The sequence below is a fragment of the Flavobacterium sp. LAR06 genome (assembly GCF_041946075.1).
Classification (GTDB): domain Bacteria; phylum Bacteroidota; class Bacteroidia; order Flavobacteriales; family Flavobacteriaceae; genus Flavobacterium.
The window spans coordinates 1-57,671 of the sequence record NZ_JAUTYT010000017.1; the positions used below are offsets into that span (position 1 = coordinate 1).

A 57,671-nucleotide genomic window follows, 5' to 3' on the forward strand; every position below is an offset into this window, starting at 1 on the left:
TTAGTTAGTTAGTTAGTTAGTTAGTTAGTTAGTTAGTTAGTTAGTTAGTTAGTTAGTTAGTTAGTTAGTTAGTTAGTTAGTTAGTTAGTTTTTATTTCTTTTTTTTAAGACTTTTTATTTTTGTTTTGGCCGGGGAGGTAGATTTGAGTTATTAGTTGATTTGAAGAGTAAGAATGATTAGTTTTACAGTTAAATTCTCAGGCTATAAGAATAAGAATAATACAGTGGCTTAATGAAAATAAGCATTTATTGTCAGAAAAGGTTTGACGACCTGCAGACTATAAAAGAGAATGTGTAATGTTTTGATTGTTAATTTTGAAGTACGGATTTATATTATGAAGGTGCTTTTACAAAGTTATTTTTCACTATTTTTACATACTAAATAATTAACATATGAAAAAAATAGTACTATTACTCGTTTTTTTATTATCTATTCTTCAGGCAAGTGCACAGGCTAGAGTTTTAAAATCTGTAAATGTGGCAGGTGATCTCGTAACTTTTGAATTAGATTGTACAGAAGAATTTCAGACACTCGCTAAAGGATTACGTTATAATATTTATCGTCATGAATTTAAAGGTCAGGAAATGAAAAATTCTTATCGATTGCTATTTGTTATGGATGGGTTTTATTCTAAAACACTAAATAGGGAAATGACTTTTTCAGCAGTATTAAGTAATGGAACTATAATTAAAGATAAAGAGATAATTGAAGATGATGGTTTTTTTGATGGAGCTTGTACTTTAAAAATTAAACAACCAAAGGCACTTTTGGAAGTTAATATTGATAAAATTATTATTCATGCCGATAATGATGTTATTTATACCTTAACTAAAGAAAATAAAGCTATTTTTAATAAAAATTTAAATGCAATTTTGACCGCCAAATAAATGCATAAAATATTGACATTGTTAAGATTTTTATTATCTCATATCAGTTATATATTTCATTAAAAATAATAGCAAAGATAGCGGGAGCATTCAATTATCTAACCACTTTATTGAAGATTATTATATGATTGTTGCGCTTGCATCTTGAGAATATATTAAAAATTATTTGACGTTTTGAAAACCTTTAGAGGTAATCATAAATTTTAAAGGCGCTTATAAAGTGCCTTCATCAGCAAACGAGTATTGGATTCGGAAGTTATAATTAATGAATCCGGTAATATGATATCAAGAAGTCTTTCGGCTTCTTTTACTTTTAGAGTAATCCGTTTATTGGATTCAGAAGCTGTAAGGTCTCTTGAAGGGATTGTGAATCATCATCAAAGATGTAGCATTTGTCTTAAGAGCTGAGGAGAATATTGGTCTAATGTCTACAACAGTTCCTGCAATTCCTCTAGAAGAGATTTCGTAAATTCCAAGTGCCTTGTGAGCTTGATTCATAAATAATACTTTGAACTTCCTTAAGAGTTCTACCTTATTATAATCCCAAGCTGTAAGGCGAGTTTGTATGCGTCTTTGGAGGATTTTATTTGTGGTCTTTCAGAGTTTTTTACTTTTCTTTGTAGATCAGTTCAATTTTCGATACAGTCTGTCAATTTTGATTTAAATTTCCATAATGTGTTATTTTAAATTAATTATGGAAGATCTGCCGTGAATTGCTTAGCAAGCGGCTTCATAGCTTCTAAGAAGAACTATTAAACGAGTGGCAAAAACATATTATATTTTGACAATACTACCCGAATTGACCCTTTAAGGGAATGATTTAATTCTTATCATCTTATATTATTGCCTTTTTCATAAGACTTAACGAGCATCAATATCTTAGTCTTGTGACAAAAAAGCAGGAGAGATTTTCATAACTAACATCAATATTAAAAATTGAATAGACAAAAAAAACAAACCTTTTACAGGCAACTGCAAGAATTTATCTACCCAATGCTTTAATTATTACTGGTTTGTTAAAATAGAGAAGGCATGGGGGGGGTACAGAAGTTCCTATCATTCGGAGTTGAATAGGGGAAGTGGTAGCAATTAGTAATGACAAATTCAAAAGACAATGTAAGTATTGGTACATCTTCTCCATCCAATACTCAGGGATAGCAAAGGGTTTTAGATGTTGCCGGCACCACCAATTCAAAAATAATAACCACATCAGATAATGCAAACTATTGAGTTGGGATGTTTTCTCATAGTACTTGGGACGGTGGTGGAGGCTTTATGGGTATAATAATCCGGGCTGTTTTGAGCCGATTCCGAATGTATTTGGAATACTGTAGCTTTCATTACCGCTGGCATCAATATATTGCTTTATGTGTTTGAGGTCTAAGCTAAACTCTGGATCTTGGGTATATTTTTTATTGGATTCCAACTCCTTTTAAAGAAGGCAGGTAATCTGATAATGACATCGTTTAATTTTCCGTTTAACCCACTTTTCGCAGCGGATGTTGCTTCTACTTCTTTTTCGTCGCAAGCTGATAGTGCGATTAAAAAACTGAATAGGATTAATTTTTCGGATTTGAGGATTTTTGTTTCATAAATAGTTTGGTTTGGTTTTCATTTATTTTAAAAGTTAATTATACGATTGGAAAGCACCCATGTTATCATGTATTTTGAGTTTAAATAACTGGTAATCAATTAAATACAGATTTCCTTCATAAAAAAATAGCAATGAGTTTAATTTTATTTCGATACCGTAATTGATATATGCAAATTTTTCAAAATACTCCTTTGCCCGTGCAACCACAAAATTGGCAGGAACAAAAGTGCATTGAACTCCCCCGTCTAAAATATATTGAATACCCTCAACAGGAAAACAACGTACCCCATTAACAGTCACTGTTTCAGGAATGGTTGACCAGATATTTCCGTCTTCATCCCTGAAAGTACATATCGATCCCGATGCTGCAAAAAAAGAACCATTGTCGGTGTTCAACAGATAATTTGGCTTGCCCGTTTTACTGATACTCAAAAGAGATATGGGGTATTGGTATTTTTGTTTAAATAGTTCTCTAATAGTTCTTCTTTGCTGCATAACAATAATCTATATTGGTATTTTTCTATATTGGCGTGTCAGTTAGTCTTGCCACTGGTTACCAAAGTAAGGTGTCAATTACTTGGTAACGTTTGTAGATAAGACATATAATTATCGTATTAAGACAATTTTTCAGTAGTTGATTGGATTTCTTACAATAGTAAAATACCTAAAGTAAAATACTGGGTATTTTCAAAAGCATATTTTTTTTAGAAAGATAGCCATGACCAAACATTAGAAAAACATGTTGTACGTTACGTTAAAGAAGGAAAAATTAAGGTAATGCCTAAAAAAATATGGAGTCTGATAATTCGGTAATATCATAATTTAAAAACAGATCAATTCGGTAAGATTAGGTATCATCAATATATCAGGCATCAATAGCTTTAAATCCTTCGAACTCATGTTTGAGTTAGACAGATCTAATTTTGTTAGCCCCATTAACTGGGTCTTTAATATTTGTTCAGTAACTTTTCTAAATTCTTCAAAACTACTCATATATTTTAATTTTTGTCTAATTGCTTTTTGTAATCTATGCTTTTTTTAAGTCCTATGACTCTAATGTAAGCTGAAACAGAATCCTGAAATCAAAAAAAAACATCTTTCTGGCAAGCGCATATTTCTTTAACAGACATGCAGCCAATATAATAGCTTGTTTTTTCTCTATAATTCTATTGGCAATCTTCGTCTGAGAGCTATCAATTGTTACTATACAACATTCTAAATTTAAAAATTCAGCAATTTTAGTATTACTGTTATTTCATTTGACTTTTCATTCATATGTTTGCCAAAAAACATATTGCTTTGATAGATTAAGCGCCTTACCATGATCAAGCGTGAAACAACAAAAAAAAAACTTTTTTTTAAGGCTCAGCTTTACAATTTATTAGGTTGAGGGGTAATTCTCAAATACGGTTTGATTTGTAGATGCCCTTTAGGAAATTTGGCAGCAATATCACAATTAGGAATTGATGGCGCAATCACTACATCTTGTCCGTCTTTCCAGTTTGCCGGAGTTGCTACATTGTACGCAGCGGTCAGCTGCAGGCTGTCAACAACACGTAATATTTCATCGAAATTTCTTCCTGTTGACGCGGGATAAGTCAATATAAGTTTTATGCTCTTGTCCGAACCAATAACAAAAACAGAACGCACGGTGAATTTATCATTAGCATTTGGATGAATCATATCATAAAGAACTGCAATTTCTCTGCTTTGGTCAGCTATTATAGGGAAATTAACAATTGTATTTTGAGTCTCATTGATATCTTTTATCCATTCGAGGTGAGACGCCAATCCATCAACACTCAATGCTATAACTTTTGTACCTCTTTTAGCAAACTCAGGATGATATTTTGCTACTGTTCCCAGTTCTGTAGTGCAAACTGGTGTAAAATCTGCGGGGTGGGAAAACAAAATACCCCAGGAGTCTCCCAGCCACTGATGAAATTGAATCGGTCCGTTAGTTGTTTCTGCTTTAAAGTCCGGAGCTAAATCCCCTAATCGTAATGTAGACATAATTTTATTTTTTAAAGTTAATAAGTTACGTTTTATTAATGCAATTATCCTTCTCGGAATTTGGAACCAATACTTCCTTAAATTACTGGTCGGTTTTAGTGTAAAATATAAAACATTCAGAACAACAGGTGATGTATTTGCGTCTGCACTTCCGGAACTGAATTTTTAAAATCACACAAAATATTTTTAAAAATTGCTTTCATTAGGTTTGAATAATACTCAAAAAAAGACTGCTTTTTTTTATTTTTTGACTATTGTAGGGTAGTTAAAATTTAAAATAAACCAACATGCCCGTTAGATAAGAAAACATAAATTAGTTTTACAAAGTTGAATACCTGCAGCTAAAAGCCGATTGCTCAACTAACTGGGAATGTGGAGTAAAATAAATGCAATAAAAATAAAAGATACAGCTTTAAACGCCATTAAAATAACACAAAAAGGCTTATTTGTATTATTCCGTTGGTCTGATGACTTTGAATTCCAAAGTGGTTACCAACCGCATTCATTACCATGTGCTTCAATAGCTTAAGACCGTGATTACTGAAGTAAAACAGAAAAAAGAAACTTGTGAGCACTAGAAATATAATTAGTTTTCATATTAACTTAAAATTTAACCAGCAGAATAAGTGATGGCTTAATTTTTCAATGATTACAATAAGGTAGTTGCAAGTAAAAGGAGGCCAGGGTGAAAGGTTGTTATCACAGGGTATATCTTCTTCTTTGTGTAATTTTGATGTAAGGGTGCTTATGTCTAAAAACATCCCCTGATTGTCTTGACAATCAGGGGATGTTTTATAAGTCAGGGAAATTGCTGTTTTTTATTCCCGATCAGGGGGGAGCTAGGGCTTACTTGTAAAAAAAAGACCAATCTGCATGAAAGTCACCTTGTATTCATTGAATGATCTGCAAGTGTATGGTATCTTTTACAACCATGTCCCCGGACCGGGATGGAATTTATCAGTAGTTGGGTGGGTATTCAAAGCGGTAGTTGTTGTAGTTTGCAAATCAATTGTCCGGAACCTGTGGAAAACTTGATGCCATAAGTGTGGTTATTTGTTGTCTTATGTATTTAATAATAATAATAATAATAATAATAAAATAAGTTTTATTTCGCAAAGAAACCATTTGAAGGAATTACATTTCTAAAAGGTTAAGATTGAATTGCATGAAGATGAGTGTATTGTTCTAAGCTGTAAAGTAAAAATACTTTTGACTTATTGTATTTTTTTTATGTCTTACAGGATTTGATTTTAAGATATAGTGAATTTATATTTGGTAATAGCTTATTTTTCTTACGACAGGATAGACTGCTTTTGTTTGGATGAGTATATATTTATCAAGGATTATAGTGTTAATGTACTTTGTAATTATATCGTCAAGCATAAAAACGCTTTTCAAGATCAATTAAAGTTTTAAGTAAGAAATATTTTTTAACCATTAAATTTATTTATTATGAAAATCAAATTAAACAATCTGTTTTTTTTATCTTTTATGCTCTCACAGTTAAATGTACAGGCGCAAACTCAGATAACACCGGCTGAGGTAATTGCTATGTTTAAAAATTTTAGAAGCTACCCCAATTATGTAATGGTAGCTGCACATAGAGGCTATTGGAAAGACTCGCCTGAAAATACTAAACCTGCTTATGATGCGGCAATAGCTATAGGGGCTGATATGGTAGAACTTGATATAAGGGCGACTTTGGATGATAGCACTATGGTATTTCATGACGCATGCTTAAACAGGATGACAAGCAGTAGTGGTCCATTAAACACAAAAAAATATGTTGATATAAAAGATTTGACGCTAAAAAATCAATTGGGAGAACAAACTACTTATAAGATGCTTAGAATGAGGGAAGTGTTTACTTATTTAAAAGGGAAAACTGCCATTAATCTTGATATAAAAGATAGTGGAGATGCTTATTTAAGGGCGTTAAAAAAATGTCTCGTTGCTGCAAAACAGATTGGTGTCTTGAATCAATTGGTCGTTAATGTTTCAAATACAGTAACTCAACAACAACTGATGACTGCATTGACAGCAGTAGGAGTTACCCTGGATGATTGCATTTTTGTACCAATTATTTTTAGAAATATGGATTATGCAACTATAATTCAAAGTTATTTAAGCACAAAAAAAATATACGCTTTTGAGCTTATCTGCAAGCAGGACTCGGATCCCTTGGTACCTTACATTAAAATAATTAATGACGCAAATGCATGGGAAGGCACCTATTCATTTTGGCCGGAAGCCCCAGGAGGAGTAGTAGCTGAAGACCCAAAAACCTGTGCAGAAGTGATCAGGCCATATTATTTTACCAATGATGGCAGTACCAGTCCTATGAATGATGGTAGAGGGGACTGGGACTGGCTCATGGCAAAAGCCACACCAAATTTTGTAGTATCAGACAGGCCTGACTTGTGGATTGATTATCTTACGGGCTTAGGCAAAAGGAAAAAATGATTTCTTTAGTTATCGCAACAGCTTAGTCAAATAGTAATCATTAATAAATTAATAAAATGAAAAATTTATATAAATTAAATCCTGTTCTTATTGTAACACTTTTACTTTACTGCAGTTTTTTAAAAGCACAGAATTTACCTTCACCGATTCGCTATTACCCGTTGGACCACTTTAATGGTGAGGAAATTATTAATGGGAAAAATGGAGAGGTTAGAGGCAATTATGGCCTGGCTACAGACAGATGGGGGAATGATGGAGGGGCAATAAGTTTTTCTTATGTAGCGTCCTATATTAATACGCCGGCTTTTTTTACTCCCGCTGAAATTCCAAATAAACGTTTTTCAATTTCTTTTTGGACAAGATTGGATAAATCTTCACTTAGAAAGACTGATGAAGTGGCTTTTTCTGCAGAAGACAACAATCATAATTTTTCCCTATTTGGACTCACTGCGGATAAACTAAACAGGATGGTAATTAATCGCTATGTCCCAAATAATTCACAGCAAAGCATAGATTATGGTTTGCCTGTTGCCGGATTTAATGTCTGGCTTTGGGATCCGGTTACTTTTGGGGCTAAAAGCCCTCTTATAGATGGCTGGTGTTTTGTCACTCTTTCCTGTAATAAAAATTCCACAAGGGTTTATATAACAGATCTGAAAGGAACTACAGTTTGGGCAACCAATTATTTCCCTCCGCAAGATCTCACTACAGCCACTAATTGGTCGATAGGTACCCGATCAAATCATCAAGAAAGTTTTGGAGTTATGGATGATTTTAAAGTTTATGCAGACAGTCTTAGTATTGATCAGGTAAAAGCACTTTTTAAAAAAGAAACCACTCCTGCCGATCCTATAGATAAATATGCTGTCTATCGTCTCAAAAATATAAAGTCAGGAAAGTATTTGGCAATTGATTATGATAATGGTTATACTAAAGCTATCATAAGAGAGGAAAATAATGCTGGAGCAAACTGTCTTTGGTCGATAGATTTTAATTCTCCAGATAAAAATTTTTATATTACCAATGTTATTTATAATCAACCTTTAGATCTATATCAATCAAGCACAAGTGAAAATGCAGCAATAGGATCCTATTATTTTAACTATCATACCAATCAAACCTGGACATTTAGGCAAATGGCTCTTGGTACTAATATCTATAGAATAAGAAATAATGCAGCTATTAGTAAATGTATGGCCATAAGCAGTATTTCAGAAAATGCGACTATTACCAGCCAGAGTGATAAAACAGACGGAGTTGATAAATGGATATTAGAAAAAGTAGATCTTACACCGATAACCAAAGGTACATACAGACTAAAAAACAGAGGAGTCACTACGGAAAACCAATATTTAGGGCTTGCTACATACAATAAAGGTAATGATATCATTACACAAATGAAAGATGAAAATAGCGCCGGTCATACTGTTTTGTGGAAAATAGAGCCCACGGGAGACAGCTTTTATAAATTATCAAACAATTATGATAAGGTGTTAGATCTTCAACATAGTGATTGGTGGGACGGAAAGCCAATTCAGCAACATGACAATAATAATTCAAATGCACAACGGTGGTTTTTCTGGAAAGATACCGAAGGATATTACAGGATAGCAAGTAAACTAACAGGAAAGTTTGCTGTGGTAGCAGATCCAAATGTAGCCAATTCACAAGTGTATCAACATGGGATAGCGGCGAATAATGCACAATGGCAATTTGAAAGAGTAGATCTTCAAGCTTATTTTTCACCTGATTATAAATACCAAATAAAAAGTTGGGATCTTAATGCATATGACTCGCCTCCTAGCAATGAAGTTCAAGGTACTCCCTCACCTATTCTAGATTATGAACATTGGAAAATGCGTGCGGTCGATGATGGAGGATTTGGAGGAGGACTTTATACGGTGAAACTTGATTATTTTCCTGATAGTAATACATGGAATGTAAGAGGGGCTAGTTTTTACGATAATACTAATATTATATTGTATCCTTCTTCTGGCTCTGGTCATACCAATGAACAATTTCTTATTTTTAAAAATTCAAAAGGGGCTGTTAGAATAGTAAATAAAAATTCTGGAAAGTTCATAGCATTCGGTAATGCCGAAGGTACGGGCGGTAGGTATTATTTAAGACAATATTCGTCAGTAACAGACGATAACTATCGATACAGTTGGAATATTAATCCAGTATGGTCAACAGCAAAGACAGCAAGTTCAAAAGATATTAAAAACACATCTGATGGTTTTAAAGTTTATCCAAATCCATCTCACGGAGAGTTCACTGTTGAATTTTCTTTAGAGCAGGATTCTAAATTAAGCTTAATGCTTTTTGATGAACTGGGCAAGACTATTTTTACAGAAAACAGAAAACTAAGTAAAGGAGGGCAAAATATCACAATGCGAATTCCTTCTACCGTTAGTAAAGGAATCTATTTTTTAAGGACAGTTAACGATATTACAGGTGAAATAGTAAGTACAAAGAAAATTGTTTTAGTAAAATAGTAAATATAAAGGCAGATTACTCAAATCGAGTTTATCTGCCTTTACCTTATAGCATGAAAAAAAAATGACCCAATTTTAATACTGGCTATAAATAAACAAAAACAGCACGAAGTTTTTAGTAAATTACTGGCTGAAATTTTTTATGTTCAAGCATTAAATTTAACGAGGCAAGAAACTATATTTTTTGAAAAATAGAAAATAGCATATAATATCTTTAAATCTAGCTCTTAGAATAGTATATGATTGAGATTTTAAAGTTTTTACAGTTTGAAGTTTTATATCGAGTATTTCGGCTATTTCATTGTTTTTTAATCCTTTAAGGCTTAATGTTATGATTTCCTTTTTTCTCTTAGGTAGTATTTCTATTATTTGATATAATTGTATTGCGGTTTCTTCTTCCAGGACTTGTTTCAAAAATAAATTATCATCCTCGAGTATTTCTAAAGCATTAGAGGCATATTTTTGCTTTATTTTTTCATGCTTAATAATATTATAGCACTTATTTCGGGTAGTTTTATACAAATATGTTTTTAAAGAAATTTCATCTTGGAAAATACGTTTTTTTTCCCAAATGTTAATAAATATATCCTGAATTAAATCTTCACATTCCGTTCTTGAAGATAAAAATCGATTTGCATACATTAATATAGACTTATAATATAAATCAAATATTTTTTTTAAATCATTTTCTGTAAGAATCGTATTCAATTTAATTTATTTTAATTAGAAAAAGTCTAAACAATAATAAAGTAGTGATGTAAATATATAAAATCTAATGAATTATAAGTGCTTTTTAATATAGAATATTTATCAAATATTTGTCAATTGGCTAAATTTTTATTGTAAATATAAATATATTAGGATTTTTAATATATTTCATAAATCCGCGACTAAATCTTACAAAAGTAAATAGAACCTAAAAAAGATATTCTGGATTAGCTTCAAAGCTTTTTTAATCTAGTATCAGGACTATTAATTATAAGGGAATTGACTACTTCGAATATTTTGAACTGTTTAATCATTAAATCATCTTTACAGTAAAAAAAGATTTTAGATATCATTTTTGAAAAAAAAACGAAAAAATCTTAATTTAAAATAGTACCAATTTGTTTTTCAGTTGTTCTTTAATAAAAACACAACGTGATATGAAAACATTTTTTGACATCTCAAAACTTATTATAAAAAAGAAATTAAAATTTTTATCGCAATCAGAAAAATTACAATTAAAGCAATTTAAGAATAAATATCCTTTTGTTGACAATATAGATTTTAACTATATTGTTAAAAACATACATCAATATAAAGAGATCAATAGCAATAAATCCTGGCAGGCAATATCCAAAAGAATAGAAAATAATTCCAAGAAATCATTATATCAAAAAATACAGCCTGTCTTTAAATATGCTGCCATATTGATTTTTGCTATGGGTTTATTTTATTTGGTTCTCACTCGTTTAGATATATTTACTTTTTCAAAACAAAATATACCGGATAATCTAATTACGCTTAAATCTGAAAACGGTAGAATTCAAACAATTCTTTTAGATCAAGAGCAAAAAATTAAAACATCAGGTGAGGGTTCGATTAATGTCAAAAAAAACAATACCTTAATTTGCGAGAAAAATTTAAAATCCGATAAGCTTGTTTATGATGAATTAAATATTCCTCACGGTCAAAAAATTAAAATTGTATTGTCTGATGGAACCAAAATTCATCTTAATTCTGGTACAACGTTAAGATTTCCAGCAACATTTATAAAAGGGCATTATAGAAAAGTCTATTTAACCGGAGAAGCTTATTTTGAGGTTTCAAAAGACAGACTACATCCATTTATAGTTCAATCTAATAATTTAGAGGTTAAAGTTTTAGGTACCAAATTTAATGTTTCGGCATATAAAGAATCCCCAATTGTAAATACGGTTTTGGTTGAAGGTTCCGTTGAGCTTTTTAAATCAAATAATTCCCAACAAAAAGCACTTCTTTTTCCTGGAGAGAACGCTTCCTGGAAGAAATCAGATAGCCACATTGTAATTAATAAAGTTGATGTCAATGATTATATTGGTTGGATAAATGGACAATTGATTTTTAAAAGATTATCATTTAAAGATATTTCACAGAAGCTGGAACGAGCATATAATGTTTCAATTACTAACAATAATGCAGAATTGAGCACTGAAATCTTTAGTGCATCATTTAATCAAAATACTGATAAAATTGAAAATATACTTTTCTATCTAAGTAAAACCTATCATTTTACCTATATAATAAAAAACAATCAAGTCATTATTAATTAACTAAAACGAAAAAATATGAAATAAAAGAACAATTAAAAAAATCAAAATTCAGGGAATCTGGAACATCCCCTGAATAAAATTGATACTAACCTAACCTAAGAGCTAAATTAAATAACTAAACAAAAGTATGAAAAAAAAAATCACAAAGGGATTGGTGCGTCCGAACCTTTTTAAAATCAGCTTAAGAATGAAATTTACAACATTTTTGTTGGTAGTTTCTCTTTTTGAAATGCATGCAAACATCTATTCTCAGAATACTAAAATTTCTATGACTTTAAAGAATGTCAGTGTAGAAACTGTTTTAAAGGAAGTCGAGTCTAAAACCGAGTACAGGTTTATATATAACAACAAAGGAATTGATCTTGAGAGGAAAATTTCATTTAATGTAAAAAAAGTAAGTGTAAAGGAAATTCTGAAACAATTATTTAAAGATACTAAAATTGAATTTGTAGTGTATGAAAACAGGCATATTCTCTTATATTTAAGAAAAGATAAGAACGAAACTTTTTTTCCAATAGAACGACCTGAAATATTAAAAGAAACAGTGATAAAGGTTTCAGGAAAGGTCATAGATGAAAAGGGACAACCGTTATCAGGCGTAAATATAAAAGCTAAAGGAACCAGTATTTCTACTCAAACTGACGCTGAAGGGGGGTTCTCACTAAAATTACCGGATAATGTTACCACGCTAATTGTAAGCTACATAGGTATGGAATCCCAAGAAGTGAAAATAGTGGGTGATGACCTTGTTATTATTTTACGTGAAGAAGGTCAAAAAATGGATGAAGTTGTAATAATTGGTTATGGTAGTGCAAAAAAGAAAGATCTAACCACAGCAATAGGAAGTGTAACTGCCAAAGATTTAGAAAATCAGCCGGTGGGGAATATTTCTGAGGCCATCGTTGGCAAAATGGCTGGTGTAAATGCGGTACAAGGGTCCGGAAAACCAGGGGGATCGCTTGATATTAGAATAAGAGGTATTGGTACTATTACAGCTGGCAGTGAACCTTTGTATGTAGTTGATGGAATTCCATTGTCTTCAGGCTCTTTAAGCACCATTAATACTAACGATATAGAGTCAATTGAAATTTTAAAAGATGCTTCTTCTGCTGCTATTTATGGATCCAGAGGTTCTAATGGTGTTGTAATTATCACCAGTAAAAAAGGAAAAAAAGGAAAAACTACTATAGGTTATAATGGTTTTACCGGTATTCAAAGCTTAAGTAAAAAAATAAAAATGCTGGATGCCTACCAATACGCCGAATTAACTTTAGAAGCTAGAAATAACAGTTATTCAGATGCCTTGAATGCTATCAACAAAGGAAGATTAGGTTCTGGTCTAAGTCCAATATCGTATAATTTTCAGGATGATAATGCAACCAGATTAATAAAAAGCAACAACAATCTTAACACTATAGTGCCTACAGAACTTATTCCTTATTTGAATGGCGTAAAAGGTTTGACAAATACTGATTGGCAAGACGAAATTTATAGAGATGCCTTAATTCAGAACCATACCATTTCGGCTTCCGGAGGTAGCGAAAACATGAAATATTACACCTCATTAGAGTACTTTGGACAAGAAGGAATTGTAATTAATAGTGATTTTGAGCGTTATGGGCTAAAACTAAATTTAGATGGATATAAAGGAAGTTTTAAGTATGGAGTCTTAGTTAATCCCACCTATACAACCGAAAATATTGTAAATACCGACGGAGCCTTTAATTCTGAAGGTGTAGTAGCATCTGCTCTTCATTATTCTCCTATATTTACAGTCTATAATCCAGATGGTTCTTTCAACTTTGCTCAAAATAATTGGAGTGCTGATACACAAACCGTATTGCCTGATGGCAAGGTAGTTGTTGGTAATGCCCAGACTCAGGCGTGGAACCCTGTAGCATTGGCTACTTTGACAGAAAATAAAGCCAGGAGATTACGAGTTTTATCTAATTTTTACCTGGAGGCTGAATTTGCAAAGGATCTTAAATATAAAATTTCAGTTGGCTTGGATGCTTCAAATAGAACTCAGGACTATTTTCATCCTTCAACAATTCCTTTAGCCAATACATCTGGAAATCCTGAATCGATTGCTTATGCCTGGTCTAAATCTGATAATGAATTGAATTGGGTATTGGAGCAGACCTTAAATTATACTAAAAAATGGGAGAATCATTCTTTAAGCGGTTTGGCTGGGTGGACATTACAGAAGAATGTTTTTGATAATAATTATGTATATGCCGGAAGAGGTTTTATCTCTAATGATATTCATACTGTAAATGCGGGTATTGTAACAGATGGGAGCTCCATAAAATCAGAATTTTCGTTAGCATCGGGGCTTGCCAGGCTTCAATATAATTATAAAGGAAGATATCTTGCATCAGCAGCTTTTAGAGCTGATGGAGCTTCAAGATTTGGAGAGGACCACAGGTGGGGGTACTTCCCTTCGGCTTCCGTGGGATGGAAAATTTCTGAGGAAAATTTTTTGAAAAATGTAAACTGGATCAATGATTTAAAATTACGATCCAGTTATGGAGTAACCGGCAATTTTAATATCCCCAATTATGGATCACAAGGCGCAATATCAAATTATGGTTACATTTTGGGTGGTGCAAATGCAGGAGCTGTAAATGGCGCTGCGCCAAGCAGCAAACCGAATCCTGATCTACGTTGGGAAAAAACAAATCAAGTCAATTTTGGTTTAGATTTTGCCGTCCTCAAAAATGCATTAACACTAAATGTTGATATTTATAACAGTAATACTTCGGATTTATTATTAAATGTACCTATACCTATTTCTACAGGATATTCGTCCGAACTGACAAATATCGGAAAAGTAAACAACAAAGGAATCGAAATTAATCTTGGCATCAATCCAAACTTAGGGAATTTGAAATGGTCAACAAACATAAATTTTTCTAAAAATATAAATGAAGTAAAAGAATTAGGGCCAGGCAATGCTGATATCATTAAAACAGGTAGTGTAAGCAATGCTTATTTTTTAACACGTGTTGGGCAGCCAATAGGTTCCTATTATCTTCCGGTTGTTTTAGGGGTTTTTAAAAACCAGGCCGAAATAGATTCTTACCCTCATTACATCGATACACCATCAAATAATGATTTGGCAACAACAAAACCTGGTGATTTTAAATTTAAAGATGTTGATGGCGACGGAGTTATAGATTTGACAAAAGACAGAGAAATAGTGGGGAATTATTCACCCAAATTTACTTACGGATTTTCAACTTCATTGGCTTACAAAAATTTTGATTTCGCGGTAGCCATACAAGGGGCTTATGGAAATGAGATTTTAAATCTTTCCAGAAGATATTTCTACAATCATGAAGGAAACATGAATAATTATGTTGGGGCACTTGATAGATGGAAAAGCGAATCTGAGCCAGGCAGTGGCTGGAATGTTCGTCCAAACAGGGTGGCAAAAGGTTTAAATGGAACCACATCGACATGGCATGTTGAGGATGGTTCTTATTTGCGAATTCGTAATGTTACAATTGGTTATAATATTCCTTTGAATAATACTTCGTTTATAACAAAGACTCGTATTTATATTTCTGTTCAAAACCTGCACACCTTTACAAAATATCAAGGATATAATCCAGAAGTAAGCAACAATTCGAATGCTACACAGAGCGGAGAAGATTATGGAGTATATCCATTGGCTCGTACTGTTAGTATGGGATTAAATTTAACTTTCTAAACTATCAACCATGAATACAATCTATAAAAACACGAATTATATATTCTCGACCAGCAAAAAAATAATTTTCTCGCTATCATTAAGTGGTTTATTTTTATTTCAGACTTCTTGCACTGATTTTTTGGACTTAAAACCAATCGATACTCCTACAGAAGATACTTTTTATAATAATGAAAATGCTTTACAAGCTGGAGTAATTTCATTATATGATGGCCTTCAATCCGGCTTAATATATGGAAGTACATATTTAACTGTAGCAGAAGTAAGGGGTGATAATTTAACTGATAATAATCCTGGTGCCGCTGGTGGTGTTCGTTACCAGATTGAGTCGTTTTCTGAAACTTCGGAAAACAAAAATCTCTCTGATACCTGGCAAGGCTTTTATACCGTAATATATCGTGCGAACATTCTCCTTGACAAAGCGCCAAATGTAGCTATGGATGAAACTAGAAAAAGAGAAATTCTGGCACAGGCCAAATTTGTCAGGGCACTTTCTTATTTCAATCTAATTCAGTTATTTGGGAAAGTACCTTTGATAATTACTGTACAGACCACTGCTCAAGCCAGGGATAATCATCGAGCAAACATAACCGAAATCTATACTCAAATTGAATCAGACCTTAAATCAGCGACAACCGATTTACCCCAAGTGTGGACTAAAAATGCAGATATAGGAAAAGCAACAAATCTGGCAGCTTTAGCATTGCTGGGCAAAGTGTATTTGTATCAAAAAAAATATAGTGAGGTTAATGCAACTCTTGAACCATTAGTAGCTTTAATAAATGCTAAAACTCAACTTTCTTTGGTTCCACAAACAAGTACTTTCCCCAACGGGATAAAAACTAGTAAAGACATTATTTTTGGTATCTATTATCTTGCCGGAGGAATTGGAGAAAGCGCCAATATCAACAATCGTTATAGAAATCAAGACAGTAATAATCTAATTGTGCTTCCTCAGTCTCTTTATAACAACAGTGATAACAGAAGAGCCTTGGTAGTGTCTCCTTCTTCAGGAAGCCGGCCTGGCAAATTTAATGCTACTACTATCGGTACAGAATCAAATGGAGATTTTCCTGTTTTAAGATGTGCTGATGTTATGCTGATGTATGCAGAAGCTCAAAATGAAATTTCATTTCCTAATGCCAAAGCATTAACGGCTTTAAATGCAGTTAGAACCAACAGTCAAACTACTACTTATACCAACACAACTCTGGTTTCCCAAGATACTTTTAGAAAAGCTGTCTACTTGGAAAGACGTTTGGAACTGGCGCTGGAATGTGATCGTTGGTTTGATATTATCAGGACTGGACAAATGAAAACAGTTATGCCGGAAATCCCGTCATTTAGAGCAATTTATCCAATTCCTCAAGTAGAAATTGACAATGTGAATGATAAAACGGGTTGGCAAAATGAAGGTTATTAATTTATTTTTCATATTAATATCACCTCTATAAAGATTCTTCCTTACTGCAAAAAAGTAATGCAGTAAGGAACATCCAAATGAAAGTACAGTCCTAGGCTTTAAGTCTTTCAAATTACTTCTATTTCATTAATAAAAATTCAAATTAAACTTTATACTTAATTTGAATAACTGCGCTTATGTTATCATAAAAGTAACAACAATCTTGTATTATAAATATAAATTAAAATAATAATGACTTTAAAAAGAAACTATTTTTGTGTGTTTTTAATAATTGTTTTGTCATCTTGTTCTTCTATTGAAAAAAAGGTTACAACTATACCTGAGGAAAATTTAAAAAAAAATATTGTACTGTTGCAAAATCCTGCATCCAAAAATATTATGGTTGCTGCACATCGCGGTGATTGGAGAAATTTTCCAGAAAACTCCATTCCAGCTTTACTGAGTTCCATTAAAATGGGAGTTGATATAATGGAATTGGATCTTAACAGAACAAAAGATGGTCATCTTATTGTTCTGCATGATAAAACCCTTGATCGCTCTACTACTGGAAAAGGCAAGCCTCAGGATTACACGTTGGAAGAAGTAAAAAAATTCCGATTAAGAAACGGAATGGGAAGAGCAACAAAACATCTGATTCCAACTTTTAAAGAAATGCTTCTGATTGCTAAAGGGAAAATACTAGTTGATGTTGATAAAGGATATGAATATTTTCCGCAAGTGATTAAGGAACTTAAAGAAACAGGAACATTAGACCAGGCAATCATAAATATTATAACTGAAAACCCTTATTATTCTGATGTTATAAAAAAACATGGTCACTTTGATGAGGATGTTTTTATAATGCCTATTCTTGATTTAGAAAAACAAAACATTCAAGAAATTATTGAATCTTATAGCGTACATAAAAATACTATTCTTCAACCTGTATTTGAAGTCGATTCTTACCCACTTATCTCTACTTTTCCAGTCTTAAAAAATAATAATGGAATTTGGATAAATAGCTTATGGGCATCCTTAAATGGTGGGCATGATGATGAAATTGCAGTAGAAGATAATAAAAAAGAAGAATCTTGGGGGTGGATAACAAAACAAGGGGCAACTATTATCCAAACTGATAATCCTAAAGAACTATTAGAATATTTGCGTGAGAAAAAACTTCATAATTAAAAGAACATGAGACAAGTTATAACCACTTATTTGAAATCAAAAAAAACGAATAAGGAATTCATTTTTAAAAGATGGCAGGTCTTTTTTACTGCAATTATGGGATATAGTTCTTATTATGTTTGCCGATTGTCATTTAGTATAGTTAAAAAGCCATTAATTGATACAGGCATTTTTACAGAAACTCAAATGGGAATAATTGGTTCTGCATTATTTTTTAGTTATGCAATTGGAAAATTTATAAATGGATGTATTACAGACCGAGTAAATTTAAGAAAGTTCTTTGCCCTTGGACTATTTCTTTCTTCATTGATTTGTTTAGCTATTGGATTTACTGAAAATTTTGTGGCTTTTGCTGTTTTGTGGGGGCTATTAGGTTGGTTTCAGAGTATGGGAGCAGCTCCTTGTGCTGTTATTATTACGCGGTGGTATCATGACAAAGAAAGAGGCACGTATTATGCTTTTTGGAGTGCAAGTCATAGTTTAGGTAAGGCTATTACTTATATAATTGTTCCAGTTGCAATTGCCACATTAGGTTGGCAGTGGGGATTTTGGTCTGCCGGTTTTTTAGGTCTTTTTTGCACAATTTATATTTTATATTTTTTGTATGAAAGTCCACAGAGTATAGGATTTGAAGCAATAAGAACTCAATCAAAAAACATTTCAATTGCAGATCAACAAAAAAATGTTTTCAAAAATCCTGCCGTTTGGATTTTAGCAATAGCAAGTGGACTCATGTATGTTTGTCGGTATGCTATCGAAAGCTGGGGAGTTTTTTTTTTAGAAAATGAAAAAAACTATTCAAACAAAGAAGCCGGTTTTATTTTTTTACTTGGTTCTATAGCGGGTATAATAGGCACGATAATTTCGGGTTTTATCTCAGACCGATTTTTCAAAGGCAGTCGAAATGTCCCAACTTTAATCTCAGGCATTTTAAACATAATCTCACTCTGTATGTTTTTACTACTGCCAAAAAATATTTTTCTAGATTCTTTAAGTATGATTATTTCAGGCTTTGCTATGGGAATTTTGATTACTTTTTTAGGAGGACTTATGGCGGTTGATATCGTATCTAAACAAGCCACTGGTGCAGTTATGGGATTAATCGGAATTTCCAGTTATATAGGTGCGGGATTACAAGATGTCATAAGTGGATTCATTATTGAAAGCGACAAAATGACAAATAAGCTAAATAACGAAATACATTATGATTTCTCAGGGGTAAGCTATCTCTGGATAGGTTCTGCAATTTTATCAACTTTACTTGCCTTATTAGTATGGAATGCTAAATCTGAGGAATAATTTATGGCAACCTAAAGCTCATCGATTGCTTAAATTATTGATTATTTGGGCAGTGTTTCAGATTTAGCGATGTGAGATTTTAGCTTTTCTAATATGTTGAAATAGAATAAATATTAGCAAAAAATAAATTAAAGGTGAGCAGTAATGCCCATCTTTTTGTTTTATTATTGTTTTAAAAGAACTAAAATGAATAAAAATGCTACCTTGGGTTCCAGAGTTAGTGAATGATATAAATTGTCCAAGATGTAAAGAGAAAAAGGTTGTTAAAAATGGGAGAAGCTAAAAATAATAAACAACAGTACTATTGTAAAATTTGCTTTTATCATTTTATGGAAAATTATACGTATCAAGCCTATAAATCACATATCAGTCATAATATTATTTAATTAACAAAAGAAGGTCTAGGAATAAGAAGTAAAGCAAGAATATTAAAAATATCAGCCATAACATTACTGAAAAGGATTGTTTCAATTGCCAGGAATATTGTCAAACCAATTATCAGTAAAGGAAAAACTTATGAAGTTGATGAGCTGTGTGCTTATATCAGGCACTATAGGCCAGTATGTTGATTTCTATCATTACGATGCTCCTATAACTACAACTAGAGAATGGGGCAAAAACAAACAATAATAACTACTTACGAAAGGAGATATAAACTAAGGGTTAAATCATTTGACGAATTAAGTGAAAGCCAACTAATGTATATTAAAAGTTTGAAAAAGAGCAGATACGGTATGAAGTTGGAATTACATAGTATTTGTGTTGGGCTATTGAAAAGATTGCAAAACACATCGGCTTTTATAATCCACATAATAGGCAAAGGAGCCGGTTATCTAATGTACTCCTATTTTAAATATTGCGCAGCTTACAAAACAAACTTTGGAAGAACTTGAAAATAAAAAAATACCGGTTTTGCCCTGAAGCAAAACCGGTATTACCACTGCTTTTATTCATCCATCAGAATAAGAGCCCCCATTACGCCAACTTCTTTTAACTTGATTTTTCCCCTACGGAAATCTTTCTTATCAATCAAGTAAACTTTTTTATTTTGACGATAAGATATAAGTAGCGTCGCTTCCGTTAGTCCCATGCTATTTAAATAATCATAGGTTATTATCAAATCTTTGTTCTTTTTTAAAAATGACTTTTTTTCTATTCTTACTTTGGAGCCAGAATAAGGATGATGATCGAAAGACATGCTATCATGATAAGCATTGCTAAAACTATAATAATAATAATCAGAGAGGTGTTCTGTGTCTGTTGTAGCAGTTCGAACATTATGGCCCTGATGGTTTTTATCTTTTTCAAAATAAACATAGACTATATCTGAGCTTTTTAGCCTTTTGTATTTCTTGTCATAAAATACACTTTTTAACTGATCGTAAGCATTTACAAGTTTTACCCTTTCTTCATAATGCAAAACTTTATGCTCGATGTATGAACTTGGGGCATGACTATAATAGGTTATAATGGTGTTATTTTTATATACTTCAACTATACATCTACCTCCATCTGAAACTTTAAAACGTTGTCCTTGAGCATTTATAGTTATATTAAGAAACTCAGGATTTATTGTCAATAGACTATCAATAGTTCTTTTACAATCTAAAGCCAATTTACCTTTTAAAACTTCTTTACTTTTAACTTCATCCCGAATAATTACACATCGAATCACTTTTCCATTGGTTAAAGCTATAAACCTACTGCCGTCAAAGTTTACTAATAAGGAATTGGCATCTAATTTTAATAATTTTCGATATTTATCCCTGTATTATCAATATCTTTTTTTTTCATACTCATAAGTTGAAAATCCTTGAGCATACGCATTTTGTTGATAAAAAAAACAAAATATTAAAGCAATTTTTAGGTAAAAACCTAAAATTTCACAACAGTTTTCACATCCTGTTTTATTGATTGTCTTTCCCATAATCAATCAATACAGTTTTTTTTCAATGGCCCAATACCATACATATTATACAATTTAAAGACTCTCATTTTTCTTTCATTAACGGTTACTGAAACACCAAAATCATCAAAACTTCCGATTTCGGCTTTAAAGAAATCGCAATCTTACAAATCGCCTAATGGCAATTTGCAAAAAATGCATTCCAATTAAACGGACTTTCCGCAGAATCATGTAGTATATCGTGATAAATAAAAAAATACCGGTTTTGCTTCAGGGCAAAACCGGTATTACCACTACTTTTATCCCTCTTTCATAATCCAAGCCCCAAATACCTTAACTTTTTTTAACTTGATTTTCCCCCTACAGAAATCTTTCTTATCAATCAAGTAAACTTTTTTATTACCTATAAGTAGCGTCGCTTCCCGTAGTCCCATGCGATTTAAATAATCATAGGTTATTATCAAATCTTTGTTCTTTTTTAGAAATGACTTTTTTTCTATTCTTACTTCGGAGCCATTAGGATTATGTTCGAAAGTCATGCTATTATCATGAGGAGCATTGCTAAAACGATAATGATAATCAGACAGGGGTTCCGTGTCTGTTCTAGCAGGTCCAACCTTATGACTTTGATGGTTTTTATCTTTTTCAAAATAAACATAGACTGTATCTGAGCTTTTTATCCTTTTGTATTTCTCATCTGAAAATACTTCTTTTAACTGATAGTAAGCATTTACAAGTTTTACCCTGTGTTCATAATGCAAAACTTTATGCTCGATGTATGAACTTGGGGCACGAGTAAAATAGGTTATAATAGCGTTATTTTTATATACTTCTACTTTATATGTACCTCCATCCTGAACGTCGAAACGTTGTCCTTGAGCATTTATTTTTATACTAAGAAAATCGGGATTTATTGTGAGTAGACTATCAATAGTTCTTTTACAATCTAAAGCCAATTTACCTTTTAAAATTTCTTTACTTTTAACTTCATACCGAACAATTACATACCGAATCACTTTTCCATTGGTTAAAGCTATAAACTTACTGCCGTCAAAGTTTACTAATAAAGAATTGGCATCTAATTTTAATAATTTCCGATATTTATCCCCTTCATTATCAATGTCTTTTTTTTCATACTCAGAAGTTGAAAACCCTTGACCATACGTATTTTGTTGATAAAAAAGACAAAATATTAAAACTATTTTTAGGTAAAAACCTAAAATTCCACAACAGTTTTCACATCCTGTTTTATTGATTTTCTTTCCCATCAATCAATACAGGTTTTGTCCAATTTAGTACTAACCCAAGTATTATATAATCTGAACTCGTTCATTTTTAATTGATTAACAGTTGTTAAAAGACCTTCATCATTAAAACTCCCGATTTCGGCTTTAAAGAAATGGCAATTGTGCAAACCGAGCAGCGACAGGTTTCGATAATATCCATTCCAATTAAAATAGCCTGTTATAGATTCATCTTTCATAGTCATTAGGGCTCCCTCCACCTCTTTACTTTTGGCTGGTGAAACCAGACTAGGTCTCACTTCCAGCAAAATCATCTGCATCGTAGGCACTAAGTGCGCGTAGATAAAACTGTGTTGGGTTTGGTCTCCATCTTTGCCGTTGTAATAACTATTCATTGCATCAGCGATATCCATATTGTTTAAGGTCGGAATGCTCATTCCTATACTTGGGTCGCCCAATTTTACGTTTAAGTAGGCATGAATACCTTCGTGAATAATCGTTTTTGCGATATCCATAGTAGTTCCTCCTTCATTTCCACCTTCTCCATCCCCTCCATCGTCCAGTAAAAAATTACGATCCATTATAATTTCCATATCCATCGCACTTTTAGGATCTGTTTTGCCGTTTGCAATACCTAAATCTCCTATTTTAAAAACTACATTCGGTTTTGTCTTATCACCATTAAACATCTTAAGAAATAGATCTTTATACCCCTGCGTTTCGGTCAATTTGTTATAAACACACATAAACTTCTTTTCCTCTTCAGAATTTCCTGAAACAAAAGATAAATCTATAAAAGTAGGAGAAGAATAAGAGGCTTGAAAATCGATATTCAGCTCAGGGTTTTCTATCATTCTGTTTATACCCTCTTTTGCAGCAGAAATTATTTTGTGCGTACTCCATTCTTTGTTGGGATATTCGTCGTTAAGTAAAGAAATAATGTCATCTATTTTAGCATCAGTAGCCGTTTGTCTCACCCAGATATCTCCGTTGTCGCTCAATCCCTCTAAGTGGTGCAAGACATAGCTTCGTCTGGCAAGTGCATCTGTTGGTATTTCCCAATCGTAATTGGGTATTAAAATACCTGTGTCAGAATCATCCGTATTGGGTGGGGTTTCTCCATCAGAGCCGGCAACCGGCATATTATTAATTAAATCCATAAGTCTGTCCATATCTCCAATGCCAATCAGGCACATCATTTGATCTGTAAAACTTCCAGTAGTGCAAGTATCTTGTTCTTCTGCTGTTTTCAAAGTACGGCTGCTTGGGGTTCTAACTGCACTACCGTTTTTATATAATATAACACCTATGTGTAGTTTGTTTTGATCAAAAATTTCCAGTTTTCCCGTAAAAGTTTTCATATCGAATGCACGGGAATCATCATCAGGATTATATCTTGTGATAAAAGATGCATAATGATTGCCTGATTTATAAACGTTCAGGTTTTCAAAATAATAATCCGGGCTGTTTTGAGCCGATTGCGAGTGCATCGGAATACTGTAGGTTTCGTTCCCTTTGGAATCAATATATTGCTTGATGTGTTTAAGGACTAACCTAAACTCTGGATCTTGGGTGTATTTCTTATTGGATTCCAATTCCTTTTTTAAAGAAGGCAGGTCATCGATCGTTACATTGTTTATTTTTCCGTTGAACCCACTTTTCGCAGCGGATGGTGCTTCTGCTTCTTTTTCGCAACCTACCAGTGCGATAAAAAAACTGAATAGGATTAATGTTGCGAATTTGCTAATTTTTTGTTTCATAAATTTGATTAAATTTTTATTTTAGTTCTTGTTTCTTTATTGGCGTGTCATTGTTTTATCACCATTTCCAAAGTAAGATATTAATTGTCAGATATTTTTTACATATAAGACATTTTGTTATTACATTAAGGTAATATTTCGGCAGTTATATTGGGTTTTGTCACGGGTTAATCGGGTATTTTATAGTATTGTAAATACCTAATTTTGTAATCCTTACTTTATGTCATGAATCCTTATAAATTTTTTTTATTTAGTATATGGTAGGAGAATATTCCAAAAAAAATCTTGATATTTCTGTGTTTCTACAGTTTATTTTCTACTCTTATGTTCAATTGGAAAATCATAATTTATGAATATCTAATGCATGAATTATTATTGAATAAAAATTAACTTTAAACAAACGAAACTAAATTTTTTTGCGACGTTGGGTGGGTAATGGTTGGGCAAAAGAGTTAAATAAAAAAACCGTAAAATACTGAAGACAATATGTCGACGGTTTTCTAAAGTACCCGGAGCCGCTGCTTATCAGAAAAATCTTGAAGTAAATCATCAGATTGATTATCAGCTCATCTTAGTCACCACGCCCGAACTAATGTCGAATTTTTTGTGGAGGATTTGGAAAGGCTGTTGAACATTTCTATCAATAGAAATGCATCGTAGGTCTCATTTTCTTTGTTTTAATATGAGCAATTAATTAGTGTTTGAAACCCCAATTGTTATTAAAAAAGACTAGCGGGCTGTCAGGGATTACAGTCGGACAGCTTGTGCCTATTCTAACTATATTTAGCGAAATTAAAATCATTAATTAATTGAATTGCATATGATTGTGTGTGTGTTTTAATCAGGTTAGTAGCTATGCTTTGTAATAACATATTGATTGCATTTTTTATAATATTAATGCTTAATTCGGATTACATTATGTCGAAATCATGTGAATATAATGTGTGAGGGTTCTATCGAACACAGATTGATTGCTATTGCATCCGCATAATTTTCTTAATAGACCTTAGTATATAGAAGATCCCGGTAAATTCAGCGATTGAGAACGTTATTACCCAACTTAAACTTTTGAAATTTGTTTTCAAACGTGTAAACTCTTGCATAACCGGATTCATATATGAATTTATAAATATTCGAACTCATCTTGTAGTCTTTGTCAATACCGAGTTTTTAATTTTAAAATCTTTTGTGCCACAATTTTGCTACAATACATGTAAGAGAAACTGGATCTGGAAAACAAATTTTGCCGACAGTGTCGGCAAAATTGGAAACTAGATATTGCAAAAGTTTTTTTGTGATTTTCCTGCTATGGGAAAATTTATAAACAAGATTTCCTAATTTTTTCCTAAATTCCAAATACCACTTTTGCAAGACAAAAAAACTTTTTAAACAGATTGCTTACGAAAAATAAAAAGAGGGAATACATAACTTTTCAGACTCACAATAGTTTACTGATGATCGTTTAATCTCTTAATTGAAAGATCCTCAATCCTTTACAAAGGTAAATAAATGTATATTTTCGTTCCGGCATTAATTTCACTTGATGCTTTTATAAATCCATGATGATTGTCTACTATTTTTTTTACCAATGTCAGTCCAAGTCCACTACCGGAATATTGGTCTGCAGTATGCAAACGGTAGAACGGATCAAAAATTCGCACACTAAATTCTTTTGCAAACCCAATACCATTATCTACAATAAAAATATTTATATATTTAATATCTGGATCGCCACCAAATTCTAAGATTTCCTCTTGAGTCGCTTCACTAGTTTCTATTTGTATTTCAGGCGTAATTCCTTCTCTTTTGTATTTAATGGAATTAGAAATTAAGTTGTTGAATAATTGCTGCATTTGAAAGGGCACGGCCTTTATTACAGGTAATGTTGAAACCGCTATTATAGGTTTATCTTCAATTATTTGATCTTTAAGCTCATGTAATGTTTTTTTTTACAATCAAGTTCAAATCTGTTGTTTTTAATTCGTTTTCAATAAAATTAATTCTGGAATAAGCAATAAGATCAGCTATCAATGTTGACATATTGGATGCTATAAAGACAACGCGGTCAATTGTATGCCTGCCTGTATCACTTAGATTTTTCTCATGCCCAAGCAGCCTTTTGCAGAACATCTGAATTTTACGAATCGGTTCCTGCAGATCGTGGCTGGCTGCCGAGGAAAAGTACTCTAACTGCTCATTATACTTTAGCAGTTCGTTATTCTTTGCGTTAAGCATTTCATTACTTGTTACTAATTCTGTAATATCCTCAAGTGCCAATAAAATCATTCCTTCCGGCTTTGAATTTATTATTTTGCGCGCATTTACTATGATTGTTTTTTTTCCAATCCCTTTGCATACAATATCAAGTCTAAAATCCTCAATTACGCTCTGACCCCCAATCATCTTTAAAATTTGATCCCTAAATTCTGGAATATTCCAATGGCAGTCTCCAATCTCAAAAAAGGAATGGTTTTCCGTATCATTCTCATTTGTCATAAAATATTTATAGAAGGAAGGATTTGCACTCTTAATCGTGAAATCTTTACTGATAATAAGGAGCGGCTCTCTGATGGTCTGGATAATGGATTCGGCATAATTACGGGTTGAAATCAGCTGTTCCTGACGGTCCAGCAGTTCATCATTTACGCACATTAATTCTTCATTATTGGACTGTAGTTCCTCGGTGGAGGTTTCCAATTCTTCATTTAAAGCCTGAAGCTCTTCATTGCTGCTCAGTAGCTCTTCGCTGGTGGTCTGCAGTTCTTCCAATGAGGTTTGCTGCTCCTCGGATACCCTTTTGGCATCTTCGCGGATTTGGGCAAGTTCATTTTCCAGTTCAGCGATTCGAAGCTGATCTGTACTCGTGCCGTCAGGTGAAATGGTACCGGCCGCAGGAAGTTCCTTTTTATAAAAAAGAACCAAAAGGTGCTGGTAATCATTTTGAAGCGCCAATATATCAAAAGCTATACTGTAAGGCATCCCTGCAACATGGATATTTTCTTTGTGTATTTTTATTTTTTCTTTTTTTACCTGTATAATAGCATTTTGAAGTTCAAAACTAAGACTTCCGGGTGCCATTTTTAAAATATTGAAATCCGGCTTTCCAGGAGATGGGGTCAAGTAGGGCCTGATATCGCCATGGAAGTGAAGAATCTCCATGTTTTTATTTATCACTACACTGGATGGGGTAAAATGATTTAATAAAACTTCCGTCGCAGTTTTTTTTATATCAGCCTCAATAGTACTAGTTGTTTCGGATGCCTTTATCTTTTCCTTAAGGTTATTTAAAGGATTAAATGCATTTGGAACATATCTGCTTGGAGCATATTTTCGAACATAAATTTTTTCATTTTTACCTAGTACTTCATATAGATTTTGGGCATTAGAAACTGTTTCTGATTTACCAAGGAAAAGCAATCCATTTTGTTTAAGGGAAAAATGAAAAGAACTTAATACCTTGCTTTGCAGCTGTGGATTAAAATAAATCATAACGTTCCTGCAGGAAACCAGGTCAATTTTTGCAAATGGGGGATCATTGATAAAATTATGGGTTGCAAACACACACATATCCCTTAATACCTTATTTATGTGATACTGTCCATCTCTTTTTGTAAAATAAGTTCGCAGCCTTTCTTCAGATATTTCCTGAACATCCTGGCAGGTATAGATAGCAGTCCTCGCTTTAGAAATGCATTTCTGAGAAATATCAGAGGCAAAGATTTGAACTTTTGTATTGGTATTGGTCTGAAGCAGGTACTCATGAAGACTTATAGCCAGGGAATAAGCCTCCTCACCGGTTGAACAGCCAGCTACCCATATCCGGATGGTATCGTTTGTGATATTTTTAACCAGTAATGGAAAAGCAGTAGTGCTCAGACTGTCAAAAAAGGCTGAATCCCTAAAAAAATAAGTGACTGGTATAAGGAAATCATTAAACAGCAGATCCTGTTCCTCTTTATTATTTCTCAGATAATTGTAATAATCTTCTATGGAATGACGCTGTACCATCACCATTCTTCGGGCAATGCGCCTTCTGAGTGTCGGCTGTTTGTACTGCCTAAAATCATTGCCGGTTCGCAGAAAAACAAGATTTATAATCTGATATAATATTTCTTCTTCATTTTTGGGGATATGTTCTTCCTCGCTGTAAGCGTGGTTTGCAATATAGCTTTTTTGTATTTCCAGCAATTGTGAAGGAATATTTTCAGGAGCCAGCACATAATCTGCAACATCAGCATCTATTGTACTTTGAGGCATGGCCTTAAATGCTGCCGTTTCCGGATCCTGAGCAATTGTTGCTCCTCCAAATTCTTTAAGAATTTTAAAACCGGCGGTTCCATCAAATGCAGTTCCAGAAAGGATAACGCCTATGGCGTAAGTTTTATGAACTTTTGCCAGTGACTCAAAAAAGATATCAATTATATTGCTTCTGCTCTCAGCACGGGTCCTTAATTTAAGCTCTATTTGATTCTTGTTGGCGACAATATTATTGTTAACTGGAACAATATAAATATGATCCGGCTTTAAATCAATGATGTTTATAATTTCAATAACGGGAATGTTGCTATGCGGCGCTAAGAGTTCAGCAAGGCTGCTAGGGTGATCGGGAGAAAGACGCTGCACTATGATGTAAGCCATTCCTGAAGTTTTGGGTATAGCTGAAATTAATTTTTTAAAAGCATCCAGCCCCCCTGCAGAAGCGCCGATTCCCACCACAGGAAATGGAGGTAAATTATCTATTTGATTGTTAACTGCATTCATATTTTGAGATTTAAAGCTGTTTATCCTGAAAAATTACTGCAGTCCTAAGACCTTTAAGGTCACCTAAAACCCATAACCTTTAGAATATCGGCAAATAAGTTTGTCTTGTCCTGTTGTTTTGCCGGTTATGTATTGCGACAGTTCATTACAGCCCGCTTGGAGCTGCGGTGAATACCTTAATGAAGTGCTGAAAAAGGTAAGATAAAGACAATAGACTTTACCATCATGATCTTACGCGGATCTGCCAGCGCTTATTTTTCTGTTCAATAAACTGGCAGCTCATTCAATCAGGAAATTTAATTGTTTATTTTATAGGGATAAAAATAAATAAAAGTATTCTTAAAATGCTTTTATTTCCATTATATTTGAGCTGAAGCTGAAACATTATCTACTGAGGATACATTGCATAGCTTCTGCACAGCTCAGGTTTTTTGAAATTTTCTTGTAAGTATGGATATAAAAATTCTTTTGCACTTTTCCAATTATGCTCCTGGTCAAAACAGCAATACTGGCTTTAGTATATACCCATCAATTCCCTTGGTTGATGCCTTGGTCAGATAATAGTCATTATGTTTTTTTTTTGCGGGGAATCAGCATCTATTAATTATTTGAGCCCGGGTCTATTCATTACACCCCTATTGATATCTGAAAAACAAGGCAGAGGATATAAGTTTGTGTTGGTATGCATCACTGTATGCTATTTGGAATCAATTATCAATTTTGTGTGAATGGCAGCAGCCTGAAAAAGCAGTTCTTTTTTTTTATTTAATTCAAGGTTTTGTCTGGCATCAACAGGTCCTATACTTGGCTAAGACAGCATATTTCCTTTTCTTGGTAAAGATAAACCGCAACATCTTTACTTTTATTTTTGCTGCAGCTAAATGTATGCTTTGCTCCACTTGGATCATGATGCCGGCCGTCGGTCAATTCTTATGTACAGGTGCAAATGAACTGGCTTGCGCAGAGATCATTTTGGATTGAATTGCGGCTAACACAAATGTTTAATATGCGCGGGAAAATCATATTAAATTAGCATTTTCATTGCATGATTTTATGTGAGTCCGGTTACCGCAGCAGGCTTTAAGATTTTGCACTAAAAAGATTTATTTGTTTAGATAGTTTTTAATATTACATTTGGAAACTGACGGTATTGTTCTGTATATTAGATCAAAAAAATATGGGATTTGAAAAATTAACATCCAAAGAAAAACATTTTTATTTAGCTAAATTGGAAAACATTCTAATTTCCGGAAAGCTTTTTTTAAAAAATGATTTTGCACTGCCGGACCTTGCAAAAGAAACCGGTATTCAGCTTCACACCATCTCGTATTTGGTTAATTCACAAATTAATCTTCACTTCAAGGATTATATAAATTTAAAGAGAATAGCGTATTTTAAAGAAAAAGTCAACGATCCGGAGTGGAAAGATTTTACAGCCGAAAAAATGATTTTAGCTTCAGGCTTTAAATCAAGGACAACCGGCTACAGGGCTTTTATAAAACATGTCGGGGCAGCTCCGTCAGAATATTTAAAATCATGCAGGGCGGGATATGAGAGGCCAAAAGGCACTAGAACCATTTTTTAAGTTATAAAGCGAAAAATGGGATTAATCCGTAACATTGAATCAAAATTGACAATAAAGTGGGTGTATCTGCGAAAAGCTCCGAGAGTTCTTGACTTTTAAAGCTTTTAAATTTACAGAGGGAAGGGAGAGGTTTGGATTTGACAGCAGGAAGGTCCTTAAACTGTACTTGGCACTATTTTTAGGGTAACTAAATTCAATTAATTTTAAAAATAAGCTGGGAGAATAATTTTTTAAGGCCTAAATTTGTATTTATGGCAAAACTCATCAATCTTAAGGTCTTTTCTCACTTTTTCCGATCCTCATCTGCAGGGGGAATTATATTGTTAATCTGTGTATTTATATCGCTTTTGATTGCCAATTCTGGATGGTCGGAAGGTTTTAAGGAACTGCTTAATTTTGAACTGGGATTCCATACTTCTTCGCTGCATTTAAAATATCCGGTCCTACTCTGGATCAATGACGGGCTTATGGCTGTATTTTTTCTTCTTGTAGGACTGGAAATAAAAAGGGAGATAGTGGAAGGGGAGCTTTCTTCATTTGCCCAGGCTTCCCTTCCGGTGCTTGCCGCAGTGGGCGGTGTAGCGGTTCCGGCCCTAATTTATTTATTTTTTAATAACGGCGATCTGCATACTTCTAAAGGCTGGGGAATTCCAATGGCTACCGATATTGCTTTTGCTCTGGGGATTTTATCCCTTTTAGGCAGTAAGGTGCCTTCGGGACTTAAAATATTTCTGGCCGCGCTGGCTATAGCGGATGACCTTATTGCTATTTTGGTCATTGCGGTATTTTACTCCTCGGAATTGAATTTTCGCTATTTAGGATATGGGGGAGCATTGTTTGTTTTATTGATCATCTTTAATCGAATGGGTGTCAAAAATCTGCTTTTTTACCTGATCCCCGGAGCAGTTATCTGGTATTTTATTCATCACTCGGGTATTCATGCCACTATAGCCGGTGTTCTGGTAGCCATAACGCTGCCTACCAATGAAGATGATACCGAATCTGCGCTTGAAAAACTGGAACATGCCCTGACCCGTCCGGTGAATTTTATAATAATGCCCATTTTTGCCCTTGCCAACACCAACATCACTTTTGGATCTGAAATGATAGCAGGGCTTTTCAGTAATCTGGGACTGGGTATTATCCTTGGATTGTTTTTAGGCAAACCCATTGGGATTTTTATAATGTCATGGCTGTCGGTCAAGCTGAAAATTGCCGAACTTCCCCAGTCTGTTACCTGGATGCATGTATGGGGGCTTGGACTATTGGGCGGGATCGGATTTACAATGTCGATTTTTATAGCCCTTCTTTCCTTTGGAGATGCACTGCATCAGAATGAGGCGAAATTCGCCATACTTATTGCCTCTGCAGTTGCGGGTATTTCAGGATTTTGTATTTTGAGCCTGTACAACAAAAAGCAGAAAAATACTCTTGGGGATACTTAATGTTTCCTGAAAAGTTCCATATCTTTTTACCAGCAGGCGCTCATTGAGCCACTCCTTGAGTTTCTCGCTTTCGGCAGGACTTAGAGTTTTAGCGCCGTCATAGATAACGGCCGTTATCGTTGTAATGCTGTCTTTTTGATTCACAAGTGTGCTTTTATTGATAGAGAGTGAACTTACAGCGGGAAATAAAACCCGGGTTTCTTTTAAGATCTGAGGGTTGCATGGTCCCTTGTATATAATATTATTTTTTAGGTTTGATATTGTTTTTTAGGAGCTCTTCCCACTATGCGGTCCAATCTTTTGTGCCGAACCCCGGCCCAAAAGGATTTCCACTCCTATCGGGGATAGGGCTGCCGGGGCGCCCTGTTTTTTGTCTTTAAAGAACTGCCCATTAAGGCCCAATTGCCACTTATTTGGCTGCTAAAATTTGTATGCGACATAATTCTTGCCTTTAACATCTTTTGGAGTGTATTATAAACTAGTTTAATTGAACTATGGATTCTTATGATTTTAATTTAATTATTTGTTTTTTAATTCCACTTAAAGAAAAAGCTGATAACTCCGCAATTGTAGGCAAGAAAGGAGAAATTTTTTGAAAAAATGATCACATTTGCTATACTGTATTACATGCTGTTTTATTTCTGTCCTTTTATCAATTGCATTTGATCTTGCCATTAGGTTATTTTTGCGCGGTATATTTATACCCTTATTTATGAGTTTTTTAGTTTTTTTTGGATTTTTAATTTTATCTTTTGCTGTAAAGGCACAATCCGTTACTGGTATTGTAAATGATCAAAAGGGAAAAGCCCTTTCTGATGTATTGGTTCGTAATTTAATGTCAAAATCCCATGCCCATACTGACAGCAGTGGAAAATTTACCCTTGATTATACAAAAGCGCAGGATAGTATGAGATATCAAAAGAAATCCTGAAATTACGCTCAGTATTCCATCGGGATTTCCAGAGCTGAATGCCTTTGTAAGCCAAAACAGACCCACTAAATACGGCGTTGAATTGGGAGAAAAATTGTTTTCTGAAAAAAGGTTCAGTGCCGATAATACCATTTCCTGTTCTACCTGCCATATCCAGGCCAATGCCTTTACGGACCATAATGCGCAGGCTGTTGGTAGTCAGGGAAGGGTAGGGCTTCGCAATACGCCATCGCTTCAAAATCTGGCTTTTCTGAAATTTACAATTGAGACGGAAGCAAACTTCAGCTCGAAACACAGCACCTGGTTCCCATCATTACCCATGAAGAAATAGACTCGTCGATTCTGGAAGTGATCGGTAAAATAAGGATGATGCCCCTTATAAAGATTTGTTCCAAAAAGCCTTTGGGGATGCCAATATTACGCCTGACAGGATCTATAAAAGTATTGCACAATTTGGGTATACCTTAATTTCTGCCAATAGCAAATACGATAAGTTAAAACAAAATTCGGCCTCTTTTACACAAAGTAAATTACAGGGATATCAAACCTTTCAGCAGAAATGCGGCAGCTGCCACGGCACTGAATTGTTTACCGGCCAAAGTTTTAGAAATATAGGGTTTCCAATAAACACCAATACCAATGAAGCCGGGCGCGGCAGGTTTATCGGTATTGCTTCTGATTTTATGAGTTTTCGCGTTCCACTTTACGGAATATTGAATATACGGCCACTTATGGAAGTTTCGGGCAGTTTGCTGATTTAAGGTCTGTTTTGGATTATTTCGATAACGGTGTTATGGATGCCGATATTTTTGATCCGATTCTTAAAGATAAGGGCAGATGAATTCCGCTTACGGAAGAACAGAAAAATTATCTTATTGCGTTTATGAAAACGTTAAGTGACGGTGCGTTTTTAGGAAATTAATACTGAAATATGGATTGATCAAGGTACTGATCAAGCTCATAACGAAGTTAATCAAAAAACTAATTTTTTAAAACAATAAGAGTTATCTCAAATATATTTTTTTTAAAACTAAAAGTCAGCTTATTACAGGTCTTTGACAGAACAGAGTCACTATAGGTTTAGATATGCTTTTACTTCTGATATGCAACTTGAATTGTCCTATGTCAACGCTATTATGCCAAAAAAGTCAACCGATAAATTAGTTAATGCTATCCAGGCTATAATTGTTTTTTTAGAAGAATGAAAAAAAGATGTTTCAAGTTACAAAATGGAACAACATTTTTTCTGTAAAAAAAACAGATTAATCTAATGTTGAATTATTTCAGGAATCAAGGTTTGTAAATCGGTTTTAATAATTCTTAATGGTTTATAGGTCCTGCTATCACTCATTTTTTGATAAATTATGTTCATTTAAATTTTGGTAAATTTCAGGAACAATAAAAGCAGTAGTTGTTGTGTTTTAAGTTTTTTGCGTTTATGAATTGAGTGATTGTAGTATTTTAAATGTTAAGATTATGTTTAAATATCTTAATTTTATATTGTAATTGATTAGTAAATAGTCTGTTAATTGATAAAATACTAAAACCATGGAAAAGAGTAAATCAAAGTTATTTAAAATACCGCTGCTTGTTATTTGTAGTCTATTTTCAATATCAATATCGGCGCAAGACCAAATGGATCGGAACTCGCTACCGATTAAAGAGCCGGTGAGACCGACATATAGAGAACTCGATGCCAGAGATGCAAAAGTTCCGCCACGATGGGAAGTAAAGGCTCTCAAAGATGCTCCAAATGTAATTGTAGTTTTAAATGACGATATGGGTTTTGGTGTTTCAAGCGGTATGGGGGGCCGGTTAATATGCCTTTAACGGAAAAATTAAGCAAAGAAGGTATAAGTTACAATCGTTTTTATACCACATCGCTCTGTTCTCCAACACGAATGGCTTTGCTGACGGGGTATAATCATTACAGTAATAATGCAGGATCGATTATGGAAACGGCTACTGTATTCCCTGGAAATAACGGAATCAGGCCACAAGCCATTTAGCCTATGGCTGAGGTATTAAGACAAAATGGTTACAGTACAGCCGCTTGTGGGAAATATCATGAAACTCCGCCTTGGGAAATATCTATTTCAGGTTCTTTAGACCGCTGGCCTTCACATTCCGGGTTTGATAAGTTTTATGGATTTATCGGTGGAGAGACAAATCAATGGGCACCGCTTCTTTACCACGGCACTGCCCTGGTGGAGCTGCCAAAAGATCCTGATTATCACTTATAATTTATAGTGTTTTTTCTAAAAGTGAGAAAGTAGGATGAAGGAATATAAACGTTATTTATAAAGAAAGTGTTAATAAGTAAAATTATATAAAAATGAAAAAATTAAGTTTAATGTTACTTCTGCTCTTTATGTGTGGAATTGCAAAAAATTATGCTCAGGCAGATGTGAAAGCAAACGTTGCTCAAATCAAGAAGAATCTGACTGATAGTAAAGTAAGTTTGAAAAATTACGAGTGGATAGAAACTACCACTATCTTTTTAAAAGGAGAACAAAAATCGCTGCAGCAAAAGCAGTGTTATTATGCTGTAGATGGCACACTTATTAAAGTAGAAACTGGAGTGTCGACTCAGACGAAGCAAAAGGGAGGAATTCGCGGTAAAATTATAGAGAAGAAAAAAGAGCAAATGTCGGATTATGCCAAGCTAACTGTTTCCAAAATTAAGACGTACTTACCGCCAGATCCTCAAAAAATTCAAAGAATATATGAAAATGGCAAAACCAACATTCAAATTTTAAAACCTAATACCAAGTTTAAACTTAGTTTTCCTGATTATAATGAGCCGGGCGATATACTTTCTATTTCGATCGACAAGTCTAAGCAAAAGATAATCAGTGCAGAGGTCAGCACTTCTATAGATGACCCCAATAAGAAGGTTCAGTTCGATATTACCTACAGTGATCTACCAGACGGAACACAGTATGCTGCAAAAACAGTTCTTGATGCGCCAGAAAAAAACTTAAAGATAGTCATTGAGAATTCTGGTTTTAAAAACGCTGCTGGTAAATAAAAATAATCAGAAATAAGTTCTAATCTCCAATTGACCAGTCCTACGCTGTCTAACTATAGATTGTTGACACCGATAGATTTAAAAGTTTTGATGTTTCTTGAATGATTAGTAGCTCATCTTGATTTTCTCCGGTAAGGGAGATTCTTTCAATGAGTTTTTCCAAATGCTCTAATTTATCATAAAGCTTTTTCATTCTTATAAGTGTCAGGTCAAAAGTAAATGGCTCCATGGTAATTTGTTATTTAGATCCTATGTAAAAGTATGTATAACCATTATAATGGTTTAATAAATAGGTATAAATACGTATTGGTGAATGCTTTTTAATCGATATATTTGAAATACTGAGACGCATCAATTTAGCAACTCTCCTTTTTGATATTCTTTTCTCCTTAGCTGTTCCGCTATTATAGGACTTCCATAGATAGGATCTGAACAAAAGATTGTGGAGATATGGCAGGAAGTATTAGGTGTAGAGAGAGTAGGTATTACGGATAACTTCTTTGAATTAGCAGGACATAGTTTAAAGGTAGCTCATCAACCGTTACTAAAAAGGAATTTCGGATTCAACTATCATTTAAGGAATTATTTTCGATTACAGCAGTTGAGGATCAAATGTTATTGATGCAAGCAAGTAAAACAATAGAATTAGAAAGAACTATTAGCTAAATTCAGAGGATTATGCACTCTTATGTACAACAGCGTTTCTGGATATTAAGTCAGTTTGCAGATTCTTCACAGACGTATAATATTCCTTTTTCTTTACAGTTGAAAGGCACCATAAATATTGAAATGTTTATTAATGTTATCATTGTTCTAATTACGAAACATGAGATTTTAAGAACGGTTTTTTAGGCAAAATGAAAAAAGGGAACTTAGACAAAAAATACTCACTGTTTCAGAGTATAATTTTAAAGTAACTTCCAGCTTTAATTCTATTGAATTAGAAATAATTAAAATAATGGAGAGAGGTTTTAGGGCATAAAGAAAATTCATCTGGAAGATAATTTTTATGATATAGGAGGACATTCATTACCCGCAATTCAATTAGCTTCTAAAATTAAAAAATAATTCAATGTCAATATTTCATTACTTAAATTATTTAGTATTCCAAAAGTGAAGGAAATGTCTCAATTGATATCTGAAGCCTTAATCAACTAAATCTAAACAAATGAAAAATATTATTTTGATTGGAAAAAATGGAAAAATGGCTAAACTTTTATACGAAACATTTCAGGAGGATTCTAATTATAAAGTACTAGGTTATCTGTCATATAAAAAATCAGCGGACAGCCAACTATTTAATGAAAAAAAAGTTTTTAATTCTTTATCTGAAATTGAAGAAAAGGAGTTTACAATACTGGATTTTTCTCATCGTTCAGTAACTTCTAAATTGCTTACAGAGCTTTCTAAAGAAACTAGGTGTTATGGATTAATAATAGGTACGAGCGGACTTAATACATCTGATTTTGAATTGATGAATGATTTAAGTAAAAGAATGAAAATTTTTCATTCGTCAAACTTTAGCGAAGGGATGTTTATTTTTCAACAAATGCTCGGTATTGTTTTAAGCCTAAAATTAGAAAATTGGAATGCAAGAATACATGATTTTCACCATTCTAATAAACTGGACAGCCCTAGTGCAACAGCATTAGAGTTGTTTAGGATGCTTCAGCATCTTGACCCGAAATCAAGCGAAATATCTTATACAAGAATTGGAGATGGTGTCAGTGAACATACTGTTTATTTACATGGTATAAAGGAAAGAATAGATCTAGTACATAAGATATTAGATAGGAAAACTTTCGTTCCTTCTATTGAAAAAGCCGTCGCTTTTCTTCAAAATTCCCAGGCAGGAATGTATGGAATGAAAGACTTATTTAACTTGAATTCGATATGAAAAATAGATGTGATAAAAAATAAAATTTTAACATGTAAATATTTCGTCAATATAAAAGAAGAAAGAAAAAATGAATATTTGTATAAATTATGTAATAGTATGGATGCAAAAATGTTACTATTAGGGATATTAAAGACTGGTTACGGTCTAAATGGAGATTTTTATATAAATAGAGAGGGAATGTTTTCTTGGCGTAAAACTACACCTTCGGCTGGTGCACTTTATCCTATTGAAGTGCTTGTGTATTTAAAGAGAGAACAAAATACTTTTTGTATTTATAAATATGTAATAGAGGAGGGGACTTTTGAGTACATAGACAGTAAAACTAATTCTGATAAAAATGATTTTGGACTCCATATGAGGGATATGAGTATACTTTTTCTATCTCATCCTCAAAAAAGTATAAGTAAATACGGTATGAGAGGAAATATCTATTCCTTAATAGATACATGTCATGCATTATCTAATACATTATTTTATGCAAATGCTTTGGGTTTCGATCCTTTATTAATTTCAAGATTTAACAAAAAAATGTTTTTAAAAAATCATAGTAATCTTTGTAATGGACTGGAACCTGTTGCTTTTTTGGCAATGCAAAGCGATGTCCAATTAACTAAATCAGATTATATGGATTCCTTAAATAATTTCAGCACTTTTAATCATTTTCGTTATAGCATCTGGGAAGTAATGGGGAATGATGGATCATATTTTAAAACAAAAAAAAATAAAAAAGAACTTATTAATATTCGGTCAATCCGTAAAGCTATTATTAACAGATACTCCTCAAATAATTTTTTTGACAGGAAAATAGAGATTTCAGTTTTAGAGGAAGTTTTTAAAACGCCCATGAGTTCTTTTAATCTTGACTACAGTATCTGTGATTCTAACAAGATTAGCCCTATGTTTTTGCTAAGAAATACTTCAGTTCCTGACGGGCTGTACACGTATAATCCAAAAAAAGGTGTGTTTGAATGTAGTCAGATTTTAAAAGATCCTGATTCTGATATAATTAAAACATTCATAAGACAGGACTGGGTTTCTAATTCAAATGCATTAGTATTTTTCTGTTGTCAAGAATTTTCAAATTCCTTTTCAAAAGACATGTATACTGAATGTTTTATAAACTCAGCATTATTTGCACAGTACTTATATCTTTCATGCAGTATAAACGGTTTAGGAATAAGTAGTATTGGTGCTTTTGACGAAGAGCGATTGAAACAGTCTTTCCAGTTAAACAAAATGCAAATTTTATATGTAGTTGCGCTAGGAGAAAACCAAGACATAGGTCATAAATTTGATAAAGAGAATGTGCTTTTAACTGATAAAAAATAAAAAATGAAAATAGGCTTTTTAGTATTTGATAATATGACGGATTTAGATTTGTTTGGTCCTTTAGATGTTTTTTCAAGGTTAAAGGCTTAGATATAGAATTGGTGTCCTGTGTCCTGGGGCGTTTACATTTGGATAATGGTGTTGTTATCGAAGTGAATAAATTTTTGGACATGAATAGCAAATATGATGTAATAATCTTACCAGGAGGAGCTGGCCAAATAGAATTTACTGCAAAAAAAAATCAATTATTAATAGAATATGACCCAGCTCCGGAATTTGATTATAAAGATCTTAAAATTAAAGGATTTTATATATTTCCGAAAAACAAAAAACTATTGATCGGCGTCACCACCAAGTTACTGTTTTTTTTGATAAAAACAAATCTAAAAATATTGAATTATGAATATTGAATCTGCGGATAACGTTCGCTTTCCAAACTTTCCGATGTCTAAATGTCTGTTAACTAACCTGTAAATAGTACTTCTGCTAATCCTGAAAAGAACGCTGGCCTGAGTAGTTTTTAGAAACTCAAGCGGCTTTATTTTTTCCAAATCTGTGTTCAAGCTTGAAGGGTTTCGTTATTGCTTTTCTCTACTTTTCCATCACGCACTAGTGCTTTATAACGTCGACTGTTACAAATTTCTGAACAAAATCCTGTTCTAGTTCTTCTGTCCGTGAACTGCTTTTTGCGGTGTTCACAAATTGTGATAATCTCAATTTTAGAACTCATAATGTGACTAATTTTGTGTCGCATTGTGTCGTAATTTCGCCGAAAATATTCCATAAGCGGATTTTTCTTCGTGGTACAATAATGGTGCAAAAGAAACAAACTATCTGTAAATAAAGCTATATAAACAAAAAGAAGAGTCACAGTTAAAATACTGTTTTATAATATTTTAACTGGGATTCTTTGTTTTATTTTGTGATGCTTTGTGAAATCTGTTTTCCTAAAATCAAATTATCATATAAATCTTCACTATGACCATATTTATAAAATAAAAACTCTGCCGAAAACATCACTTCTAATTGACCTAAGCTTATAAATGTCGTCCGCAGCGAATCGACTATCGTTGAAATTCAACATCATTATCAATGGCAAAAACTAATTCAGGTAGTGACAAAGTCTGACCGGAATAGATACTAATTACAATGCGTTTTTCCGGATTAGAGGGTTGTTGCTTAAGTACCTCGATCCGCTTTTCTATAAACCATTTACCGACATCATTAACTAGGTACTGATCGCGCAACTTTTAATACCTAGGCATGAATAAAGTATTAGCCAAAGATTTTTGCAGCACAAAGGTGATATTTCTATATTCCGAAAAGAAATTATCCAGATAACTTATATTATCGAAGAAGTTTGTCCCTTTTTCAAATTTTTCTAAACTGTTTAAGGCGCTATAAAATTTATGCAGTGCCGGATTTGACCCCTTTACTATCTTTCAAATTAATCTTTAATAGAAGAACTTATATGTTCCATTTGTAACCTGAATTTCTGATACTAAGCCATCCTGTTCTATTATTATCGGATCATCATTAACTGAAACTCCACTCGCTCTGTATTCATATTGAGTAAACATCCCTATCCCAGTTGCATAGTTAAAGCCTAAGTTCATACTTTGTAGTATAAATTGTTTTTCCCATAGATAAGTAGTATTCAGGTTATAAAATGGATGCGTGATGTTTCTTTCATACCTATAGGTTCTGTGCTCGTCTGAATGATATGCCGATTGTACCTTTGCAAGATTTCCTAAAACATCATACGAATAAGTATGATCAGGTCGACTCATAGTCGGTGCTTCAACAGTAGATAATCTGCTTTGCTCATCCAGGTGATATCTCCAGGATCTTGTTCCTTCCAGAACATTAACATAATTAGATGCATTAGGATAGTATGTAGTTGACTCATCCACTGAATTAAATATTTTGGATAACACATGTCCATTGCTATTATATTCAAATATGCATTGCGAATGAAATACGCTTTCATTAGGTATTTGTATTGAACCGTGATATGCTCTCCATTTTATTATTGAGTTATTATCGTCATATTCGTAAAAATATGTTAAATGAGGATGACCAACTATCTTCCTTTCAGCTCTTTTTGGCAATATAGGCATAGTTCTGAATGTAATTATTAAAGGATTAGTTTCATAATCCTTCATCTCACTGTATGTTTTAGTAAGCACAATATCACTAAAACCATGTTTGGATACGACGATATAATAAGTAAAGTTAGTATCACCTTTTACTTTGATAGTGTTTAAAGAAGCATTTAAATCCCCTGAAAATAATTCCCTCCCATCAGCATCATTAGCATAAATCTTCAGATTCGCAGATGTTATTATATTGTCCAAATATGTTGCCACTTTTGCTTTCAACACTTCTATTACTTCAAAGCTAAATGTAAAATATCCAAAAGCATCAGGAGTAAGATCTCCTACACTTAATACTTCAGGAGTAACAGTAGTAACCTGATCTTTGTTGCAAGATATCATAATAGGCAGAGGGCGCTCTACATGTTTGGCCTCAGGAGAGCCCATAATCGGGGTGATGTATATAGCAACGTTCTGTGCATCAACTACTATGTAGCGAGTTAATTCATATTTACCCACGGGAATAGGTATTTGGACTGATAAGTAAGAACCTCCTGAGTTTAATAAATCTACGTACCCGTCAAATGCAGTAGTCCCGTCAGCAGCGCTTAATGTAACTAATACTTTAGCAGGAGTTGATTCTAATTGTAAAAGATCGGTAGAACGTATTTTTTGTGTAAATGCAAATTGCAAAGATGTCATTTCATTCGATGACACTTCATCAACCTCAGTGCAGCTGGTCAACGCTACAAACCCCGTCATCAGGATTAATAGTAATATTCTAATTTTTTTCATACTTGACATTATTTCATTTATTAATTGTTGTTTAAAATAAGTTGAGTCCCCTACTATCGAGGCTTCTTTCTGTTAATTGTTAATATATAAACCTAGTATTATTTCAGTTGTAAAACCAAGCCTTTTATTTGTTCTTTTTATTTCGACAGGATAGTCTTCGTCATTGTATTTATATATATTCAAATACACAAATATCAACAGGGACGCTTGTATTCTTTATTGTATTATTTATGTTTGAATCCAGAGTTCTATGATTTACTACTTGACCAAGCAATAAATATGGAGTTTTTTATTATCATATTCATATTCTCCGCTAGAGCTATTATTTGTATTAACTACAAACAATACATTTCCACTAGAATCGTAACTATAATTTATTGTATAAATACTACTATTATCCTCGCTTTTTTGTATTATTGAGGTTATTTTACCGATATCATTTCTCGTATATTTTCTATACGATTACTATCTTCGAATTGCACTAGCACAGCTTTTTCATATGTGAACAACTCTTCTGATATGCTGTTTTTGATTTTTATAAGATACCCATCTTTGTAATTATAAATAGTCTCTCTAACTATGGTATTCCCGTTTGTTTTTATAGAGTCCTTTTTTTTTATTAGTAAATTCTCATCATCGTAATAATAATAACATTTAATTAAGCTATTGTAGGATTCGGAACCATTGTCTAAATTAATTATGTTAGATAATTTTGTTTAGCTATTTTAATTATTTTGGTTGATACCTCTGGTGATTCAGAGGTGTTATCATTTGAGCATCCAATAATACCATAGCCAATAAATAATAATAATAATAATAAAATTTTCTCCATTTTGTTTCATTAAGTTTCTTATAATTAATTCACTAACGCCCGGAATAAAAAAAAAAGCCAAACGATTCACACTGTAGGCATTTTGAAATTATCCAAATTTACGCTAACCTAATTAGTGGCCGGCAAATGTCAGAAAGATACTTAAGCTTTTTAACCAAATAAAGACATAAAAACATCAGTATAGGTTTTATTACAATTTCTAAAAATATTCATGGCTTCAATATCTGATTCTTCTTTTTTTTGATTTTTTTTTTTTGATTTTTTTTGATTTTTATGTATTGTAATTTGCACATAAAATGGGCTACTTATTTTTCCTTTATATCCGAATCGATATCGCTGTACAGATATTGTTTTTTATTCATCTATTACGAGGTTGCCATTGAAGATTTAAAACAAGTATAATAGTATAGGGTTTTTCTAATTCCAAGCTCGTCGGAAGGCCGCAGGCTTGGCACGTTTTACTTAAAAAAAAGCCATATGGTGTTATTTTTATGTCTTTTTACGACTTGAAAAAAGATATATACTATAGAGATTTGCATAACCTTTAGGCATGGCTTGCTAAAATAAAAATTTCCTTCATATTTTACCAGAGAGTTCTTAAGGTCCTGCCGACTTTAGGAACTCTTTTTTTAAAACGGGTAAATTTAAATGAAAAAACACATAGTGTGCTACGCTATCAGACAATATTACCCTGAGCCGCAGTTATAAGGTATTAGAATATGAACGACAAACTGCTAATTTTCATTTTTTAGGATAACATTTTTATCACAACGGAACGTAATTCCCATCTGGACTAATTTATCTGTCCGTATTACACCATAACAATATGTAACCAAGTACTATTTAACCGCCTGAATAAGTAAAAACTTAATAACCATGAGTATAAAGAAATTAAACAACATAAATAGACACCCCCAGTTAACAAAAAAACTTAACGTTAAAGCGTATTCTTTAACCGAGATTTTAATTGTCTTGTGCATCATTGGCATTCTGCTGCTAATGGTGCTGCCAAATCAAACCTCAGTAATCGGTCAGGCAAAAGCTATTGAAGCGCAGGCGATGCTTAATCAGGTGTATGGTTTAGAAAAAAGTTATTTCTACAGACATTCAAAATATTCAGGCAATTTAGAAGAAATTGGTTTTGAGCAGGAAAAAACAGTTGACGAAGGCGGACAGGCGGTTTACAAAATTGAAATCTTAGAAGCATCAAACGATTCCTTTTCGGCTCGTGCCACCGCTACTTCAGATCTTGATAGTGATGGTAGTTTCAATACCTGGGAAATCGACAGCAAAAAAATATTAACTGAAGTAACTAAAGAATAAATTGAAAACAGCCCCAGCAATTTTATTACTTTGTTTAGCAATTGTCTTTATTCAGGATTGGAAATTCAGAAAAATACATGTGATTTTACCGCTCCTTATTTTTGCAATTTCATTCTTTATGATTGCAGTTGAAAAATACGATTTATTAGAGATCGTACTTTTTAATACTGGTTTCTTTTTAACTACACTAAGCATCTTAACGATCTACATGAGTGTGAAATCTAAAGGATTTCTAAACCCTTTCCAGCACTATTTTGGATTGGGCGACTTATTGTTTTATGTGGCTATTGCTCCTTTGTTTTTATTAAAAAATTACATTCTCTTTTTTGTTCTGTCACTTCTGTTTGCCATCATCCTGCAATTTGCATTGAAGAAATTCATTAAAGAAGAAACGGTTCCTTTAGCAGGATTCTCGGCTTTATTTTTATGCATTGTAATACTCAAAGACAGTTTTTTAGTCTTTCAAAAGATAACTTTATTATAATGACACAAGATATCATAGTTCTTCCTGAGGTTCAGCACATGGTCTCTAATGACCTTGCAAATCGATATAGAATATTACCAAAATCTTTTTCTGAAAATACTTTAGAATTATATGTTGATGATTCTAATAATAATGAAGATGCGAAAGAAGAATTGGAGCTTTTTTTAGGAAAAAATGTTATTTTTTATCCTATAGATGCTTACGAAATAGAAAAGGCATTGTCTATCTATTATCGAAAAGAACGTGCCCTATCATCTAATAAATCTCTAAATGTTGACAAAGGTGATTTTCTGGAAAATTTATTGACGGAAGCAAAATCATTAAAATGCAGTGATATTCATTTTGAGGTCTATGAAGATTCGTCCCGAATTCGTTTTAGAATCGACGGACAATTAATTGAACGTTACAAAATAGAACGCGATAATTATCTTGAGCTGGTCAATAAAGTTAAAATTAAGGCCAAATTAAATATTACAGAAAAGAGATTGCCGCAGGACGGTAGAATTACCAATGAATCTTTTGATATAAGGGTTTCGATTCTTCCTACATTGTTTGGCGAAAAAATAGTAATGCGTCTTTTAGGACAAGATGCTTCTAATATTGATTTGAACACTTTAGGACTTCAAAAAGAAGAGTTCGAAAGTTATTTAGAGGCCGTAAAAAAACCAAACGGGATTATTTTGATAAGTGGTCCAACCGGTTCAGGAAAAACAACTACACTTTATGCTACTTTAAGATTATTAAATGATAGTCGCAGAAACATTGTAACGGTTGAAGATCCTATTGAATATACTTTGAAAGGAATTAATCAGGTACAATTAAAAGAAGACATCGGGCTAACTTTTGCATCTGCCCTAAAATCATTTTTACGACAGGATCCTGATGTGATTATGTTAGGAGAAATTCGTGATTCAGAAACGGCTTTAATGGCTATTCGTGCTTCGTTAACAGGACATTTAGTTTTGTCAACAATACACACCAACTCGGCGATTGGAACAATTTCGAGACTAATTGATATGGGAGTTCCATCCTATTTGATTGCCGAAACCTTAAATCTCTCAGTAGCCCAGCGATTGGTTCGAAAACTGTGCGAAAGCTGTAAAAAAGAAACCGTTTGCAATCCTAAAGATTTTCCTTTGAATTTTAAATTTCCTTATGAAATTTCTTCTTATTACAAACCTGTGGGATGCAATAAATGTTTTCATACCGGATACAAAGGAAGAACTGCCATTTATGAAATTTTAAATATTGATAACACAATTACCGAAGCAATTAAGAATAATACCATTACAAAATTATATAGCAATGACAAAAATTATAAATCTCTGCCCCAAAAAGCATTTGAGATCTTAGCCATAGGAGAGACTTCTCTAGAAGAAATATATTCAATTTTAATAAACATATAATATAATGCTTAAACAGGTTGTTTACGTACTAGCTGCGTTATTTTTCACAAATATTATTGTAGCACAGCAAGATATTGTTGAATTAAGTAGAAAATTTGACGAATTGTCAATACAAAAAAAGGGATTAAACGAGACTATTAAAATTGATGTTTCAGGACTCACATTACATGATTTTATTTCTTCGATTGCCGAGGAGCATCAATTGAATGTCGATATTGATACAGAATTAAATCAGCCAGTTGCCAATAACTTTTTTGATGTTACAGTCAAAGATGTTTTTATTCACCTGGTTCAAAAATATGACTTGGAGGTTTCTTTTATGAATAATATTGTCATTTTCAAGAAAAGAAAAATTATAGCCGTAGTAGAAAAGAAACAGCCCAAAGTTATTGATGTAACGTATAATTCGCAGAATGATTTTTTATCTGTAAGGCTTGAAAATGATACGCTGTCAGCAGTAGCAAAAGCAATTATAGACAAATCCGGTAAAAATCTAATATTAGGGCCAGATATAAAAAACATCAGGGTTTCAGCCTACATTTTAAATCGTCCGTTTGATCAGGTTATTGAAATGATGTCTAAATCAAATGATTTATCAGCTACAAAAGATGATAACGGTTTTTATTTTTTACAAAAAAATACAGCTGCAAATGCTGCTATTCAGTCTAATGGTCCAAAAGCAAAACAGCCTAAAGTTAGTCTTGGCGTTCCAGGATTTTATGAAGTTAATATCAACAAAACTGGTTTTTTACAAGTCAATGCCTATATCGCAGATGCTTCAGACCTGTTAACAGAAGCGGCTGAAAAACTTCACATTAACTACTTTTTATACAATAAACCTGAAAACGAAAAAACAACACTTTCAGCAGATAACATCACTTTCGATGACCTTTTAGCCCATATTTTTAAAGGAAAAAAATACACCTTTAAAAAACAGGATAACTTATATTTAATTGGAGAGGAAGCTACAGAAGGATTAAGAATGACCGAGTTGATCCAATTAGAAAACAGATCCATTGAATCGATTATATCTACACTGCCTAAAGTGTTTTCTGAAAAACTAGAAATAAAAGAATTTATTGAATTAAACGGATTAATTGTTTCCGGATCACGTTCTATTCTGGAAGAATTAAAAATTTATATTAAACAAATTGACAAAGTTGTGCCAATGGTACAAATCGAAGTTATTATTGTTCAATACAATAAATCTTATGATATTCAAACCGGGATGAAAGCAGGTTTAGACAAGATAAATTCTGTTAAAACTGGCGGCGTACTTTTTCCAAGTTCAGATGTTACTTTAAACGGTTCTTCTGTAAACAGTCTGATAGATGCTTTTAACGGTTTTGGTCTATTTAAACTCGGAAAAGTGACAGAATCATTTTATCTTAATCTGAAACTTCTTGAAAACAACTCCGTTTTAAAAATAGAATCTACTCCTAAAATTGCGACAATAAGCGGACATGAAGCTAAATTATCAATTGGAGAAACAAGTTACTACTTTGAACAAAACAATCGATTAATTAACAGTAATATTGGAAATGATATCCTGAACTCAGGAACATGGAAATCTACTGATGCTAATTTGAGCGTATCAATCAAACCTTATGTTTCTACAGATGAAAACGTAACCCTGACAATAGCTGTAGAAAAAAGTTCTTTCTTGGCCAGGGTTGGTGAAGATGCTCCTCCGGGAAAAGCAACTCAAAAATTTGAATCATTGGTAAGAGTTAAAAACGGAGAGATGATTTTATTGGGAGGGCTGGATGAATTGAAAAAAGAAAATTCAGGATCAGGAACTCCTTTAATATCACGAATTCCTATTATAAAATGGTTTTTCAGCAGTAGAAAAAAAGGGAAAAGCGATTCTAAACTTCATATTTTTATTAAACCAACAGTTATTTATTAATGTTAGCAACTTTATCTAAATTCATAAAACTGAATGACATAAATGTCGTTGGCGTAATCAAAAAAGAAGATTACGAAATCTATAATTTGCTGACCGTAAAAAAGAAAGCAAACAAGATTTCTATTATTTCTCAGCAAAGTTTTGAAAGCTTTGAAACACTAAGCAAAACAGCCGATAAAAAAATACCGCTTTTAATAGTAATGGAAGGTAAAGGTGTTTTGAATAAAGAAATTGATTATGAAAATGAAACCGATGTAAACTGGCAAAAAAACATAGACCATAATGCTATTTACTATACTGATTTAAAAGGTTTCAAATCGAACTTTATCAGTTTTTGCAGAAAAAGCATTGTTGAAGAAACGATTTCAAACTTTAAAAAAAATGGATTTGAAGTTGTAGACCTTTATATTGGATCGTTTCTGGCTGCATTGCTTAATGCAGCATTGCAAAAAGAAGTTTTACTTTCAACTGATTTACGTCTGGAATTTCAAAATGACAAACTTCTAAGTTTTTCTAAACAAAATGAAGCTGTTAAAATTGAGGACTATAAAGTTGGAGAAGAAACAGTATCAAGCATTTTTTTACCTCTGTACGGCGCGATTATTCATTTTTTTGTAAAACCAAAAGATGTTTCAAAAACGATTAATGCTTCTTTAAACAGTGAGGAATTAATTTATAAAAAAGCCTTTGGAGTATTAGGGATAACAATGCTTGCTGGCTTTCTCACTACTTTATTAGTAAGTTATTTTCTAATTCAATATTATGGTACAAAAAATTCTGAACTGAATCTCCAGACGGTATACTCTAATCAATCCTATCAGTTGATATTAGATTTAGAAGCTCAAAAAGAAAAAAAATTAAACATTTTAAAGGAATCAGGAGTTTTATCATCAAAATTTCTCTCTTATTATGGTTATGAAATCATCAAATCAATTCCATCAAATATTTCTTTGAATGGATTGAATATTATTCCGTTAAAAGAAGAATATAAAGAAAGTAAAAAAGCTTTTTTCGATAGTAAAATTATCATTATCAAAGGTGAAACCTTTCAGGAATCATCGTTTAATAATTGGCTGGAAAATTTAAAAAAAATGGATTGGCTGCAACGCTTCGAAATCATTAGCTTAAAAAAAGACAAGAAAAACAAATCAATATTTGAAATAAAAATAACACTAAAAAATGTTTGAAAACTATTCTTATAAACAAAAATTTTACGCACTGATTGCGCTCTTTTTTTTATTGTCGATTACAGCATATAAAAGATCCTTTCACGCTTTATTCGATGTAGTTACAGAATATCGAACACTTTCAAAAAAAGCAGATGATATCAATAAAAAGGCAAAAAACACAAACGGTCTGACTAAAGATATCGCTTATTTAGACAAGATAATGGGAAAAGAAGGAGTCTCAAAAGAAATGGTCCAACAGGGTATTGTCAGTTTTGCTTCTGAAAATTCGCCTCAGGTTTCTATCAGCGATTTAAAACCAATCCATGACTTTTCTGAAGAGGATTATCATATTATTACAAATCAGCTGGATGTAACAGGAAATAGCAATCAGCTTCTTAATCTGGCTTATAATTTTGAAAAGAAATTTAATCTTTCAAGAATGGTAAGCATGAATTTTTACACCACAAAAAAGAACAATAAATCTGAAGTTTTACATTTAAAAATGATTTTTCAAAACTATGAAAACAATAAATAAAATTATACTTATTGCCTTGGCAATCCTTACCTACTCTTGTGAAGATATTCTTGAAGAAGATATTAGTGACGACACGATTCAAATTCTCTCTCCTGCAAACAATGCTAAAATTGAAAGTAATGTAGTTGGCTTTAAGTGGAACAGTCTTAAAGGAGCTGACAAATATCGCATTCAGGTATATGAGTCTGATCAGGTATTAGTATTGGACTCTTTAACTACTAAAACCAGTATTACATTGCCTTTGAAAGCGGGAACTTATATCTGGAGAGTACGTGGAGAAAATTACGCTTATGAATCCATATATTCATTTCCGTCGAATTTTTCGACAACAATCCCAAATGATTTAACCAATCAACAAGTTATTTTATTAAGTCCTGAAAACGATAAATTTGTAAATTTCACCAATATAACCTTAAGTTGGGAGCCTCTTAATAATGCATCAAGTTATAGTCTGACGGTAGTTAATACTGCTACCAGCCAGGAAGTATATCCTAAAACTGATTTGACGGATACATCAATAACTCTCGATTTACCCACCTTAGCAGATGGAACATATGAGTGGAGGTTAAAAGCTAAAAACGAAGAAACGGAAACAAAACAATATTCAGCGCGTAAATTCCATCTCGATACAACGATTCCTAATCAGCCAAAAAACACTCTTCCTATCGACAATTCTACTCAAACAGTCAATTCTAGTGTTACATATACCTGGAGCATTGCCCCAGATATTGGAAATACCAAATCGCCAGTTTCATACATAATTGAATTTGCGAGCGATATGGATTTCAATAGCATTGTTCAAGCACAATACAGTAATTCAACCACATTACAGTATGCATTTTCAGTAGCAGGTGTATATTACTGGAGAGTTAGAGCTGTTGATGGCGCCGGAAATATTGGAACAAATAGTGCAGGATTCAAGTTTACCGTGAATTAAAATGGACAAAAAGAAAATAAATATAATTCTTATTATCGTGGTTCTTGCGCTTTGGGGAACCGTTGGATATCGGGCCCTTAATCGTCAATTTACCAATAACAAAGTGATTCTTGAGAAACAGAATAAACTTAATAATGCAGCAATTACTCAGACTGATAAAGATACTTTTAAACTGGTAAAGATAAATCGCGATCCGTTTTTAAACAAACAATTTCAAACTGTTATTGAGACACAAAAGGCTATAACTTCTTATCATAAAGTTGCAAAAAAAGTAGTTGTTCCCAACGTCCCAAAAGGAGATCCAAACCTTCTCTGGCCACGTCTTTCTTATCATGGTTATATCGGATCTAAGGAAAGAAATGAAGATTTGGTTTTGCTTACAATAGATTCAAAATTAAGTAAACTAAAGCTAAACTATCCTGTCAACGGACTAGTTGTTAAAAAACGGTATAAGGATTCAATAGAGGTTTTTTTTAATGCCGAAACAAGAATGATACGATTACGGCTTTGAAAGTCTTAGGTATTCATTATTAATATTATACATTCATTTTTTAAACAAATAATAATTTGAAGACATATACAACACCACGTTTTGCAGCTATCATTTTAGCATTTATTCTGCTTTCTTTCGGCGATCCTTATACTATCAAAAGAATTTCTGATAAAGATTTCAGATATGAATTTTATACTACAGACAAAAAAATAAAACCTATAACCACAAAAACTTATTATTGGTTTAAAGGCGGTCTTATTCATGAAGCTCAGGGCGGTATTGCCGGAGATTTGCTTGATGATAAATTTACTAAAATCTACCACAGCAATCAATTGGCAGAACAAGGACAGTTTAAAGAAGGCCTTCGTGTGGGCTTATGGAAAACCTGGTATCCAAACGGTGTTTTGGCCACTAGAATGTCTTACAGCAAAGGTTTGCGCTCCGGGAAATATTTTCGATACGATGAAAACGGAAAGTTGATCGAAAATGGAAAATTCAGTACTGGCTTAAAAACCGGAAAATGGACCAATGCCGAAACCAAAGAAATTACTACCTACAAAAAAGGCGTAATTGTCAAGAAAAAAGAAACTTTTACCAAATCTGAAAAATACAGAATCAAACAAGAACATATCAAGCTGGAAAACAGTAAGGATACTCAAAAAGAATTAGAAGCCACTTCTGATGCTGCCAAACTTACTGCTCTTAAAGCCAAAACAAAAGAAGAAAAAGCATTAGCAAAAGAAAAAGCTAAAAAAAATGCTGAAGCTGAGGCTGCTGCCAAAAAAGCGCAAAAAGCCGCAAAGAAAGCGGCAAAAAATCAACCTAAAAAAGATTCTAAAGTAGAAACATTCTTTAAAAATCTTTTCAAAAAGAAAGATAAAGCTCCAAAAAATGGTTAAGGCTCATAGTTTGTTATATGCTATTTATGTTTGCTTAATTGTAGCTATAATTTGCGGGGCGTTGCTGTACTTTTCCAATTTGTACAACCAGCTGAATCTGTATTATAATCTTCAGGAAGAACTTTATATTCAGAATCAATCGGTTTTAAATTTTGCTTTGGGAAATAAAATGGCTCCTGCAGAAATTGAAAAAGACGAAAATTCAGGTATCGAAGGCAGCTATGAAACAAAACCATACGGATTACTTTCTTTGGTTTTAGCACGATCTTATATTTCAAACGACTCTGTTTTTTCAGTGCACTTTGCCGGGGCGCGAAATCTCGACAAAAATGCCGTTTATTTGACCAATTTCTCAAAATCATTGTTTTATTCCGGAAGTGTAAAACTTATCGGAAACAATAAATTGCCAAGTACTTTTATTGAAACTTCGTACATCAACAACGATTTAAATAAGCTAACGGCAGAAGGAAAAATTACTATTTCAGAAATGCAATTACCGGAGGTTAATCCGGAATTTAAAAAAATATTTCAAGGATTAAAATCAGAAAAAACAAAACTTTCTGATATAGAAAAGCCTAACGATTCTTTGTATTATAATTCCTTTTTTAATGCTACAAAGGAAATTGAGGTACAATCAAATTTGGGGAATATTATATTTAAGGGAAACTTCATTGTAAGATCCGGAGATTCTATTAGGGTGAAAAAAAATACGGTTCTTGAAGATGTGATTTTAATTGCTCCAAAAATAACTTTTGAAGCAGGTTTTAAAGGAACTGTCCAGGCATTTGCTACAAAAGGAATTGAGCTCGAAGAAAATGTAACGCTACATTATCCATCCGTAATTTGTGTTTATAATGAAAGCGAGACCGAAGCAAAAATTAAGATAAAAAAAGAATGTCAAATAAGGGGTGCCGTAGTTTTGTTTGGTAATGCTAGCCACCTGATTGACAAAAATACAATCGAAATAGACGAAGATGGATTGCTTTTTGGCGATTTGTACTGCTCTGGAAAACTAATGCTTAAAAGCAATGTTTACGGCTCTGTTTATACCAATCGTTTTTTCCTGAAAACGGCGGCCTCCAGCTATGACAACATGATTAGCAATATTGAAATTAATACGGAAAAACGTCCGGATTATTTTATATCGATTCAATTGTTCAATACTCAAAAAACAACTTATGGTGTTATCAAAAAGGTATTATAAACTGTCTGCCAATTCAATTTTAGAATCAGTTATCGCACTGACGATAATTTCCGTTTGCCTGTATTTTGCAGTTTTGATTTTTGCATCGGTGTATACACCAAAAACGTCTGCTAAATTTTATGGCACGCAAAATAAAGTCAATGAACTCTTTTATTTATCTGAATTAGAAAGTGATTCCATATCAGGTGAAAATGAAAATCTTCTGATAGAAGAAGAAACGGTAAACGATAATCTGAAAAAAATTTCAGTAGAATACAAAGACAGTACACATTTTAAATTCGAGGAAAGCTTTTATGTTCAAAATCCATAGTAATACAAAATCAGTCCCTGCTTTTTCTATAATAGAAGCAGTTGTTGGTATGGCCATTACGGCTATTATCATGGGGGTTTTGTTTGTTATTTTTTCGATTATTAACGGGAGAATGCTGGATTTTAAAAATCAAAATCAATTAGTTAATGATTTAAACCGATTGACTTACAGTTTGAACAAAGATATTTTCGAAAAGGAAAAAATGATGGTTACGGAAAGTGAAATCGATTTTAATAGTTACACCGGAGAAAAGGTTTCTTACCAGTTTTCAGACGATTATATTTTAAGAAACAGTGAAACCTTTATTGATACTTTCAGAATTAAGTTAAACAAAATGATGGTAGATACAGTGAGAAGCAAATCAGAACAATTTGTTTTTCAGAAGATTAAATTAAATATAGAATCAAACGAAAAAGAAATGGATTTACGATTTTACAAAAGAGTGTATCCGAATGAATTATTAGAAAAAATGAAAAAATAATGAGTTTTGATTTAACCACATATAAAGCTCCAAAAGCAGAAAAGAAGGATTTCAGGATTGAAACCGGGTCTTTTCAGTTCTCTAAAAAACTTTCTGACAAGAAAAAGGAAATTTTTTATAGGGAATTGGGTATGCTTTTAAGATCTGGAGTCGATTTTAAAAAGGCATTGGAAATTTTGAGTAATCAATCTGCCAATAAATTCGAGAAAGAATTAATTCTTGAAATCAAAGAAAAAGTAGTTGAAGGAAGAAGTGTTTATGAATCGATGCGTGAAACCAATCAGTTTTCGGCTTACGAATATTACAGTATTCAAATTGGTGAAGAAACCAGAAAATTAGAAGAAGTTTTAGGTGAATTACAAAAATATTTCAACCGAAAAATTCAGATGAAAAGACAAATTATATCGGTTATGACCTATCCGACAATTGTCATGCTTGTTACAATACTGGTTTTGTATTTCATGCTGAATAAAGTGGTTCCAATGTTTAGTTCTGTTTTTAAACAATTTGGAAGCGAATTGCCAAAAAGCACTCAAATTATTTTGAAAATTTCGAATCATTCGGGGATGTTTTTTTCTGTTGTTATTGGGGTTATAGTTGGTTTAATTGTCATTCACATGGCATTAAAGGAAAAAGATAGTTATAGATCGTTTACCACTAAAATGCTTTTAAAGATTCCGTATTTCGGAAATCTGATCCGTAAAATATACATTTCGCGTTTTTGTCAGGCGATGAATTTATTGATTACATCAAAAACAACCTTGATCAATTCACTGACATTAACAGCAAAAATGATAGGCTTCTACCCTATTGAAGTGGCCATTGTTCAAATAAAAGAAGACATTACAAGAGGAGCGTCTTTAAATGAAAGTTTGAAAAAACACAGTGTCTTTGAAAATAAAATGGTTTTGATGGTCGAAGTTGCTGAACAAGTGAACCAGCTTGAAACCATGTTTGAAAGATTAACGGAGCAATACAATGAGGAAATAAGCCATCAAACCAAGATGATTGGAGTCATTTTAGAACCCATGATTATCATTGTAATTGGCGCTATTGTAGGGGTAATTATGGTTTCTATGTATGCTCCAATGTTTGACCTGAGTAAAATCATTAATAAATAGTTTGTTAGATTCTGGTATGAATACCTTTATTTTTAAATTGTAAAAGTGTTATTTTTTTAATCAAAAAGATATTGATCAATATTGACTTAAATCCTTATTTATATGGCTTATTTGAATATAAGAAAGATATAAAGAGAAATAGATTTGCTTTTATAACTTATAAAAAAATAAAATGAAAAAAATTAGTACTGTTTTCCTATTAGGAATTACATTGGCTTTATCTGCAATTTCCTGCAACAATGATGAATCGTCTGATACGATATCGAAAGTGGGTGAATTACAATTAGATTTTGACGGAAAAACTTTTGTTTCTACCGGTGTACAAGCAATTGTTGCCTCGGATTATATTTCAATCACAGCAATCCGAGTTGCAGAAGGTGGTCTTGTTCAAATCACTATTCCATCTAATAAAGTTGGGGCTTATGCCTTCAAAGACTTCATTGCTAATGTCATAGTTTGATGTTTTTAACTTTTACGGGCATAAGCTTAAATCTGATATAATAAAAACAGGTACTGTCCAATTTTAATCATAAGAAATGATTTGCAGTATCTTTCCTTGTATAAAGCCTTATCGTGTTATTTATAAGTCTTAATAGATGCTGTTTATTGCTGAAAAAAAAACAAAATTGCGCAGACAATCCTGCTGCTAAATCAGTTTTGTATATTGTTTAACAACAGGTGTTTACTTAATGAAAACTTCAAAAATATCATTTATAATTACATTTTTATTTATTGCCTTGACTTTTTTCCTAATAGGATACAAAGTAAAATTTTCCGATCGCATTGTCACAGTTAACAGTTCCATGCTTTTCAAGGGCTTTATAATGACAAAGGAATTAAAGCGTGCAGGAGAGAAAGAATTTAATGTGAGAAAGAAAGAGCTTGATAATTTATATTCACTACTGCGGTCAAAGTCTATTGCTGCCCCTGAGAAAGAAATGATAATGAAACAGCTCGAACAGGGCAAGGAAGAATTTGAAATGTTCAATAAGACTTTTGCTTCTAATGAATCTTCAAAGATATGGTCGCGAATCCATAGCTATACAAAAGAATTTTCCAAAGAAAATAATTATCAGTTCATAATAAGTACGGACAACAGGGAAACTGTACTGTTTGCTGATCAAAATAGTGATGTAACTAAAGAATTGCTTATCTATATAAATAAAAAATATGAAGGAGTTAAATAGGATTGTTTTTGCATTTCTATTTTTTGTTTTGTTCTCCTGTAAAAAAGATACACATTCAACAAAATTAGATGACTCAGAAATTAGGGATCGCTATTTTAATCTTGAAAAAATAGGTTGGAAGTCTCAGGTTTATATCCAAAAAGGTGAAGATATCGCTTTTATGGCTACCGAAGTTCCTATTCAGTACTATCTATTGAAAGACCTGGGAACTGAAAACCTAAAAACAGTTGATTCTCTTTATGAAAAAAATAAAAGGGAGCGTGTTGTTGAATTTGTTTTCCAACAGGAAGAAGAAAAAGATTTACTCTCGAGAGATTTTACAGTAATGGATTATACTGATGCTGTAAAATATATGTCATTTGGTCTTGAAAAAGATTTTTATGTTGTAACGTCTAAAAAAGATACTATTCAATGTTCTGGAGTTGCGTACGAGCGCAATTATAAAATTGCGCCTTTTCAAAAAGTACTGCTATTCTTCTCCGGAATAGATCCAAACGAAAAAATACAGCTTGTATATACTGATTTCCTTTTTAGAAAAGGAACTCTAAAATTTAAATTTAAAGATACCTATACCCAAATAGCCTTATGATTAAGCAAAGAGAAGTAAGTAAATTAAAAAAAACAATTGCTATTTATTTAGCCATGATGATTCTTTTGGAAACCGTGCAGCCCATGCAGATTTATGCATTAACAGGAGGTCCTTCACAGCCGGAGTTTGAAGCTTTCACGCCAATTGGAACTTCTGATATGGTTGATCTGGCAAGTGGTGATTTTAATTATAACATTCCAATCATGGATGTAGGTGGGTATCCATTAAACTTAGCTTACAATTCCGGAGTTACTATGGATCAGGAAGCCTCCTGGGTTGGATTGGGCTGGAATCTGGATGTTGGACAAATCAACAGGCAGTTAAGAGGCCTGCCGGATGATTTTGACGGAGATGAAATGATTTATGAGAATAATTTAAAACCAAATGTAACGATTGGGGCAAATTTTAATGTTTTTGTAACCGCCTTTGGTCTGGATGAAAGTGGTAGTGCTAAAGGGAGTGCTAGTGTAGGGGTTGGTGTTAAGTATAATAACTATGAGGGAATTGGCATTACACCAAGCGCAGGTTTGAATTTTCAGGTCAGTGAGAATCTTTCTGTTGGAATGGATATTTCTTCTTCTGCTTCTGAGGGGGTATCTGTATCACCAAATGCGTCATTTTCTAAAAAAATTGGAACTATAACAAATACTGATAT

General features: G+C 32.8%; 48 protein-coding genes and 2 pseudogenes (1 of these 50 running past the window's edge). 39 read left to right on the forward strand and 11 right to left on the reverse strand.

The features are described 5' to 3' along the window. Positions 1 to 393 precede the first annotated feature (393 nt). A complete protein-coding gene (locus Q7C23_RS20295; protein ID WP_375034211.1) occupies positions 394 to 888 on the forward strand; it encodes a hypothetical protein in 495 nt (164 codons plus the stop codon). Between the two features lie 213 nt (positions 889 to 1,101). On the opposite strand, the pseudogene Q7C23_RS20300 reads toward Q7C23_RS20295, so the two are convergent. The 3 genes and pseudogenes from Q7C23_RS20300 to Q7C23_RS20310 all read right to left on the reverse strand — a co-directional run bounded on the left by Q7C23_RS20300 (position 1,102) and on the right by Q7C23_RS20310 (position 4,495). Next, a pseudogene (locus Q7C23_RS20300) lies at positions 1,102 to 1,522 on the reverse strand (JAB domain-containing protein). A 993-nt stretch (positions 1,523 to 2,515) separates the two neighbouring features. Next, the gene (locus Q7C23_RS20305) at positions 2,516 to 2,977 is read right to left on the reverse strand and encodes a hypothetical protein (RefSeq protein ID WP_375034212.1); all 462 of its coding nucleotides are present in this window, start codon (positions 2,975 to 2,977) and stop codon (positions 2,516 to 2,518) included. Between the two features lie 876 nt (positions 2,978 to 3,853). Continuing rightward, on the reverse strand, positions 3,854 to 4,495 hold the full coding sequence (locus Q7C23_RS20310; protein WP_375034213.1) for a peroxiredoxin: 642 nt from the start codon (positions 4,493 to 4,495) through the stop codon (positions 3,854 to 3,856). A gap of 1,452 nt (positions 4,496 to 5,947) precedes the next feature. On the opposite strand from Q7C23_RS20310, the gene Q7C23_RS20315 reads away from it, so the two are divergent. Together Q7C23_RS20315 and Q7C23_RS20320 are read left to right on the forward strand one after the other, a co-directional pair. After that, positions 5,948 to 6,958, forward strand: coding sequence for a glycerophosphodiester phosphodiesterase family protein (locus tag Q7C23_RS20315; RefSeq protein WP_375034214.1), 1,011 nt, complete (start codon positions 5,948 to 5,950; stop codon positions 6,956 to 6,958). 56 nt (positions 6,959 to 7,014) lie between these two features. Further along, positions 7,015 to 9,456 (forward strand): RICIN domain-containing protein, encoded by a 2,442-nt coding sequence (locus Q7C23_RS20320; protein WP_375034215.1) that lies wholly within the window; start codon positions 7,015 to 7,017, stop codon positions 9,454 to 9,456. Positions 9,457 to 9,615: 159 nt separating this feature from the next. On the opposite strand, the gene Q7C23_RS20325 is transcribed toward Q7C23_RS20320, so the two are convergent. After that, entirely contained in the window at positions 9,616 to 10,164 is a 549-nt protein-coding gene (locus tag Q7C23_RS20325; RefSeq protein ID WP_375034216.1) for an RNA polymerase sigma factor, read from the reverse strand. Between the two features lie 437 nt (positions 10,165 to 10,601). Here Q7C23_RS20325 and Q7C23_RS20330 point away from each other — a divergent pair, with 437 nt between their 5' ends. The 5 genes from Q7C23_RS20330 to Q7C23_RS20350 all read left to right on the forward strand — a co-directional run bounded on the left by Q7C23_RS20330 (position 10,602) and on the right by Q7C23_RS20350 (position 19,354). Further along, positions 10,602 to 11,750, forward strand: a complete 1,149-nt coding sequence (locus Q7C23_RS20330) for a FecR family protein (RefSeq protein ID WP_375034217.1) — start codon at positions 10,602 to 10,604, stop codon at positions 11,748 to 11,750. A 127-nt stretch (positions 11,751 to 11,877) separates the two neighbouring features. Next, complete coding sequence (locus Q7C23_RS20335) at positions 11,878 to 15,465, forward strand: TonB-dependent receptor (protein ID WP_375034218.1); 3,588 nt, start codon at positions 11,878 to 11,880, stop codon at positions 15,463 to 15,465. Positions 15,466 to 15,475: 10 nt separating this feature from the next. Continuing rightward, complete coding sequence (locus Q7C23_RS20340; protein WP_375034219.1) at positions 15,476 to 16,888, forward strand: RagB/SusD family nutrient uptake outer membrane protein; 1,413 nt, start codon at positions 15,476 to 15,478, stop codon at positions 16,886 to 16,888. A gap of 231 nt (positions 16,889 to 17,119) precedes the next feature. Continuing rightward, positions 17,120 to 18,055: a glycerophosphodiester phosphodiesterase family protein gene (locus tag Q7C23_RS20345; protein WP_375034220.1), complete on the forward strand. Its 936-nt coding sequence runs from the start codon at positions 17,120 to 17,122 to the stop codon at positions 18,053 to 18,055. Between the two features lie 6 nt (positions 18,056 to 18,061). Further along, the gene (locus tag Q7C23_RS20350; protein ID WP_375034221.1) at positions 18,062 to 19,354 is read left to right on the forward strand and encodes an MFS transporter; all 1,293 of its coding nucleotides are present in this window, start codon (positions 18,062 to 18,064) and stop codon (positions 19,352 to 19,354) included. Positions 19,355 to 20,300: 946 nt separating this feature from the next. On the opposite strand, the gene Q7C23_RS20355 is transcribed toward Q7C23_RS20350, so the two are convergent. The 5 genes from Q7C23_RS20355 to Q7C23_RS20375 form a co-directional block, all read right to left on the reverse strand. Beyond that, positions 20,301 to 21,029 carry a hypothetical protein gene (locus Q7C23_RS20355; RefSeq protein ID WP_375034222.1) on the reverse strand — a complete coding sequence of 243 codons (729 nt, stop codon included), beginning with the start codon at positions 21,027 to 21,029 and terminating at the stop codon, positions 20,301 to 20,303. A 530-nt stretch (positions 21,030 to 21,559) separates the two neighbouring features. Next, a complete protein-coding gene (locus Q7C23_RS20360; RefSeq protein WP_375034223.1) occupies positions 21,560 to 22,528 on the reverse strand; it encodes a hypothetical protein in 969 nt (322 codons plus the stop codon). Beyond that, a complete protein-coding gene (locus Q7C23_RS20365) occupies positions 22,528 to 24,264 on the reverse strand; it encodes a hypothetical protein (RefSeq protein WP_375034224.1) in 1,737 nt (578 codons plus the stop codon). Before Q7C23_RS20365 ends, Q7C23_RS20360 begins: the two co-directional genes overlap by 1 nt. 1,493 nt (positions 24,265 to 25,757) lie before the next feature. Further along, positions 25,758 to 26,117, reverse strand: coding sequence for an ATP-binding protein (locus Q7C23_RS20370; protein ID WP_375034225.1), 360 nt, complete (start codon positions 26,115 to 26,117; stop codon positions 25,758 to 25,760). Between the two features lie 79 nt (positions 26,118 to 26,196). Further along, positions 26,197 to 29,025, reverse strand: coding sequence for a CheR family methyltransferase (locus tag Q7C23_RS20375; RefSeq protein WP_375034226.1), 2,829 nt, complete (start codon positions 29,023 to 29,025; stop codon positions 26,197 to 26,199). A 1,177-nt stretch (positions 29,026 to 30,202) separates the two neighbouring features. On the opposite strand from Q7C23_RS20375, the gene Q7C23_RS20380 reads away from it, so the two are divergent. From Q7C23_RS20380 to Q7C23_RS20415, 8 genes and pseudogenes are all read left to right on the forward strand, one after another. After that, positions 30,203 to 30,610: a helix-turn-helix domain-containing protein gene (locus Q7C23_RS20380; RefSeq protein WP_375034227.1), complete on the forward strand. Its 408-nt coding sequence runs from the start codon at positions 30,203 to 30,205 to the stop codon at positions 30,608 to 30,610. Between the two features lie 251 nt (positions 30,611 to 30,861). Then, positions 30,862 to 32,055 carry a Na+/H+ antiporter NhaA gene (gene nhaA / locus Q7C23_RS20385; RefSeq protein WP_375034228.1) on the forward strand — a complete coding sequence of 398 codons (1,194 nt, stop codon included), beginning with the start codon at positions 30,862 to 30,864 and terminating at the stop codon, positions 32,053 to 32,055. Between the two features lie 712 nt (positions 32,056 to 32,767). Beyond that, positions 32,768 to 32,986 carry a hypothetical protein gene (locus tag Q7C23_RS20390; protein WP_375034229.1) on the forward strand — a complete coding sequence of 73 codons (219 nt, stop codon included), beginning with the start codon at positions 32,768 to 32,770 and terminating at the stop codon, positions 32,984 to 32,986. Between the two features lie 82 nt (positions 32,987 to 33,068). Further along, the gene (locus Q7C23_RS20395) at positions 33,069 to 33,317 is read left to right on the forward strand and encodes a cytochrome c peroxidase (RefSeq protein ID WP_375034230.1); all 249 of its coding nucleotides are present in this window, start codon (positions 33,069 to 33,071) and stop codon (positions 33,315 to 33,317) included. A 55-nt stretch (positions 33,318 to 33,372) separates the two neighbouring features. Further along, positions 33,373 to 33,747: a cytochrome c peroxidase gene (locus Q7C23_RS20400; protein ID WP_375034231.1), complete on the forward strand. Its 375-nt coding sequence runs from the start codon at positions 33,373 to 33,375 to the stop codon at positions 33,745 to 33,747. Between the two features lie 787 nt (positions 33,748 to 34,534). Then, complete coding sequence (locus tag Q7C23_RS20405; protein WP_375034232.1) at positions 34,535 to 34,816, forward strand: hypothetical protein; 282 nt, start codon at positions 34,535 to 34,537, stop codon at positions 34,814 to 34,816. Next, positions 34,807 to 35,229, forward strand: a pseudogene (locus Q7C23_RS20410) (sulfatase-like hydrolase/transferase). The gene Q7C23_RS20405 and the pseudogene Q7C23_RS20410 overlap by 10 nt, the downstream one beginning before the upstream one ends. Positions 35,230 to 35,321: 92 nt before the next feature. Next, complete coding sequence (locus Q7C23_RS20415; RefSeq protein ID WP_375034233.1) at positions 35,322 to 36,017, forward strand: hypothetical protein; 696 nt, start codon at positions 35,322 to 35,324, stop codon at positions 36,015 to 36,017. Positions 36,018 to 36,066: 49 nt separating this feature from the next. Here the strand turns inward: Q7C23_RS20415 and Q7C23_RS20420 are convergent, their stop codons facing one another. Then, positions 36,067 to 36,246, reverse strand: a complete 180-nt coding sequence (locus tag Q7C23_RS20420) for a hypothetical protein (RefSeq protein ID WP_375034234.1) — start codon at positions 36,244 to 36,246, stop codon at positions 36,067 to 36,069. A gap of 213 nt (positions 36,247 to 36,459) precedes the next feature. Here Q7C23_RS20420 and Q7C23_RS20425 point away from each other — a divergent pair, with 213 nt between their 5' ends. The 6 genes from Q7C23_RS20425 to Q7C23_RS20450 all read left to right on the forward strand — a co-directional run bounded on the left by Q7C23_RS20425 (position 36,460) and on the right by Q7C23_RS20450 (position 39,656). Then, positions 36,460 to 36,639: a phosphopantetheine-binding protein gene (locus tag Q7C23_RS20425; RefSeq protein ID WP_375034235.1), complete on the forward strand. Its 180-nt coding sequence runs from the start codon at positions 36,460 to 36,462 to the stop codon at positions 36,637 to 36,639. A gap of 56 nt (positions 36,640 to 36,695) precedes the next feature. Next, a complete protein-coding gene (locus Q7C23_RS20430) occupies positions 36,696 to 36,869 on the forward strand; it encodes a condensation domain-containing protein (RefSeq protein WP_375034236.1) in 174 nt (57 codons plus the stop codon). 141 nt (positions 36,870 to 37,010) lie between these two features. Beyond that, the gene (locus tag Q7C23_RS20435; protein WP_375034285.1) at positions 37,011 to 37,085 is read left to right on the forward strand and encodes a hypothetical protein; all 75 of its coding nucleotides are present in this window, start codon (positions 37,011 to 37,013) and stop codon (positions 37,083 to 37,085) included. A 100-nt stretch (positions 37,086 to 37,185) separates the two neighbouring features. Next, positions 37,186 to 37,914 carry a 4-hydroxy-tetrahydrodipicolinate reductase gene (locus Q7C23_RS20440; protein ID WP_375034237.1) on the forward strand — a complete coding sequence of 243 codons (729 nt, stop codon included), beginning with the start codon at positions 37,186 to 37,188 and terminating at the stop codon, positions 37,912 to 37,914. A gap of 99 nt (positions 37,915 to 38,013) precedes the next feature. After that, positions 38,014 to 39,246: a nitroreductase family protein gene (locus tag Q7C23_RS20445; RefSeq protein WP_375034238.1), complete on the forward strand. Its 1,233-nt coding sequence runs from the start codon at positions 38,014 to 38,016 to the stop codon at positions 39,244 to 39,246. A 170-nt stretch (positions 39,247 to 39,416) separates the two neighbouring features. After that, the gene (locus Q7C23_RS20450) at positions 39,417 to 39,656 is read left to right on the forward strand and encodes a hypothetical protein (RefSeq protein ID WP_375034239.1); all 240 of its coding nucleotides are present in this window, start codon (positions 39,417 to 39,419) and stop codon (positions 39,654 to 39,656) included. 1,044 nt (positions 39,657 to 40,700) lie between these two features. Here the strand turns inward: Q7C23_RS20450 and Q7C23_RS20455 are convergent. Then, entirely contained in the window at positions 40,701 to 41,789 is a 1,089-nt protein-coding gene (locus Q7C23_RS20455; protein WP_375034240.1) for a hypothetical protein, read from the reverse strand. A 2,056-nt stretch (positions 41,790 to 43,845) separates the two neighbouring features. Between Q7C23_RS20455 and Q7C23_RS20460 the strand changes: the two genes are divergently transcribed. From Q7C23_RS20460 to Q7C23_RS20540, 17 genes are all read left to right on the forward strand, one after another. Beyond that, positions 43,846 to 44,292, forward strand: coding sequence for a type IV pilin protein (locus tag Q7C23_RS20460; protein ID WP_375034241.1), 447 nt, complete (start codon positions 43,846 to 43,848; stop codon positions 44,290 to 44,292). A 1-nt stretch (position 44,293) separates the two neighbouring features. Then, on the forward strand, positions 44,294 to 44,776 hold the full coding sequence (locus tag Q7C23_RS20465) for a hypothetical protein (protein ID WP_375034242.1): 483 nt from the start codon (positions 44,294 to 44,296) through the stop codon (positions 44,774 to 44,776). Then, complete coding sequence (locus tag Q7C23_RS20470) at positions 44,776 to 46,182, forward strand: GspE/PulE family protein (protein ID WP_375034243.1); 1,407 nt, start codon at positions 44,776 to 44,778, stop codon at positions 46,180 to 46,182. The genes Q7C23_RS20465 and Q7C23_RS20470 overlap by 1 nt, the downstream gene beginning before the upstream one ends. A 4-nt stretch (positions 46,183 to 46,186) precedes the next feature. Continuing rightward, positions 46,187 to 48,091, forward strand: coding sequence for a type II secretion system protein GspD (locus Q7C23_RS20475; RefSeq protein ID WP_375034244.1), 1,905 nt, complete (start codon positions 46,187 to 46,189; stop codon positions 48,089 to 48,091). After that, positions 48,091 to 49,278: a hypothetical protein gene (locus tag Q7C23_RS20480; protein ID WP_375034245.1), complete on the forward strand. Its 1,188-nt coding sequence runs from the start codon at positions 48,091 to 48,093 to the stop codon at positions 49,276 to 49,278. Before Q7C23_RS20475 ends, Q7C23_RS20480 begins: the two co-directional genes overlap by 1 nt. After that, positions 49,271 to 49,795 (forward strand): hypothetical protein, encoded by a 525-nt coding sequence (locus Q7C23_RS20485; RefSeq protein ID WP_192185665.1) that lies wholly within the window; start codon positions 49,271 to 49,273, stop codon positions 49,793 to 49,795. Before Q7C23_RS20480 ends, Q7C23_RS20485 begins: the two co-directional genes overlap by 8 nt. After that, positions 49,779 to 50,732 carry a hypothetical protein gene (locus tag Q7C23_RS20490; RefSeq protein ID WP_375034246.1) on the forward strand — a complete coding sequence of 318 codons (954 nt, stop codon included), beginning with the start codon at positions 49,779 to 49,781 and terminating at the stop codon, positions 50,730 to 50,732. Before Q7C23_RS20485 ends, Q7C23_RS20490 begins: the two co-directional genes overlap by 17 nt. Before the next feature lies 1 nt (position 50,733). Further along, positions 50,734 to 51,243 (forward strand): hypothetical protein, encoded by a 510-nt coding sequence (locus tag Q7C23_RS20495; RefSeq protein ID WP_375034247.1) that lies wholly within the window; start codon positions 50,734 to 50,736, stop codon positions 51,241 to 51,243. 56 nt (positions 51,244 to 51,299) lie between these two features. Beyond that, positions 51,300 to 52,124 (forward strand): toxin-antitoxin system YwqK family antitoxin, encoded by an 825-nt coding sequence (locus tag Q7C23_RS20500; RefSeq protein ID WP_375034248.1) that lies wholly within the window; start codon positions 51,300 to 51,302, stop codon positions 52,122 to 52,124. Then, positions 52,117 to 53,328, forward strand: a complete 1,212-nt coding sequence (locus Q7C23_RS20505; RefSeq protein WP_375034249.1) for a hypothetical protein — start codon at positions 52,117 to 52,119, stop codon at positions 53,326 to 53,328. The genes Q7C23_RS20500 and Q7C23_RS20505 overlap by 8 nt, the downstream gene beginning before the upstream one ends. Further along, positions 53,303 to 53,638 (forward strand): hypothetical protein, encoded by a 336-nt coding sequence (locus Q7C23_RS20510; RefSeq protein WP_375034250.1) that lies wholly within the window; start codon positions 53,303 to 53,305, stop codon positions 53,636 to 53,638. The genes Q7C23_RS20505 and Q7C23_RS20510 overlap by 26 nt, the downstream gene beginning before the upstream one ends. After that, positions 53,622 to 54,119 carry a type II secretion system protein J gene (locus Q7C23_RS20515; protein ID WP_375034251.1) on the forward strand — a complete coding sequence of 166 codons (498 nt, stop codon included), beginning with the start codon at positions 53,622 to 53,624 and terminating at the stop codon, positions 54,117 to 54,119. Before Q7C23_RS20510 ends, Q7C23_RS20515 begins: the two co-directional genes overlap by 17 nt. Further along, entirely contained in the window at positions 54,119 to 55,240 is a 1,122-nt protein-coding gene (locus tag Q7C23_RS20520) for a type II secretion system F family protein (RefSeq protein ID WP_375034252.1), read from the forward strand. Before Q7C23_RS20515 ends, Q7C23_RS20520 begins: the two co-directional genes overlap by 1 nt. 172 nt (positions 55,241 to 55,412) lie before the next feature. Continuing rightward, a complete protein-coding gene (locus tag Q7C23_RS20525) occupies positions 55,413 to 55,700 on the forward strand; it encodes a DUF6252 family protein (protein WP_375034253.1) in 288 nt (95 codons plus the stop codon). Between the two features lie 229 nt (positions 55,701 to 55,929). Then, positions 55,930 to 56,427 carry an OmpH family outer membrane protein gene (locus Q7C23_RS20530; RefSeq protein WP_375034254.1) on the forward strand — a complete coding sequence of 166 codons (498 nt, stop codon included), beginning with the start codon at positions 55,930 to 55,932 and terminating at the stop codon, positions 56,425 to 56,427. Further along, complete coding sequence (locus Q7C23_RS20535; protein ID WP_375034255.1) at positions 56,411 to 57,016, forward strand: hypothetical protein; 606 nt, start codon at positions 56,411 to 56,413, stop codon at positions 57,014 to 57,016. Before Q7C23_RS20530 ends, Q7C23_RS20535 begins: the two co-directional genes overlap by 17 nt. Beyond that, positions 57,013 to 57,671 carry the 5' portion of a hypothetical protein gene (locus Q7C23_RS20540; RefSeq protein WP_375034256.1) on the forward strand. The gene runs 4,912 nt beyond the window's last position, so the window shows 659 of its 5,571 coding nt (coding positions 1–659); it begins with the start codon at positions 57,013 to 57,015; the stop codon falls past the right edge of the window. The genes Q7C23_RS20535 and Q7C23_RS20540 overlap by 4 nt, the downstream gene beginning before the upstream one ends.

Bases quoted from the DNA above. Each gene is read 5' to 3' on its own strand.
- Q7C23_RS20480 (WP_375034245.1), top strand. From the start codon at position 48,091: ATGTTAGCAACTTTATCTAAATTCATAAAACTGAATGACATAAATGTC.
- Q7C23_RS20340 (WP_375034219.1), top strand. From the start codon at position 15,476: ATGAATACAATCTATAAAAACACGAATTATATATTCTCGACCAGCAAA.
- Q7C23_RS20485 (WP_192185665.1), top strand. From the start codon at position 49,271: ATGTTTGAAAACTATTCTTATAAACAAAAATTTTACGCACTGATTGCG.
- Q7C23_RS20475 (WP_375034244.1), top strand. From the start codon at position 46,187: ATGCTTAAACAGGTTGTTTACGTACTAGCTGCGTTATTTTTCACAAAT.
- Q7C23_RS20535 (WP_375034255.1), top strand. From the start codon at position 56,411: ATGAAGGAGTTAAATAGGATTGTTTTTGCATTTCTATTTTTTGTTTTG.
- Q7C23_RS20505 (WP_375034249.1), top strand. From the start codon at position 52,117: ATGGTTAAGGCTCATAGTTTGTTATATGCTATTTATGTTTGCTTAATT.
- Q7C23_RS20490 (WP_375034246.1), top strand. From the start codon at position 49,779: ATGAAAACAATAAATAAAATTATACTTATTGCCTTGGCAATCCTTACC.
- Q7C23_RS20525 (WP_375034253.1), top strand. From the start codon at position 55,413: ATGAAAAAAATTAGTACTGTTTTCCTATTAGGAATTACATTGGCTTTA.
- Q7C23_RS20320 (WP_375034215.1), top strand. From the start codon at position 7,015: ATGAAAAATTTATATAAATTAAATCCTGTTCTTATTGTAACACTTTTA.
- Q7C23_RS20510 (WP_375034250.1), top strand. From the start codon at position 53,303: ATGGTGTTATCAAAAAGGTATTATAAACTGTCTGCCAATTCAATTTTA.
- Q7C23_RS20370 (WP_375034225.1), bottom strand. From the start codon at position 26,117: ATGCAGCAATTATTCAACAACTTAATTTCTAATTCCATTAAATACAAA.
- Q7C23_RS20515 (WP_375034251.1), top strand. From the start codon at position 53,622: ATGTTCAAAATCCATAGTAATACAAAATCAGTCCCTGCTTTTTCTATA.
- Q7C23_RS20430 (WP_375034236.1), top strand. From the start codon at position 36,696: ATGCACTCTTATGTACAACAGCGTTTCTGGATATTAAGTCAGTTTGCA.
- Q7C23_RS20455 (WP_375034240.1), bottom strand. From the start codon at position 41,789: ATGGGCTCTCCTGAGGCCAAACATGTAGAGCGCCCTCTGCCTATTATG.
- Q7C23_RS20295 (WP_375034211.1), top strand. From the start codon at position 394: ATGAAAAAAATAGTACTATTACTCGTTTTTTTATTATCTATTCTTCAG.
- nhaA (WP_375034228.1), top strand. From the start codon at position 30,862: ATGGCAAAACTCATCAATCTTAAGGTCTTTTCTCACTTTTTCCGATCC.
- Q7C23_RS20445 (WP_375034238.1), top strand. From the start codon at position 38,014: ATGGATGCAAAAATGTTACTATTAGGGATATTAAAGACTGGTTACGGT.
- Q7C23_RS20415 (WP_375034233.1), top strand. From the start codon at position 35,322: ATGAAAAAATTAAGTTTAATGTTACTTCTGCTCTTTATGTGTGGAATT.
- Q7C23_RS20520 (WP_375034252.1), top strand. From the start codon at position 54,119: ATGAGTTTTGATTTAACCACATATAAAGCTCCAAAAGCAGAAAAGAAG.
- Q7C23_RS20495 (WP_375034247.1), top strand. From the start codon at position 50,734: ATGGACAAAAAGAAAATAAATATAATTCTTATTATCGTGGTTCTTGCG.
- Q7C23_RS20530 (WP_375034254.1), top strand. From the start codon at position 55,930: ATGAAAACTTCAAAAATATCATTTATAATTACATTTTTATTTATTGCC.
- Q7C23_RS20460 (WP_375034241.1), top strand. From the start codon at position 43,846: ATGAGTATAAAGAAATTAAACAACATAAATAGACACCCCCAGTTAACA.
- Q7C23_RS20375 (WP_375034226.1), bottom strand. From the start codon at position 29,025: ATGAATGCAGTTAACAATCAAATAGATAATTTACCTCCATTTCCTGTG.
- Q7C23_RS20360 (WP_375034223.1), bottom strand. From the start codon at position 22,528: ATGGGAAAGAAAATCAATAAAACAGGATGTGAAAACTGTTGTGGAATT.
- Q7C23_RS20335 (WP_375034218.1), top strand. From the start codon at position 11,878: ATGAAAAAAAAAATCACAAAGGGATTGGTGCGTCCGAACCTTTTTAAA.
- Q7C23_RS20380 (WP_375034227.1), top strand. From the start codon at position 30,203: ATGGGATTTGAAAAATTAACATCCAAAGAAAAACATTTTTATTTAGCT.
- Q7C23_RS20450 (WP_375034239.1), top strand. From the start codon at position 39,417: ATGAATAGCAAATATGATGTAATAATCTTACCAGGAGGAGCTGGCCAA.
- Q7C23_RS20440 (WP_375034237.1), top strand. From the start codon at position 37,186: ATGAAAAATATTATTTTGATTGGAAAAAATGGAAAAATGGCTAAACTT.
- Q7C23_RS20470 (WP_375034243.1), top strand. From the start codon at position 44,776: ATGACACAAGATATCATAGTTCTTCCTGAGGTTCAGCACATGGTCTCT.
- Q7C23_RS20405 (WP_375034232.1), top strand. From the start codon at position 34,535: ATGGAAAAGAGTAAATCAAAGTTATTTAAAATACCGCTGCTTGTTATT.
- Q7C23_RS20390 (WP_375034229.1), top strand. From the start codon at position 32,768: ATGAGTTTTTTAGTTTTTTTTGGATTTTTAATTTTATCTTTTGCTGTA.
- Q7C23_RS20305 (WP_375034212.1), bottom strand. From the start codon at position 2,977: ATGCAGCAAAGAAGAACTATTAGAGAACTATTTAAACAAAAATACCAA.
- Q7C23_RS20330 (WP_375034217.1), top strand. From the start codon at position 10,602: ATGAAAACATTTTTTGACATCTCAAAACTTATTATAAAAAAGAAATTA.
- Q7C23_RS20345 (WP_375034220.1), top strand. From the start codon at position 17,120: ATGACTTTAAAAAGAAACTATTTTTGTGTGTTTTTAATAATTGTTTTG.
- Q7C23_RS20350 (WP_375034221.1), top strand. From the start codon at position 18,062: ATGAGACAAGTTATAACCACTTATTTGAAATCAAAAAAAACGAATAAG.
- Q7C23_RS20420 (WP_375034234.1), bottom strand. From the start codon at position 36,246: ATGGAGCCATTTACTTTTGACCTGACACTTATAAGAATGAAAAAGCTT.
- Q7C23_RS20315 (WP_375034214.1), top strand. From the start codon at position 5,948: ATGAAAATCAAATTAAACAATCTGTTTTTTTTATCTTTTATGCTCTCA.
- Q7C23_RS20365 (WP_375034224.1), bottom strand. From the start codon at position 24,264: ATGAAACAAAAAATTAGCAAATTCGCAACATTAATCCTATTCAGTTTT.
- Q7C23_RS20310 (WP_375034213.1), bottom strand. From the start codon at position 4,495: ATGTCTACATTACGATTAGGGGATTTAGCTCCGGACTTTAAAGCAGAA.